This window comes from Collinsella sp. AM29-10AC (assembly GCF_003469085.1).
In the GTDB taxonomy this organism is placed as follows: domain Bacteria; phylum Actinomycetota; class Coriobacteriia; order Coriobacteriales; family Coriobacteriaceae; genus Collinsella.
This window is the reverse complement of record NZ_QSKB01000009.1, coordinates 1-57,538: the sequence shown is the minus strand read 5'-3', so window position 1 is coordinate 57,538 and position 57,538 is coordinate 1. Positions and strand designations below refer to the sequence as shown.

General features: G+C 58.6%; 54 protein-coding genes and 6 tRNA genes (1 of these 60 cut by a window edge). 13 read left to right on the top strand and 47 right to left on the bottom strand.

Annotation, left to right across the window (positions count from 1 at the left end; translation table 11 throughout):
* From frlD to DW754_RS04340, 11 genes are all read right to left on the bottom strand, one after another.
* A protein-coding gene (gene frlD / locus DW754_RS04390) for a fructoselysine 6-kinase (protein WP_117637477.1) crosses the window boundary here: on the bottom strand, positions 1-773 show its 5' portion. The gene continues 28 nt to the left of window position 1, outside the view; only the first 773 of its 801 coding nucleotides appear in the window; the start codon lies at positions 771-773; its stop codon lies off the left edge, out of view.
* A gap of 121 nt (positions 774-894) precedes the next feature.
* Positions 895-1,758 (bottom strand): PfkB family carbohydrate kinase, encoded by an 864-nt coding sequence (locus DW754_RS04385; RefSeq protein WP_117716562.1) that lies wholly within the window; start codon positions 1,756-1,758, stop codon positions 895-897.
* A gap of 14 nt (positions 1,759-1,772) precedes the next feature.
* Entirely contained in the window at positions 1,773-2,741 is a 969-nt protein-coding gene (locus tag DW754_RS04380) for an SIS domain-containing protein (RefSeq protein ID WP_022094440.1), read from the bottom strand.
* A 62-nt stretch (positions 2,742-2,803) separates the two neighbouring features.
* Entirely contained in the window at positions 2,804-3,655 is an 852-nt protein-coding gene (locus DW754_RS04375; protein ID WP_117629752.1) for a sugar phosphate isomerase/epimerase, read from the bottom strand.
* A 1-nt stretch (position 3,656) separates the two neighbouring features.
* Entirely contained in the window at positions 3,657-5,240 is a 1,584-nt protein-coding gene (locus DW754_RS04370) for an amidohydrolase (protein ID WP_117716560.1), read from the bottom strand.
* 9 nt (positions 5,241-5,249) lie between these two features.
* A complete protein-coding gene (locus DW754_RS04365; protein WP_117716559.1) occupies positions 5,250-6,713 on the bottom strand; it encodes a YfcC family protein in 1,464 nt (487 codons plus the stop codon).
* A 218-nt stretch (positions 6,714-6,931) separates the two neighbouring features.
* Complete coding sequence (locus DW754_RS04360; RefSeq protein ID WP_117716558.1) at positions 6,932-7,675, bottom strand: GntR family transcriptional regulator; 744 nt, start codon at positions 7,673-7,675, stop codon at positions 6,932-6,934.
* Positions 7,676-7,825: 150 nt separating this feature from the next.
* Complete coding sequence (locus DW754_RS04355; protein WP_316242585.1) at positions 7,826-8,485, bottom strand: HAD family phosphatase; 660 nt, start codon at positions 8,483-8,485, stop codon at positions 7,826-7,828.
* Between the two features lie 63 nt (positions 8,486-8,548).
* Complete coding sequence (locus tag DW754_RS04350) at positions 8,549-9,391, bottom strand: Cof-type HAD-IIB family hydrolase (protein WP_187361818.1); 843 nt, start codon at positions 9,389-9,391, stop codon at positions 8,549-8,551.
* Positions 9,392-9,628: 237 nt separating this feature from the next.
* A complete protein-coding gene (pgi, locus tag DW754_RS04345; protein ID WP_117637472.1) occupies positions 9,629-11,323 on the bottom strand; it encodes a glucose-6-phosphate isomerase in 1,695 nt (564 codons plus the stop codon).
* Positions 11,324-11,523: 200 nt separating this feature from the next.
* Positions 11,524-12,048 carry an iron-containing alcohol dehydrogenase gene (locus DW754_RS04340; protein WP_158561608.1) on the bottom strand — a complete coding sequence of 175 codons (525 nt, stop codon included), beginning with the start codon at positions 12,046-12,048 and terminating at the stop codon, positions 11,524-11,526.
* A gap of 157 nt (positions 12,049-12,205) precedes the next feature.
* Between DW754_RS04340 and DW754_RS04335 the strand changes: the two genes are divergently transcribed.
* Positions 12,206-13,777, top strand: coding sequence for a DNA repair protein (locus DW754_RS04335; protein WP_117758551.1), 1,572 nt, complete (start codon positions 12,206-12,208; stop codon positions 13,775-13,777).
* Positions 13,770-14,195: a hypothetical protein gene (locus tag DW754_RS04330; RefSeq protein ID WP_233508865.1), complete on the top strand. Its 426-nt coding sequence runs from the start codon at positions 13,770-13,772 to the stop codon at positions 14,193-14,195. The genes DW754_RS04335 and DW754_RS04330 overlap by 8 nt, the downstream gene beginning before the upstream one ends.
* A 26-nt stretch (positions 14,196-14,221) precedes the next feature.
* Here DW754_RS04330 and DW754_RS04325 read toward each other — a convergent pair whose 3' ends face one another.
* The gene (locus DW754_RS04325; RefSeq protein ID WP_117758553.1) at positions 14,222-14,605 is read right to left on the bottom strand and encodes a heavy-metal-associated domain-containing protein; all 384 of its coding nucleotides are present in this window, start codon (positions 14,603-14,605) and stop codon (positions 14,222-14,224) included.
* A gap of 174 nt (positions 14,606-14,779) precedes the next feature.
* Here DW754_RS04325 and DW754_RS04320 point away from each other — a divergent pair, with 174 nt between their 5' ends.
* Both DW754_RS04320 and DW754_RS04315 read left to right on the top strand, forming a co-directional pair.
* Positions 14,780-15,484, top strand: a complete 705-nt coding sequence (locus DW754_RS04320; RefSeq protein WP_117758554.1) for a DUF3793 family protein — start codon at positions 14,780-14,782, stop codon at positions 15,482-15,484.
* A 46-nt stretch (positions 15,485-15,530) separates the two neighbouring features.
* Entirely contained in the window at positions 15,531-15,950 is a 420-nt protein-coding gene (locus DW754_RS04315) for a flavodoxin (RefSeq protein WP_117758555.1), read from the top strand.
* A 132-nt stretch (positions 15,951-16,082) separates the two neighbouring features.
* Here the strand turns inward: DW754_RS04315 and DW754_RS04310 are convergent, their stop codons facing one another.
* The 5 genes from DW754_RS04310 to DW754_RS04290 all read right to left on the bottom strand — a co-directional run bounded on the left by DW754_RS04310 (position 16,083) and on the right by DW754_RS04290 (position 21,483).
* Positions 16,083-16,832, bottom strand: coding sequence for an amino acid ABC transporter ATP-binding protein (locus tag DW754_RS04310; protein WP_117758556.1), 750 nt, complete (start codon positions 16,830-16,832; stop codon positions 16,083-16,085).
* A gap of 12 nt (positions 16,833-16,844) precedes the next feature.
* Positions 16,845-18,206, bottom strand: a complete 1,362-nt coding sequence (locus tag DW754_RS04305) for an amino acid ABC transporter permease (RefSeq protein WP_233508863.1) — start codon at positions 18,204-18,206, stop codon at positions 16,845-16,847.
* Positions 18,207-18,322: 116 nt separating this feature from the next.
* On the bottom strand, positions 18,323-19,183 hold the full coding sequence (locus DW754_RS04300) for an ABC transporter substrate-binding protein (protein ID WP_117758557.1): 861 nt from the start codon (positions 19,181-19,183) through the stop codon (positions 18,323-18,325).
* A gap of 147 nt (positions 19,184-19,330) precedes the next feature.
* Positions 19,331-20,197 (bottom strand): deoxyribonuclease IV, encoded by an 867-nt coding sequence (locus DW754_RS04295; RefSeq protein ID WP_117758558.1) that lies wholly within the window; start codon positions 20,195-20,197, stop codon positions 19,331-19,333.
* Positions 20,198-20,292: 95 nt separating this feature from the next.
* Positions 20,293-21,483, bottom strand: coding sequence for an aldo/keto reductase (locus DW754_RS04290; RefSeq protein ID WP_117758559.1), 1,191 nt, complete (start codon positions 21,481-21,483; stop codon positions 20,293-20,295).
* Between the two features lie 163 nt (positions 21,484-21,646).
* Between DW754_RS04290 and DW754_RS04285 the strand changes: the two genes are divergently transcribed.
* Both DW754_RS04285 and DW754_RS04280 read left to right on the top strand, forming a co-directional pair.
* Positions 21,647-21,841 carry a hypothetical protein gene (locus DW754_RS04285; RefSeq protein ID WP_117735789.1) on the top strand — a complete coding sequence of 65 codons (195 nt, stop codon included), beginning with the start codon at positions 21,647-21,649 and terminating at the stop codon, positions 21,839-21,841.
* Between the two features lie 112 nt (positions 21,842-21,953).
* Complete coding sequence (locus DW754_RS04280) at positions 21,954-22,877, top strand: ketopantoate reductase family protein (RefSeq protein ID WP_117758560.1); 924 nt, start codon at positions 21,954-21,956, stop codon at positions 22,875-22,877.
* Positions 22,878-22,986: 109 nt separating this feature from the next.
* On the opposite strand, the gene DW754_RS10870 is transcribed toward DW754_RS04280, so the two are convergent.
* The 3 genes from DW754_RS10870 to DW754_RS04265 all read right to left on the bottom strand — a co-directional run bounded on the left by DW754_RS10870 (position 22,987) and on the right by DW754_RS04265 (position 25,785).
* Positions 22,987-23,193 carry a hypothetical protein gene (locus tag DW754_RS10870; protein WP_147336372.1) on the bottom strand — a complete coding sequence of 69 codons (207 nt, stop codon included), beginning with the start codon at positions 23,191-23,193 and terminating at the stop codon, positions 22,987-22,989.
* Positions 23,194-23,384: 191 nt separating this feature from the next.
* Positions 23,385-24,161 carry a hypothetical protein gene (locus DW754_RS04270; RefSeq protein WP_118071998.1) on the bottom strand — a complete coding sequence of 259 codons (777 nt, stop codon included), beginning with the start codon at positions 24,159-24,161 and terminating at the stop codon, positions 23,385-23,387.
* A gap of 313 nt (positions 24,162-24,474) precedes the next feature.
* Positions 24,475-25,785 carry an O-acetylhomoserine aminocarboxypropyltransferase/cysteine synthase family protein gene (locus DW754_RS04265; protein ID WP_117758563.1) on the bottom strand — a complete coding sequence of 437 codons (1,311 nt, stop codon included), beginning with the start codon at positions 25,783-25,785 and terminating at the stop codon, positions 24,475-24,477.
* 275 nt (positions 25,786-26,060) lie between these two features.
* On the opposite strand from DW754_RS04265, the gene DW754_RS04260 reads away from it, so the two are divergent.
* From DW754_RS04260 to DW754_RS04240, 5 genes are all read left to right on the top strand, one after another.
* A complete protein-coding gene (locus DW754_RS04260; RefSeq protein ID WP_055251412.1) occupies positions 26,061-26,963 on the top strand; it encodes a LysR family transcriptional regulator in 903 nt (300 codons plus the stop codon).
* A 48-nt stretch (positions 26,964-27,011) separates the two neighbouring features.
* Positions 27,012-27,548 carry a ribonuclease HI gene (gene rnhA / locus DW754_RS04255; RefSeq protein ID WP_117648313.1) on the top strand — a complete coding sequence of 179 codons (537 nt, stop codon included), beginning with the start codon at positions 27,012-27,014 and terminating at the stop codon, positions 27,546-27,548.
* 73 nt (positions 27,549-27,621) lie between these two features.
* Positions 27,622-28,728, top strand: coding sequence for a Gfo/Idh/MocA family protein (locus DW754_RS04250; protein ID WP_117758564.1), 1,107 nt, complete (start codon positions 27,622-27,624; stop codon positions 28,726-28,728).
* Between the two features lie 2 nt (positions 28,729-28,730).
* Entirely contained in the window at positions 28,731-29,141 is a 411-nt protein-coding gene (locus DW754_RS04245) for an acylphosphatase (protein ID WP_117758565.1), read from the top strand.
* A 61-nt stretch (positions 29,142-29,202) separates the two neighbouring features.
* Positions 29,203-29,583, top strand: a complete 381-nt coding sequence (locus DW754_RS04240) for a Fur family transcriptional regulator (protein WP_172677978.1) — start codon at positions 29,203-29,205, stop codon at positions 29,581-29,583.
* Positions 29,584-29,598: 15 nt separating this feature from the next.
* Here the strand turns inward: DW754_RS04240 and DW754_RS04235 are convergent, their stop codons facing one another.
* From DW754_RS04235 to DW754_RS04225, 3 genes are all read right to left on the bottom strand, one after another.
* Positions 29,599-30,396, bottom strand: a complete 798-nt coding sequence (locus DW754_RS04235) for an HAD-IIB family hydrolase (RefSeq protein WP_158567514.1) — start codon at positions 30,394-30,396, stop codon at positions 29,599-29,601.
* Positions 30,397-30,479: 83 nt separating this feature from the next.
* Complete coding sequence (locus DW754_RS04230) at positions 30,480-31,058, bottom strand: urease accessory protein UreE (protein ID WP_117758567.1); 579 nt, start codon at positions 31,056-31,058, stop codon at positions 30,480-30,482.
* A 3-nt stretch (positions 31,059-31,061) separates the two neighbouring features.
* Positions 31,062-31,490, bottom strand: coding sequence for a peptidylprolyl isomerase (locus DW754_RS04225; RefSeq protein WP_117758568.1), 429 nt, complete (start codon positions 31,488-31,490; stop codon positions 31,062-31,064).
* A gap of 120 nt (positions 31,491-31,610) precedes the next feature.
* Between DW754_RS04225 and DW754_RS04220 the strand changes: the two genes are divergently transcribed.
* Together DW754_RS04220 and DW754_RS04215 are read left to right on the top strand one after the other, a co-directional pair.
* Entirely contained in the window at positions 31,611-32,624 is a 1,014-nt protein-coding gene (locus DW754_RS04220; RefSeq protein WP_117758569.1) for a dipeptidase, read from the top strand.
* Between the two features lie 140 nt (positions 32,625-32,764).
* The gene (locus DW754_RS04215; RefSeq protein ID WP_158561610.1) at positions 32,765-33,493 is read left to right on the top strand and encodes a M48 family metallopeptidase; all 729 of its coding nucleotides are present in this window, start codon (positions 32,765-32,767) and stop codon (positions 33,491-33,493) included.
* A gap of 6 nt (positions 33,494-33,499) precedes the next feature.
* On the opposite strand, the gene folB is transcribed toward DW754_RS04215, so the two are convergent.
* The 24 genes from folB to gap all read right to left on the bottom strand — a co-directional run bounded on the left by folB (position 33,500) and on the right by gap (position 57,344).
* Positions 33,500-33,985, bottom strand: a complete 486-nt coding sequence (folB, locus tag DW754_RS04210) for a dihydroneopterin aldolase (RefSeq protein ID WP_117758571.1) — start codon at positions 33,983-33,985, stop codon at positions 33,500-33,502.
* Positions 33,986-34,028: 43 nt separating this feature from the next.
* Entirely contained in the window at positions 34,029-34,610 is a 582-nt protein-coding gene (locus DW754_RS04205; protein WP_199411440.1) for an HD domain-containing protein, read from the bottom strand.
* A gap of 2 nt (positions 34,611-34,612) precedes the next feature.
* Positions 34,613-35,170: a GTP cyclohydrolase I FolE gene (gene folE / locus DW754_RS04200; protein WP_117564447.1), complete on the bottom strand. Its 558-nt coding sequence runs from the start codon at positions 35,168-35,170 to the stop codon at positions 34,613-34,615.
* Between the two features lie 66 nt (positions 35,171-35,236).
* On the bottom strand, positions 35,237-35,818 hold the full coding sequence (gene nrdG, locus DW754_RS04195) for an anaerobic ribonucleoside-triphosphate reductase activating protein (RefSeq protein ID WP_117564448.1): 582 nt from the start codon (positions 35,816-35,818) through the stop codon (positions 35,237-35,239).
* Positions 35,819-36,244: 426 nt separating this feature from the next.
* On the bottom strand, positions 36,245-38,467 hold the full coding sequence (nrdD, locus tag DW754_RS04190) for an anaerobic ribonucleoside-triphosphate reductase (protein ID WP_117758572.1): 2,223 nt from the start codon (positions 38,465-38,467) through the stop codon (positions 36,245-36,247).
* A gap of 680 nt (positions 38,468-39,147) precedes the next feature.
* Positions 39,148-39,222 (bottom strand) — tRNA-Val (locus DW754_RS04185).
* Positions 39,223-39,225: 3 nt separating this feature from the next.
* A tRNA-Gly gene (locus tag DW754_RS04180) sits at positions 39,226-39,301 on the bottom strand.
* 141 nt (positions 39,302-39,442) lie between these two features.
* Positions 39,443-41,176 (bottom strand): glycoside hydrolase family 13 protein, encoded by a 1,734-nt coding sequence (locus DW754_RS04175; RefSeq protein WP_233508862.1) that lies wholly within the window; start codon positions 41,174-41,176, stop codon positions 39,443-39,445.
* 522 nt (positions 41,177-41,698) lie between these two features.
* A tRNA-Gly gene (locus DW754_RS04170) sits at positions 41,699-41,774 on the bottom strand.
* A gap of 42 nt (positions 41,775-41,816) precedes the next feature.
* Positions 41,817-41,890 (bottom strand) — tRNA-Cys (locus DW754_RS04165).
* A 34-nt stretch (positions 41,891-41,924) separates the two neighbouring features.
* Positions 41,925-42,000: transfer RNA gene (locus DW754_RS04160), tRNA-Gly, on the bottom strand.
* Between the two features lie 105 nt (positions 42,001-42,105).
* Positions 42,106-42,852 carry an anti-sigma factor antagonist gene (locus DW754_RS04155; RefSeq protein ID WP_117564450.1) on the bottom strand — a complete coding sequence of 249 codons (747 nt, stop codon included), beginning with the start codon at positions 42,850-42,852 and terminating at the stop codon, positions 42,106-42,108.
* A gap of 78 nt (positions 42,853-42,930) precedes the next feature.
* The gene (locus tag DW754_RS04150; protein WP_117758573.1) at positions 42,931-45,276 is read right to left on the bottom strand and encodes a GAF domain-containing SpoIIE family protein phosphatase; all 2,346 of its coding nucleotides are present in this window, start codon (positions 45,274-45,276) and stop codon (positions 42,931-42,933) included.
* 59 nt (positions 45,277-45,335) lie between these two features.
* Positions 45,336-45,425 (bottom strand) — tRNA-Leu (locus DW754_RS04145).
* A gap of 590 nt (positions 45,426-46,015) precedes the next feature.
* A complete protein-coding gene (locus tag DW754_RS04140) occupies positions 46,016-47,044 on the bottom strand; it encodes an ABC transporter ATP-binding protein (protein WP_022094888.1) in 1,029 nt (342 codons plus the stop codon).
* Complete coding sequence (locus DW754_RS04135) at positions 47,044-48,135, bottom strand: ABC transporter ATP-binding protein (RefSeq protein ID WP_022094887.1); 1,092 nt, start codon at positions 48,133-48,135, stop codon at positions 47,044-47,046. The genes DW754_RS04140 and DW754_RS04135 overlap by 1 nt, the downstream gene beginning before the upstream one ends.
* Positions 48,136-48,137: 2 nt before the next feature.
* Positions 48,138-49,073 carry an ABC transporter permease gene (locus tag DW754_RS04130; protein WP_117640785.1) on the bottom strand — a complete coding sequence of 312 codons (936 nt, stop codon included), beginning with the start codon at positions 49,071-49,073 and terminating at the stop codon, positions 48,138-48,140.
* Positions 49,074-49,087: 14 nt separating this feature from the next.
* Positions 49,088-50,125 carry an ABC transporter permease gene (locus tag DW754_RS04125; protein ID WP_117758574.1) on the bottom strand — a complete coding sequence of 346 codons (1,038 nt, stop codon included), beginning with the start codon at positions 50,123-50,125 and terminating at the stop codon, positions 49,088-49,090.
* A 157-nt stretch (positions 50,126-50,282) separates the two neighbouring features.
* A complete protein-coding gene (locus DW754_RS04120) occupies positions 50,283-51,959 on the bottom strand; it encodes an ABC transporter substrate-binding protein (RefSeq protein ID WP_117758575.1) in 1,677 nt (558 codons plus the stop codon).
* A gap of 290 nt (positions 51,960-52,249) precedes the next feature.
* A complete protein-coding gene (gene secG, locus DW754_RS04115) occupies positions 52,250-52,504 on the bottom strand; it encodes a preprotein translocase subunit SecG (RefSeq protein ID WP_117758576.1) in 255 nt (84 codons plus the stop codon).
* Between the two features lie 164 nt (positions 52,505-52,668).
* A complete protein-coding gene (gene gpmI, locus DW754_RS04110) occupies positions 52,669-54,222 on the bottom strand; it encodes a 2,3-bisphosphoglycerate-independent phosphoglycerate mutase (RefSeq protein ID WP_117758577.1) in 1,554 nt (517 codons plus the stop codon).
* Between the two features lie 5 nt (positions 54,223-54,227).
* Positions 54,228-54,995 carry a triose-phosphate isomerase gene (tpiA, locus tag DW754_RS04105; protein WP_022094882.1) on the bottom strand — a complete coding sequence of 256 codons (768 nt, stop codon included), beginning with the start codon at positions 54,993-54,995 and terminating at the stop codon, positions 54,228-54,230.
* Positions 54,988-56,178 carry a phosphoglycerate kinase gene (gene pgk, locus DW754_RS04100; protein ID WP_117758578.1) on the bottom strand — a complete coding sequence of 397 codons (1,191 nt, stop codon included), beginning with the start codon at positions 56,176-56,178 and terminating at the stop codon, positions 54,988-54,990. Before pgk ends, tpiA begins: the two co-directional genes overlap by 8 nt.
* Before the next feature lie 140 nt (positions 56,179-56,318).
* Positions 56,319-57,344: a type I glyceraldehyde-3-phosphate dehydrogenase gene (gene gap, locus DW754_RS04095; protein ID WP_099431436.1), complete on the bottom strand. Its 1,026-nt coding sequence runs from the start codon at positions 57,342-57,344 to the stop codon at positions 56,319-56,321.
* Positions 57,345-57,538 lie beyond the last annotated feature (194 nt).

Genomic DNA, 57,538 nt, shown 5'->3' with positions numbered 1-57,538 from the left:
CGGGACGACAGCTCAGCGCCCGCCTTCATACACGCCGGAATATCAAGGCCATCGATCACGCCCTTGGTAAACCCGGCGATATACGAGTCGCCGGCACCCACGGTATTAACGACCTTCTCCGCCGGCACGATCCCGCACTCATAGAAGCGCTCACCGTCATAGGCAATGCTTCCCTTCTCGCCAAGCGTGGCAACCGCAACGCGCGGCCCCAATTCCTGCGCGTGACGTACCCAGTCCCGCAGCTCCGGAGTGTCATCTTCAAACGACATAAATGCGTAGTCAACGTAGGGAAAATGATTCTCGCAGGCATATTCGGGATCCTGGCTGAACACCGAGAAGTCCATAACCACCGTCTTGCCCGCATCATGCCACTCGGGCAGGAGGTCCAAACAATTGCCAAACAGGTCGGTATGAATGATGTCATGCTCTAGGATAAACGCCCGGTCATCTTCATTCGGACGATATGTCTCCATTACGCCATCGATTGCCTCGAGATGCACGCGATCGACGCCGTCTTTCAATGCCATGAGCATCACCGAGGTGTCGCCATCCTCCACCCGCAGATGAGAGATATCAAACCCCTCGGCGGCCAGCGCCTCTCTCATCTTGTCTCCGTACTCGTCCTTGCCGACAACCGACACGGCGGATACCGAAACGCCCATTCGTGCAAGATGGATACCCCAGTCAATGCCATTACCAGTCGGATAGAACACGCCGATGTTTTGATAGACGTCCGCACAGCAAAAACCAGCCGCACACGCTTTAATACCCATGGTCTTCTCCAATGTTCAAAAGGGGACCCACCACATGGCGAGCCCCCTTTTCGCGTTTCGCTTATTGTTTTGCATCGGCTGTCCAAGGCCTCATAGCCAGACCGCCGTACGCTTTCTTAAGCTATTCGACGATTGGTGCTCCGTGGCCCCAAGAACCTTCCATGCCGCACACGGTCGAGGCAAACCCGGCAGCAAAGTCGAGCGCGCGCTCGATGGCCTCGGCGCCACCCTCACCACGCTTGGCGGAATCGAGATAGCACATCAAAAACGAGGTGAGGAACGAGTCGCCCGCCCCCATGGTGTCCTTCATGTCCGTTACCGGTTTAGCCAGCTGGCGGTAATAACGCTCGCCGTCGTAAGCGATGCAGCCCTCGGCGCCCGCCGTAGCCGACACAAAACGCGGACCCAGATCCTTCACCCATGCCAGACGCTCGCGAATCTCGTCCTCACTCGCGGCATCCGCCGCACTAAAGAAAGCAAAATCGACATAGGGCGCAATCTGCTCGTAGTACTCGTCGGTGGAGTCGTCCGAAAAGTCAAAAGAGACCGTGACGCCCGCAGCCTTCAACTTGGGCAGCTCGCGCTCGGTGAAGCAATAGTTGCCCGAATGAACCACATCGAACTGCTTCATGTACGAAAGGTCAAAGCGATCGAGAACATAGCGCGCATCGCCACGGATACCGCCCTCGTTGGAGCCGAGGAAGACACGGTCACCGTCAACGACGGTCACGCGAGCCGCTCCGTTCTCGCCAATCATCTGCTCGCACTTGTCAAGCTCGATACCCTCATCCTCGAGGCTTGTAATGACATGCTCGGCAGCGGCGTCATTGCCAAAAATGCCCATGTATGCAGAGCGTGCGGCACCGCATTTCTTGGCATAAACGGCGAAGTTCACCGCATTGCCGCCGGGATACATGGTGTGGATATGCTCGTAGCGATCGACGACGTTGTCGCCAAATCCGAGCGCGTTAACGTTAAATGCCATGGCCTTTGCCCCTTCTAGTACTCGACAACACCCATATAGCGACGGAAATCGGGATCGTGATCAAACACCTTGCCGCGTGCAGCACGCAGCTCGCAGTTCATGGCGTAGAACAGCACCGGGTCCAGATAGGCACGGACGCTCGCCGGCACGGCTTCCATACCGTACTCCTTGGCATCGAGCACCATCAGCGTATCGGTATGCGTCTTAAGGAACGCAAGGGCGCGCTCGTCCATGGCACGGCACTCGCTGGAGCCCATCTGCAGGAAGTAAAAAACGCCATCCTGAGTAGCCTCGAAGGGGCCGTGGAAGTACTCGGCAGAGTGGATGTAGCTGCAGTGCTGCCACTGCATCTCCATAAGAGAGCAGATAGCGAAACCGTAGGTCTGGCTAAAGTTGGGACCGCTGCCCAGAATGTAGAAGAACTCGTGCTCCTGGCAAAGCTTGGCAAAACGATCGCCTAGCTCGGCATTTACCTTCTCACGTGCCGGGGGAAGAATCTTATCCATCTCGGCGATACCGGCATACATATCGGCAAGATCGGCGTAGCCCTCCTGCTGATCGAGCAGCTCGGCCGCAAGCGACAGCGAAATGCCAGCGGGGACCTCGGCCTGCGGCACGCCCTCGCCCCACGGGTAGACCCACGTGGTCCACTTGCCGGAGTCAATCTTGGATCCAGCGTTGTCGGTCTGGGCGATCACCGTAGCGCCGGCAGCAAGGGCAATCTCACAGCCCTCGACGACCTCGGGGGTGTTGCCACTGTGGCTGCAAGCAATGACCAGGGATTTCTCACCCAAGCGGCGCGGGCGCATGATATCAAACTCGCGAGCCGTATAGATATACGAAGTGAAGGTGGTTGCCTCGCGCTGCAGAAGCTCATGAGCCGGGATCAAATCGATCATGGAGCCACCGCAAGCAATCCAGTAGACGCTGTCGAACTTGCCCTTCTCGGCAATTGCCTCTTTGATCAGATCGTGTGCGTTCATATCCAGTTCCTTTCTTGTTTGGTCCGCAATCAATGACGTTGGCTGCGTGGCCGATAGTTGGTTTAGTCAATCAGATATTTCTCGAATGCGGCCATGTTCTTGGCATCTGCCGCCGCCGGGTCATCGTAGTAACGCCCGTCCGTGATTTCCTGGCCCAGCATGCCATCGAAACCATGGGCATTAAGCGTAGCGACGAAGGCGTCCATATCGTGCTTGCCATCGCCCCACACCAGATGGCCATACGGGTCACCGTCGATAAAGTGCATCTCGTGAATTGCCCCATCACCAAAGGCGGCAAACCAGTCCTCGAGCGTCTCGCCCGCAACGCCCATCGCGGTTGTATCAACCATGGGCTGTAAGTACGGGCTCGCGACCTCGTCAATCATGCGCTTCGCATCGGAAACCGTCGTTACAAGGTTGCTCTCCTCGGGACGCAGGCTTTCCATCGTAAGCACCAGACCGTGCTCACCGGCATACTCCGCCAGAATGGACAAGTGCTCGCGGCTGCGCTTCCAGGCTTCCTCGCGGTCCTCGTCCCAGTCGCCCCAGCCCGAGTTGACGGACATACGGTCGCACCCAAGTACCTCGGCAAGCTCAATGCCGTGCTTAAAGTACGCCAGGCTGCGCTGTTCATGCAGCGGTTTGCGTGCGCAGTACTGCCAAGGATAGACAACATTCTCGGGGCACAGAGTACGATACCTAAGCCCACGGTCTGCAGCCTTTTTCGCCAGGACCTCAGCCTCAAAGTAGCCCGTGTGGTCGAGCGTCACATGCGGCTCCGCACACCACAGCTCAATGGACTCAAAGCCCAAACGCTGCTGCACATCAAGGAAGTAATCGAGCGACCACATGATGTAGTGGATATTCATGCCCGCAATCTGTTCGCGGCGCAGCGTCGGTTTGGATTCAGACATCTTATGCCTCCTTATTTCGATCGAACACGATTTGTCCGTCCGACATCGTCATATCAACCGAAAGATCGCGTGCGTCGCGATAATCGAGGTCGAACACATCCCGATCGAGCACGCAGATATCGGCAAGCTTGCCGACCTCAAGCGTACCCAGTTCGTCTTCGCGCATCAGATCGTACGCGCCCCCGGCAGTCCAAGCACGCAAGAGCTCGACAAGCGTCAGCGCGTTGGCCTCATTCACGGGCAGCCCATCGTCGAAGTATCCACCGCACGCGCTGTAGATTGACTCGCCCAGGCTCGGAATCAGCAGTGGCAAATCCGTACCACAGCACACCGTGCATCCGGAATCTTCCATGCCGCGGCGATTCCAGCTGTGCAAAAGTCGCGTCTCGCCAATTTGTCGACGCATCATCGACAGGCAATCCTCGCGCCGGTCCAGCGTCAAAATCTGCGGATAGACCTCGCAAATTCCACCTAACTTGCCAAACTCGACAAGATCGGTCGGATCAGAGTTCTCGAGATCGGTAATCGCATGGCGGCGAAGCAACCGTCCATGCTCGTCTCGAGGCAGCGAGGCATAGAGCGCCACGGTGCGACGAACGGCGCCATCGCCCTGGCAATGCAAGGAATATCGGAAGCCGTCAGCATCAATTGCGCGCAGCTCGTTCTCAATCAGATCCCACTCGGGCTCCTCGACAACCGTCTTGCCGGCAGCTCCCGCATCGGCCGTGTCCTCATAGGGGTCAATCATCTCGGCAAGCCCCGCCCATACGCCGCGATCGGTCATACGGTTGAAGCCAGAAAAACGAACGAACGGTCCCCGAAAGCGCTCTCGTGCCTCGCGAGCATACGACAGATTTGCACCGGCACCCACCGGCTGCGACATCATAGAGACGCGAACCGTCAGCTCACCAGATTCTTCACGGCGAGCCATTTCGTCGGCAAAACCGTAGTAGTCATCAAACGCCATCTCCTTGATGGCGGTAACGCCGCGCTCGTTAAGCATGCTCATGTAGTCCGAATACCCCGCACGTACCTCGGGCAGCGCGAGGAAATCGCTCATCATGCGCCAGATCTTCTCGGCATAGCACGCCTGGGGTGTGAAGCCGTATCGCGCACTGGCGGCAGCATTGAGAACGCAGGTCTCCGCACCCGGTGTAAAGCAGACGACAGGGATATCGCCAAAACAATCGTCAAACACAGCCGCCGTATTTGCGTTCTCGGCATCCGATGCCAACGTTTCGGGTAGGTTGTGGCCAAAAGCCGCCGCGCAATCCGGATGATCTTCTTTCCATGCACGCAAGAGCGACACGGCCTCTTTGGCATCAGCGATGCCGGACAGATCAGGCCCCAACGTCCGCAGCGCCCAGCCTGTATAGAAGGTATGCACATCGATCAGGCCAGGCATGACGGTGCGGTCGCCCAGGTCAACTACCTCGTCCGCCTGGGTCAAATACGAAGCTAGCTCACACTTGGTGCCAACAGCCTCAATTCGATTGCCACGGACCGCTACGAAACCTTCAAACGGCAGGTCCCCCGTACCGGTAAAGACGCTCTTAGACGTCAGGACCGTCAAACGATCAGACATCACAACCACCTACGCCGGAAGCATGCCAGAAATTGCCGTTACGATCAGGCCAAAGACGACCATGAAGATGAAGAACTTCCAAATGGTCTTCCACCATTGGCCAAACGAAATCTTAGCCACGCCAAGGCCGGCAACCGTCATGCCCGCCACGGGACTGATGGTGTTGATGGTCTGGTTGGCAAACTGGAGCGCGGTAACGGCCGCCTCGGGATTGAGGCCCATGAGCTCGGTCAGGGGGCCCATAACGGGCATGGTGAGTGCCGCCAGGCCAGAACTCGAGGGAACCAGCAAAGAGAGCAGGCCAAGGACGATATACATAAACGTGGTGTAGACGGCGGCGGGCGCACCGGCGAGCGCAGTAGCGAGCGCCTGGAGGATGGTGTCGATGATCATGCCGCCCTCGGCGATGACCAGAATACCGCGAGCGATACCGATAACGATGGCGGCGTACGCAAAGTCGGCGAGACCTTTAACGAACTCCTCAGCAATCGTCTGCTGGTCAAGACCGCCCAGGATACCGGCAAGCAAGCCCATGCCAAGGAACACGGCGGAAATCTCATTCATGTACCAACCCTGGGTAACAAGACCCCAGACGATAATGCCCATACCGCAAGCAAAATCGATAAGCACGAGCTTCTGACGGGTAGTGAACTCTTCCTCGATGGAGGCATCGGTCACGGAAAACTCGATACGCTTGAGCTTATCGTCCTCGTACGTAATGGACGACTCGGGGTTTTTCTTGACGCGCATGGCGTAGCGCATGGCCCATGCGATACCGACGGCAGTGAAGATGACCCAAGAAACGGCGCGCAGCCACAGTTGCGGATTGCCCTCGATGCCAATGATGCCCTGGGCGATCAAAACATTAAACGGATCGATGGTCGAAGCGCAATATCCCAGGTTAGGACCAAGGAAGCAGATGATGAATGCCGTCATCGAGTCATAACCGATACCCATCATGATGGGAATGAAGATGGCATAGAACGGCAGGGCTTCCTCAGACATACCAAACGTGGTGCCGCAAATGGACAGCAACGTCATCGTGATGGGAATGATGAGGATGTCCTTGTTCTTGAGCTTTTTAATCACGCGGCTCATGCCGGCATTCAAAGCGTTGGTCTTGGTGATGATTGCGAACGACCCGCCAATCAATAAGACGAACGCAACGACGTCGGCAGCCTCCTGGATGCCCTTAGTGGGCGCTTGCAGGACCGCGAAGATATCCTGCCCCAGATTGATGGTCTCGCCGGTCTCGGAATCGGTGTAGTTCTTATCGACCTGTTCATAGGTTCCAGCAACGGCGACTTCACGCTCGCCCGCCGCTGTCGAAATCGTCTTGCGCTGATACTGACCAGAGGGAACGATCCAAGTCAAGACCGCAAAGACAACGATCAGCAAGAACATGATCGTATAGACATGCGGTAATTTGAACTTAAAACGTCTGTTTGTCTTCTTCGCCTTCGTATCTGACATAGATACCTCCAAAGAACTCGAGACTGCATCGCATCTCGCTTCAACGTTTGCACAAGGCAAACGTTCTATGACGTTCTATAGGTTACCAGCAGCTTTTCTCGCCATCAAGATAATTTCAAACTGATTGCCGCAACGCGGTTGAACGGTTGCGTTTGCGCCGTGAACGGTATGGAAACGCCCGGTGAGATGATCCACCGGGCGCTTTCATACGCAATGTCCTAGATGTCAAAAACGTAGCGAGACCCAACGATCCGCTGACGACCGATGATAAACGGCCGCCGCTGCTCATCGAAAAAGAAGGCTTCCATATAAAACAAGGGTTCGCCAACGGGAACTGCCAACAACCGAGCGACCTCGGGCGACGCACACGCGATCTCAAGCGTGCATGGGTCGGTAAACGCGGGCGTGCGGCCCGTCAGGTTGCGCACGAACTCAAAAATGGATTGGTTAGATAGAGGTGCCGTTGATAGATAGGCGTTGTCCTCGTAAACATATATGTTGTTCTCGAGCATGACAGGGACGCCATCGGCAGTACGCACGCGCTCAACGCAGATCAAGTCAGTTCCAACGGGAACACCAAAGAACTGTGCTTCGGTGGAATCCGCCGGCAGCATCTTTCTCGAAATGACACGCGCCCCCGGTTCCATTCCGTTAACGCGGCATGCGTCCGAAAAACTCTGGACGTCATCCTTCTGGCGAATCTTGCGCTTGAGCTTGGGGGCATTGACAAACGTGCCTTTCCCCTGTCGCTTCGTTAGATAGCCCTGTTGGACGAGCTCCTCAATAGCGCGTCGCACGGTAACGCGGCCAACTTTATAGCTCTCAGCCAATTCGAATTCGTTGGGTATCCGCGCACCTGCCTTGTAGGCACCGGAGTTGATTTCGTTTTTGATGATATCGATAACCTGTTGGTACAGCGGTATCGCTGCTTTACCGTCAGTTAGCCCTTCAGTCGGTGGCATATACCCTCTCCAAGCACAATTAAGCCTAAAACGGACTTAGGGGCATTCAACAAGTCCTTAAGCCCGCATTAGCTTAAAGTATGCTAGGTGTCGCACCAAAATGTCGGCTATTTACTCATCAGACCCGAAAAACGCGCAACTACCGCGCTCCTAAGAAAGCTCAAGCAGTTCCGGCAGCTGGTCGATGATCTTGTCCGCAGCATCCTGGCTAAAGCCAAACCGCTCCTCGCGCTTGGCGATTACCGTCAGACCCGCTCGCTTGCCGGCAGTGATGCCAGGCACCGAATCCTCAACGCAGCAGCAACGGACCGCAGGCAGCCCCAACAGGTCCAGCGCATGCAGGTAGATGTCGGGCTCGGGCTTGCTCTCCTTAAACTGCTCGCCGCTCACCACGTACTCAAAGGCATCCGACAGACCACATGCATCGAGTACTTCCTCGATGCTGTCCATGGGAGACGAGCTCGCCAGCGCCACGCGAACGCCGCGGCGCGGCAACTCTCGAATCGTATCCACAGCGCCCGGGTTAATCAAAGCCTGGTAGTCACGCGGACGCTTATGCGCCCACTCGTCCCAACGGGCCAATGCCTCCTCGCCAGTGAAGTGCCCTTTACCGGCGCGCTCAAACCAATCGACTAGCATATGCAGGAAGAACTGATGTGAGGTACCAACCTGCCCGTTCAACTCCTCTTGGGTCAGATTCAACCCAAGCTCCTTGGCAAACGCGGCAGTCTCCCCCAGGTAGTAATACTCGGTATCGACAATGACGCCGTCCATGTCAAAGATAACGGCGTCGAACGGAAATGCGGACACGGCACCCTCCCTAACAAAAGGGCGCCCGCAAGCGGACGCCCGAACCATGCACTATCGGCGATTCTAACCCAGCAGCTGGTCAAGTGCTACCGCGATACCGTCTTCGTTGTTGTTGGCGGTCACCATCTGGGCCACGGCCTTGACTTCATCGACAGCGTTACCCATGGCGACGCCGGTACCAGCCCACTCGATCATAGACTTGTCGTTCTGGCCGTCGCCAAACGATACGACCTCGCTGGCATCGATGCCGAGCTTGGGCAGGGCACCCTCGAGCGCACGGGCCTTATCGATACCGGGCGCCGTGTACTCAAAGTACCAGTCGGCCGTAAACATGCCCGAAAGCGTCTGCTTAAAGGGCGCATACATCTCCTCGTAATGCGCCTGCAGGTAGGCCGGATCGCCCGCCGTCAGCAGCTTGTCCACGGGATAAGTGTCCACGACCTCATGCAGGCTCTCGACCTCGCGAATCTTAAGGTCGCACGCATCGCGCTCGTATTTGACGATGTTTTTCTGCGAGCCGTCAGGCAGCGTGATCATGCAATGGTACGAGTCCTCGACGTGCAAATCGCGACCGAGCGAGATGATGGGGATCACGTCAAAATTACGCAGGTGATCAATCAGGCGATGCAATTCGTCGGCAGGCATAGCCTGATCGAACAGCACCTCGTCGGTCTGAGCATCGACGACGTGCGCGCCATTAAAGGCAACTAGCAGACCATCATGGTTCTGAAGGTCGAGCTCCTGCGCCAAGGCATGCAGCCCCCATGCGGGACGACCCGAAGCCAAGATAAGCTTAATGCCCGACTCCTGCGCCGCGAGCAGTTTCTCGCGCGTACGCGGGCTGATGACCTTTTGGTCGTTGGTGAGCGTACCGTCGATATCCATTGCGATGGCTTTGATTGCCATATATGCCTCCCTGACATTGAACAACCTTGTCTGAGCCATCATACAGAACACCCACGGCGGCGTTGTTTGCAACGGGAAAAATGTCATATTGTCCCAAACATGAACGGCGCGCCTTCGACGATTGCGATGCCCGTCGAGGCGCCTCCCGATACATTCCATCCTATCCAAATAGCAAAGGGCCCGCATCCCAACGGATACGGGCCCTTGTCGGCTATGCGTTAGTTTTCGCAGCGAATCCTACTTGCGGTGAGCTCGGTAGAACTCGATGAGCGCCTGGGTCGAAGCGTCCTGTTCGGCCTTGGCGGCGTCGTCGTGGAAGGCCGGGGTGATCTGCTTGGCAAGCTGCTTGCCAAGCTCGACGCCCCACTGGTCGTAGGAGTCGATGCCCCAGACCGTGCCCTCGACAAACGTGATGTGCTCGTACAGGGCGATGAGCTCACCAAGCGCGAACGGGGTCAGCGTGTCGCCAAAAATCGAGGTCGTCGGACGGTTGCCCTCAAAGCAGCGGGCCGGGACGATCTGCTCGGGCGTGCCCTCGGCACGCACCTCATCGGCCGTCTTACCAAAGGCGAGCGCCTTGGTCTGGGCCAGGAAGTTGCCCAGGAACAGCTCGTGCACGTCCTGACCGCTGTCGGTCGCAGGGTTGGCGGTATTGGCAAAGGCGATGAAATCGGCCGGGACCACCACGGTGCCCTGGTGCAGCAGCTGGTAGAAGGCGTGCTGACCGTTGGTGCCGGGCTCGCCCCAGAAGATCTCGCCGGTATCGGAGGTCACAGCGCTGCCGTCCCAGCGGACATGCTTGCCGTTGGACTCCATGGTGAGCTGCTGCAGGTAGGCCGGGAAACGGTGCAGATACTGGCAGTACGGAAGCACGGCGTGGCTCTTGGAACCGAAGAAGTTGACGTACCAGACGTTGAACAAACCCATCAGCGCGACGGCATTGTTCTCGAGCGGCGTGTTGCAGAAGTACTCGTCGATGGCGTGGAAGCCCTCAAGGAACTGCTGGAAACGCTCGGGGCCGAGCACGACGATCAGCGACAGGCCCACGGCGGAGTCGACGGAGTAGCGGCCGCCGACCCAGTTCCAGAAACCAAAGGCGTTAGCCGGGTCGATACCGAAAGCCTCGACCTTCTCGAGTGCGGTGGAAACGGCGACGAAGTGCTTTGCCACAGCCTCGGCGTTCTGCTCATCGGAGCCATCGATGGCGCCCTGAGCCTTGAGCTGCTCGAGCATCCAGGTCTTGACCTCGCGGGCGTTGGTGAGGGTCTCGAGCGTGGTGAAGGTCTTAGAGACGATGATCACGAGCGTGGTCTCGGGATCCAAACCCTTGAGCTTCTCGGCCTGGTCGTTGGGGTCGATGTTGGAGATATAGCGGCAGTCGATACCGGCGTCGGCATAGGGACGCAGGGCCTCGTAAGCCATGACCGGGCCCAGATCGGAGCCGCCGATGCCGATGGACACCAGGTGCTCAATCTTCTTGCCGGTAACGCCCTTCCACTCACCGGAGCGCACGCGCTCGGCGAAGGCATACATGCGATCGAGGACCTCGTGCACGTCGGCGACGACATCCTGGCCGTCGACGATAAGCTGGCCTTTCTCGCTTGCCGGACGGCGCAGCGCGGTGTGCAGGACGGCGCGGTCCTCGGTGGTGTTGATGTGCTCGCCGGAGAACATGGCGTCGCGGCGCTCCTCGAGCTTCACCTCGCGGGCAAGATCGCACAGCAGCTTGACGGTCTCATCGGTCACCAGGTTCTTGGACAGATCGAAGTGAAGGTCGCCGGCGTCAAAGCTCAGCTTGTTCACGCGGTCGGCGTCAGCGGCGAACCAGGCCTTGAGGTCGATACCCTCGGCCTCGAGCTTCTCCTGATGAGCCTCGAGCGCCTTCCAAGCGGCGGTCGACGTAGCGTCGATAGGTGCGGCAACAGTTGCCATAAAGTCCTCCTCAGCATACGGGCGCAAGCCTCCATGCGCCCGGATAATCAGATAGTCCTATTCTAGCGCAGGTCAAGACTACAATCAGCGAGCGTTGCCAATCCGCCCCCCCAACGGCAACCGACCAAAAAGGGACAGGTTTATTTTGGCAGGTCAAACGCTTTACCAACCAAAAATAACCTATCCCTTTATGGTAAATATTAGGCCGCGGCGCACACACTGCCGAGCAGCTCGCGCAGAGGAGACCCGATGTCCTCCAGCAGTTCGGGCGCGATAATGGCAAAAACGGGGACCTCGCCGGTGCCCACGACAGCAGGCACCTTGCCCTCCGAGACAATGCATCCATAAGGCACAAAGCCGTCTTCGTCGGCATCGAGCGCCGCCATGCGACGCGCGAGCTCGCGCGCAAAGCCAGCAGTATCGGCATCGCCAATCGCCAGGACAAAGTTTACGCCTTCGTCGGTCGCCAGGGCCACGGCTTCGTCGATCAGCTCGTCTCCCCCGTCGCCCTCAAACGAGCCGCAGCGGAAAAGCACACGCTCGAGTAGGGCTCGATCAAGCGAGCCAAGTGCCGCCGAGACAAGCTCATCGCGCGTATGCTTGTCACCGCCCAGCACAACCAGCGCCTTGGTGCCACCGTAGTGAGCGACCAATCGTCCGCACCAGCGAGCCACATCCCCATCCGCAACCAAGCGCGTCGGCATACCAAACCCATAGTTGACCATTATCCCCACAACCCTTCCGTGCGTATAGGCGGTATCAATCGTTAGGCTCATGCTACGAAGCGAGGTTTTCCGAGCTGTTTCGCTCTCTTTAGAGCTGCGTTAAAAAACCCGATGCAACCGCACGACCATACCCGCCAAAGAGGGACAGGTTTTGACGATGTCCGCGCAAGCAGGTATTATCGAACATGTATTCGATAAGAACATGTGTTTGATGGGAGGACGCGTGGGACACGAGCGTCACACCTATATCTGCATCGACCTTAAGACGTTTTACGCCAGTGTCGAGTGCGTCGACCGCGGACTCGACCCACTCACTACGTGCCTGGTCGTTGCCGACGAATCGCGCGGGCGCACGACCATCTGCCTCGCCATCACACAGGCTATGAAGGACCTCGGGATACACAATCGCTGCCGTCTGTTCGAGATTCCCGACGGCATCGACTGCATCAAGGCCGTACCGCGCATGCAGCACTACATGGAGGTGTCGGCGAAAATCTACGGCATCTATCTGGAATACGTGAGTCCGCAAGACATTCACGTCTACTCCATCGACGAATGCTTTATCGACGTGACGCCCTATCTGGACCTCTATCACACCGATGCGGAAGGGTTCGCCTGCATGTTACGCGACGAAGTCCTCGCGCGCACGGGCATCACGGCAACGGTCGGGATCGGCCCCAACCTATTTCAGGCCAAGGTGGCGCTCGACATTACCGCCAAGCACGTACCCAGCCGCATCGGCATACTCGACGACGAGACCTTTCGCAAAGAGATCTGGCCTCATCGTCCCATTACCGATATCTGGGGCATCGGCCCCGGCGTGGCAGCCCGCCTCGAAAAGTACGGCGTCTACGATCTGATGGGCGTCGCCGCGCTCGACGAAAACCTGCTTTACGATGAGCTCGGCGTCAATGCCGAATATCTTATCGACCACGCCTTTGGGCGCGAGCCAACGACCATCGCCGATATCCAAGCCTATCGCCCGCAAGCGACCTCGACCACCACGGGGCAGGTGCTCTCGAAGGGCTATGCCTACGAGCAGGCCTACACCGTCTTGCGCGAAATGGTCGATGCCGCCGTGCTGGATTTGATCGACAAGCACGTGGTGTGCGACAGCATCTCGCTCTTTGTGGGCTATGCAAGCGAGCGCGCCGACATACGCCGGCTCAACGCCAGCGGCACGGCGCAGTATATAGACGGCTGCGGACACCTGCGCTCGAGTACCTCGGGCATCGAACCCGCAGCGACCGACGGCTCCGAGCTCGCGCCCCGTGCTCCCAAGCCCGTCCAGCGCGATGACGAAAGGCGTCGCCTGGTGCGCGAAGCGCAGGCAATCGATGGCATCTTTGTGGGAGAGCATGGCGGCAAACCGCGTGGTGGCTATGCCGCACTCTTTGCGCACTCCAACGCCTCGCGAAAGCTGCCCGAGCGCACTAATTCGTTTAAGAAAATCATGGGGTATTTCGATGACCTTTGGGCACAAACGGTCGATCCCAAACGACCGGTCAAGCGCATCAACCTGGGATTTGGCAACCTCATGCCCGAGGAATTTGCCACCATCGATCTGTTCAGCGATATCGAGGCCGATGAGCGCGAGCGCGATCTGGCGCGCGCCGTCCTGGCCGTGAAAGACAAGTACGGCAAGAACGCGCTCGTCAAGGGATTAAGCTTTACCGCCGGCGCCACCGCGCGCGAACGCAACGATCAGGTAGGAGGACATCGTGCCTAAGTCCCAACAACAGCCGATGCGGCCACCGACGCCTTTTGAACGTCTAGCGGACCCCGAGGGAAGACGTCGATCCGCCGACCCCAAGCTCACCGCCAACGGCGCCGTCCGTGCCGGCCGTGCCGCGCAGTTTATGCCCTTTGCCGCCCTCACGGGATACTACGAACTCGTGCGCAAGCAGGAAATCACCGTCGAGCCAAAACGTGAGCTCACGGAAGAAAAAGCCCTCGTGCTCTCTAAAAAACTCGAGGGTCTCAAACGTAGCGACTTGGTTCGTGTCACCTATTACGATACATACGGCTATCGCAGCCGCACCGGCATCCTCGACGAGGCGCTCCCCGCCTTCAAGCTCCTCAAGCTCCGAGACATCGCCATCGACTTCGACGACATCCAAGACATCGAGCTGCGCGGACGAGCCTAGCCAAGGAAGCGCACCCAGAGCGACGCTTACAGCGTCATGACGTAGTAACCCGCATCTCTCACGGCAGTCTCAAGGACACCGCGATTGATCGGCCGCTTGGAGCGCACACGCGCTGTGTGGTCCGCGTACGTTACCGTAGCCCACACACCATCCAGCGCATTGAGGGCATTGGCTACGTTCTGAGCGCAGCCGTCACAGCTCATGCCGCCGATGAGCAGCTCATCGCTATAGGGATAGTGTGACGCATCGGTATCCACCACAACAACCTTTTTGGCCTTCTTGCCGCTCGCACCATCGCTGCAACAACTCTTCCCGTGTGTCGAAGCGGCAATGCGACGCAGTCCAAAAAACATGCCGACGGCAATGACGGCCAGCACGATGAGATTCGCAGGGTTGAGCAAGTCACTCATGCGCCCCCCTTTCAAGTAGCACTATCTAGATACCCCCATGGGGTGTCCCCATCTTAACCCAAAATCATGTCTGTTCGGTCAATTAGTTTCCCTCTTCAAACTTTTTTGTTGACCATGGCTTACTTTCGTGTATAAGTTTTCCTAGGCTAACAGTTTAGATCCGTAAGGAGCGCCGTGACTCGAACCATAGACATCCCAACGTTTCAGGCAGCAATCGTGCGCAACTGCTCTCCCACGCTCGCGGGCATCAAGCCGGCATCGCTCTTTACCTATCCCGGCGTCTACGCAAGTCAAAACGGCAAGCCCGGCAACCCCCATATCGAAGTGCGTCGTACACATCTCCTTGCCGTCATAGCTCAATGCAACCGAGAACTCCAACCGTTCGGCATCCACACGAGCGTCTTGGTCTGGCGCCCCTGCGGAGCGCTCATCTATGTGTACCGCCCTGCGGACCTCATGCGATACCTCTCCGACCCCCGCGCCACGACGGCGCTTGCCGCCGAAGGTTACGATGTCCACAACCTGCCCGCATCCCTGGTGCATCTCGCCGCGCGCATCACGCTGGCAAGCAGCAATGCCACGGAAAGCGCCTGCGCCGACGGACCATGCGTTCTTGCGCAGAGCGAACCTTGCGGCGACGGCTGCACCTGCGAGTTTCCTCACGAAATTGGCTATTTTTTGGGATATCCCTACGAAGATGTGCGTCAATTTATCGTCCAGCATGGCGAGAACTACAAGGTCTTTGGACCTTGGAAGGTCTACACGAATGTCGGGCAAGCGCTTGCGACGTTCGAATCCTACCGCGCTTGCACGCAACACCTCACCCATGTCTATCAGCAGGGCCATAGCCTGGCAAAACTTGCCCAGGCAACCCGATAGAACATACAAACCGCGGCCGCACGCCGCACAACCGAAAGGACAACACATGAGCAAGATCGCGGTCGTCTACTGGAGCGGCACGGGCAACACCGAGGCCATGGCAAACCTCGTTGCCGAGGGCGCGACGTCAGTCGGCGCCGAGACAGATGTCATCTCCTGCGCCGACTTCTCCGCCGACAAGGCCACCGGCTATGACGCCTTCGCCTTCGGCTGCCCCGCCATGGGCTCCGAGGAGCTCGAGTACGATGAGTTCCAGCCGATGTGGGACGAAGTCAAGGAAACCCTCGGCGACAAGAAGGTCGTCCTCTTTGGCTCTTATTCGTGGGCCGAGGGCGAATGGATGGACAACTGGAAGGCGGATGCCGACGAGGCAGGTGTCAACGTCGTCGATTCCGTCATTTGCTACGACGCCCCCGACGATGAGGGCGAGGCGGCCTGCAAGGCTCTGGGAGCGGAGCTGGCCTAACGAAGCCGGCATAAAGTCTCAAAGCAGCTGACAGCCGAGCACCGCACAACAACAGTCGCTCATGCCCAAACAAAAACGGGGCCGGATACATATCCGGTCCCCGTTTGTTATATCGACAACCTCGAGGCGCCGCTACGAGATATTGCCCAAAAACGCCTTGGTGCGCTCGCTCTTGGGATGGTCAAAGACCTCGCTCGGCGTACCCTCTTCCACGATAACGCCGCCGTCCATAAAGACGACGCGATCGGCGACGTCACGGGCAAAGCCCATCTCGTGCGTCACGACGATCATGGTCATGCCGTCGCGGGCCAAGTCGCGCATAACGCCCAGCACGTCGCGGACGAGCTCTGGGTCGAGCGCGGACGTGGCCTCGTCAAAGAGCATCACGTGCGGGTTCATCGATAGGGCACGGGCGATGGCCACGCGCTGCTGCTGGCCGCCCGAAAGCTGACTCGGCATAAAGTCGATGCGCTCGGCAAGACCAACCTTGGTCAGTTCCTCGACGGCGATCTTCTCGGCCTCTTCCTTGCTGCGCCTGAGCACCTTTTGCTGCGCGAGCATGACGTTCTTTTTGACCGACAGGTGCGGGAACAAATTGAACTGCTGGAACACCATGCCCAAATGCGTACGCACCTTGTTAAGGTCGACGCCCTTGGCGCACATGTTCACGCCCTCAACGACGATCGAACCGCTCGTGGGGTCCTCCAGGCGGTTGATGCAGCGCAGCATCGTCGACTTGCCCGAGCCCGAAGGACCCAACACAACGACAACCTCGCCCTTATGCACGTCCAGATCGATATCGCGCAGAACTACGTTGTCGCCAAAGGCCTTCTGAAGGTTCTTGATGCTGACGACAACCTCGTTGGAATTCGTTTCACTCATGCCAGGACCTCCTTACAGACCGGCGATATGATCGGCGGGCGTGGCGACAACCTGCCCAGCGCTCTTGTTGGGACGCTTTTTCTTGGTCTCGGTCGTCCCCAAAAGCCTCGCCTCAAGACCGCTCACCAAGCGCGCAAGCGGCAGGGTAATAACCAGATAGAACAGGGCGGCAACCACATACGGCGTAATGGAGCCCGTCGTGGCCACGATGGTACGGGCGTTCATGACGATCTCGACCACGCCCACGGCGGCGAGCAGCGACGTATCCTTGTAGAGCAGGATAAACTCGCTGGTCAACGTAGGCAGAACATTGCGGAACGTCTGCGGAATCATAACGTAGAGTAGTGTCTGGAAGGCATTCATGCCCAGCGAGCGAGCAGCCTCGTTTTGACCCTTAGGAATCGACTGAATACCGGCACGGAAGATCTCGCACAGATACGCAGACGAGTTCATGGCCATGACGATGACGCCCAGGACATAATCATCCACCTTGACGCCGGCCAGTGGCAGGCCAAAGAACGCGATATAGATCTGCAGGAACGCCGGCGTGCCGCGGATGATATTCACGTAGATGCCGGCAAGGCAGCGCAGGATGCGCGACTTGGAGATGCGCATGAGCGACAACGCAAAACCGAAGGGAATTGCCAACGGGAACGCCACAAGCACGATCGAGAGCGACATGAGGAAGCCCTTGAAGACGATCGGCAGGCTCTGGACCAAAATAACCGGGTTCAGGAACAGGCGGAGGAACATATTTGAGTTCCACGCCTCGATCCACGGCTGCTCCTTAAGGTCGGCCAGGAAGTTATCGAATGCCGTCACGCCCTTGATCTCCACCGACGGAATCTTGGAGATCTTCTTGGTCGAGCCGTCAGCCAAGATGTAGGTTCCGCTAAAGGCCTCGTCGCCGCCCTCGACGGGGAACGTCACGCCGTAAACCTCGACACGGAAAAAGCCGCCGGCAGGCGCCGTCTCGCCAAAGTCGATCTTGAGCGTCTGGCCATCGGCCTTGCACGTGGGCTTCATGGGCGTACGGTCCATGAGGTCCTCGCCCGAGAGCATCGTCAATCGCGTGTCATCGGTACCAAACGTCGCGCCGTCGACAAACGTCAGCGAAAGACCGCTCAGCTCCTCGTCGGCATCGGCCTGAACTTCCCAGGTAATGCGCGTCTCGGTGCCGCCGACCACAGCGCTGCCCGAACCGGTGTTGGGTCGGGCGGTAATCTTTGCGGTCTCAAGCGCCTGGGCGGTCGTGGGCGCATATGCCCCCGCGCACACCAGCGCGAGCGCCACGGCCATGACGCAGGCTAGCTTTTGGAGCAAGGCGGACAGTGAAAAACGCTGCTCCGTGGCCCCTTTGTTCAATCGAGACAAGGTGGCTCCTATCGTAGAAGTTGCCGGCAAAACAAGACGGAAACGCGGTCCGTCGAGAGAAGCGCAAAGGCCCTCTCCGCAAAACGGAAAGGGCCCGCACGCAATCAAGCATTAATTTACTTGATGCTGTACTTAGCCATGAGGGCGTCAACGGTACCGTCGTCGGTCAGGTCCTTGATGGCCTGGTTGATGTCGTCCTTGAGCTTGGTGTTGCCCTGGTTGATGGCGATGGCGTACTCCTCGCCGGTGCTAATCTGCTTGATGGTCTGGCAGGTGTTGAACTGCTCGGCGGTCAGCTGGCTGGCAACGGAGCGGTTGGTGACTACGGCGTCGCCCTTATCGGACTGCAGGGCGCTGAAGCACTCGGTGGCGTCCTTGTAGGGAACAATCTTGGCCTTGGGGAAGTTCTCCTGGGCAAAGGCCTCGGCGGTCGAGCCAGACTGGACGATGATGGTAGCGTCGGCGTTGTTGAGCTTCTCGCTGAAGTTGTCGGCCGTGATGTCGGTGTTATCGACCTTGGTCACGATAGCCTGATCGTCCATGTAGTAAGAGTCGGAGAAAGTGACTTCCTTCTCACGCTCGGGCGTGTCAGTGATAGCCGCGATGGCGACGTCGTACTTGGCGCCCGAAGCGACGCCCGGAACCAGCGTGTCGAAGTCGTTGTTGACGTACTCGACATCCAGACCCAGCTTATCGCCGATAGCCTTAATGAGTTCAAGGTCAAAGCCCTGGTAGTCGCCGTTGTCATCCTTGTACTCAAACGGCGCGTACTCGGCAGAGGTGCCGACGGTGAGCGTACCGTCCTTGACGAGCGCGTACTCCTTGGAGCCGTCGACCTTCTCGACCTTAGCGTCGTCAGAGCTGCTGGAACTGGCATCAGAACCAGAGGTGGCGTTGGACGAGCCGCAGCCCGTCAGTGCAAGAGCGAGCGCCATGGCGCCCGTGGCGGCAAATGCACCAAGCTTCTTGAGCTTCATAATCAGTCTCCTTCCAGTGACCCCATTTGATTCAGAGGTCTGCAAAAACTGTTGGTTATTATGCACCTGTAAGTGCGAATCTGCAATTAGAAAACTGATTGAAACAATCACATAACGTGAATGGAACACTCCACTTTGTGACAGTCGTTACTGCTGTAACGACCTTAAAAGTTTGATTTCAGCTGCATAACCTGCAAGTTCGTTCGGCGTCTCCAAAATGAACGGCAATGCACGCAAACGGCTATTCGATACAATAATCTGCATAACCTGCATACCACCGCCAAACTCCTCGCTGCCAAGGTATCCCTTGCCGATGCACTCGTGACGATCTTTATGGGCACCACAGGGGTTCTTCGAATCGTTGATGTGTACGGCACGCAAGCGGTCGATACCCACCACGCGGTCGAACTCGTCGAGTACGCCGTCCAGATCATGGATGATGTCGTAGCCGGCATCGCTCACATGGCAGGTGTCCAGACACACGCCCAGCTTGTCCGATAGCTCTGGACGCCTGGCGGCAGCACCCTCGATAATGCGCGCCAGCTCTTCAAAGCTACGGCCCACCTCGGTACCCTTGCCCGCCATGGTCTCGAGCAGCACCGTCGTCTGCTGTCCCCCAAACATCACCTGACACAAGGTGTCGACGATCATCTGAATGCCGGCATCAGTCCCCTGCCCCACATGCGCGCCGGGGTGGAAGTTGTAGTAGTTGCCGGGCAGCGCTTCCAGACGCTGCAAGTCCTCGGCCATGGCCTCCAAGGCAAACTCGCGCGCCCGCTCTTTAGCCGAACAGGGGTTATAGGTATACGGGGCATGAGCCACAAGCGGGCCAAAATCGTTTTGCTCCATAAGCTCGCGCAGGGCCGCCACATCATCCATATCAAGGTCTTTCGCCTTGCCACCACGCGGGTTGCGCGTAAAGAACGCAAAGGTATTGGCGCCAATGGACAACGCCGTCTCCCCCATCGCCCGATAGCCCTTCGTCGTCGAAAGATGACACCCGATCGTCAGCATCTCCAACTCCCCCTCATCAGTTGCGGTGAAATACGGTCTATTGGTGCCTTATTTTGGCGCAAACAGACCGTATTCCACCGCAACTTATAAAAGGGTCATGAGGAGCGCGTTTTGTTGAAGGCCTTAAGCACCGCCGTCACGGGACCAGGCTGAAAACGGCGGCGTACGTCGTCCAAGCGCCCGGGGATATCGATGTGCTGCGGACAATGCCGCGCGCATTTGCCGCATTTGACGCAATTGCTCACCAACTTGGACTCGCTCGTGCGCACCGCACTCGCCGTAAAGTATTGTGACAGCCCCGTAAACCAGCTGTGCGCATAGCTCGCGTTGTAGGCGGCAAAGCAGCCGGGAATGTTGATACCCTTGGGACATGGCATGCAGTAGCCACATCCCGTGCAGGGCACACGGTTCGATTTCTCAAACTCCATCAACACGCGCGCAATCGTGTCGAGCTGGTTGGCAGTCATCGAATTCGGCAACGCGAGGTCTGCCAGTGACGAATTCTCGTCCACCTGCGCGGTATCGGTCATGCCCGAAAGCAGCATCGTCACCTGAGGATGGTTCCACACCCACGAAAGCCCCCAGGCGGCAGGAGTACGCAGGTGCGGGTCACGGGCGTCGTCGAGCACAGCGCGAGCCCGCGGCGGTAGCTTGCCCGCCAGACGCCCGCCCAGCAGCGGCTCCATCACAAACACCGCGAGCCCGCGCTCCGCGGCCGCCATGAGTCCTGCTGTTCCCGCCTGATATCGCTCTCCAGCGTAATTGTACTGGATCTGGCAAAAGTCCCACTCATATGCATCGAGCATCGTCATGAAATCCGCCGCGCTGCCGTGGTACGAAAAACCAATCTGGCGAATGCGCCCCGCCGCCTTTTGACGCGCAATCCAGTCCTCGATGCCCAACGCCACCACACGTTCCCACTGGGCGGGCGAGGTAATGTTGTGCATGAGGCAATAGTCGATACGGTCGGTCCGCAGGCGACGCAGCTGCTCGTCGAAGAACCGATCGAAATCCTCCGCGCATTTGCACGAAGCATGCGGCAGCTTGGTTGCGAGCAAAACCTGGTCGCGCAAGCCCAGGCGCTCAAGCGACGCCCCCACGCACGCCTCGTTGCCGGGATAGAGATAGGCCGTGTCCAGGTAGTTAATCCCCTGCTCCACCGCACGGGAGATGATGGCGTCGGCAGTCTTCGCATCCGGGCGTCCCGGCGCACCGGGAAACCTCATGCAGCCCAGCCCCAACGCCGAGATACGGTTGCCGCTTTTGGGGTCAACGCGGTATTGCACGGCCCCTCCCTTCGCCATCAGCGCCCCGGCAAGGCGAAACACAATGGTCACGCAGCCGAAACATCGTGGAATCGCAATCGAGAACGTATCGTAACGCAGCAGAAATCGAGCTGTCACGGCACCGCATTAACATCAGCAAAAAGCCCGATGAAAGGAGCCAAGCGTGACCACACGCGAGGACGTCTACCTCTACCCCGGCGAGCAGTACATCCTCTCGGTCGACCGCTATCAGATCGAAGTCATGGACCATCTGGACGAGCTTCCTGCCACAAGCGCCGTCATCTTCTGCACCTTCCCCAAGGTGCGCGATGGCGTCGGATTCCTCGCGCGCGTTTTTGCGGTCTGCCCTGCAGCGTAGCGTCCAGGCAAACGTTTCTTTTTTATAACAGCCGCTCCGCGCACCCACCAATCACCCTGGCAGCATACTATCCATCAGGCGCCCCTTACGCGGGCGCCTTTTATATGGGGAGATGATTCGCATACAGATCAACAAGGTCGCCTTTATCGGCAAGGGCGGCGTGGGCCTGCTCTACGGCAGCATGATTGCCAAGGCCCTCGGCAATGACGCCGTCGAATACGTTATGGATGACGCCCGTTTTGAGCGTCACGCAAACGATGCGCTCACCGTCAACGGCAAGCCCTGCGCGCTCAAGTCCGTCCGCGCCAGCAAGGCAACGCCCGCCGATCTGGTCATCCTGACGGTCAAGACGACTGGACTCGATGCGGCGCTCAAGACTATGGAACGCATCGTAGGGCCCGACACGCTCATCGCATCCCTTTGCAACGGCATCACGAGCGAGCAAAAGATCGCCGAGCGCTTTGGCTGGGAGCACACCGTCCTCGGAATCTGCCAAGGCATGGACGCTGTGTTTCTCAACGGCGCGCTCACCTTTACCAATGCGGGCGAGATCCGCTTTGGTGCGGCCGCCGGCACCGACCCCGCGACCGTCGCCGCCATCGACGAGCTCTACACGCGCTGCGGCATCGCGCACACCGTCGAGGCAGACATCGCGTACCGCATGTGGGCCAAGCTTATGCTCAACGACGGCATCAACCAGACCTGCATGGCCTACGGCGGTACGTACGGAAGCGCCACGGAACAGGGCTCCGAGCAGCGTCGTTGCTTTGTCTCCGCCATGCGCGAGACGCTTGCAGTCGCCAACGCCGAGGGTATCAAGCTCACCGAGGCAGACCTAACGCAGATGGTGCATCTCATCGAAGGGCTCGACCCCGCCGGCATGCCCTCGATGGCGCAGGACCGCGTCGCTCAACGCAGAACCGAGGTCGAGGAGTTCGCGGGCGCCGTCCGCCGCCTCGCGGCCAAGCACGATATCCAGGCGCCGCAGAACGAATGGCTCTATCAGCGCATCCGTGATATCGAGGCAAGCTGGTAACGCCGCCGCACCGCATCCAACAGTCTCAATAGCAAAAACCGCCGCAAAGGGCACTCCCCTTGTGGCGGTTTTCATGTTCAGCCATGGCCAACAGTCATTTTCGCAACAGTTAGAGATGCGACTCCGGAACCTCATCCTCATCATCGCGACAAAGGACAACACCGGCGCTTCCCAGCAGTGTGGCCGCGATCAACGCGCCGACCACGATAGAGGCAGCCCCACAAGACCCCTGCATGCCCGCGACGAGCGCGGCCGTAGGACCAAGGCAACCAAGCGTCAATGCAACGGCGGCAACGGCGATATCTCGAGCATTCACAAGACCACTTCCTCCACGAGAAAGACCTTATTTCTCATGAACCAGTGTGCCCCGCATGCATACGCCCAGCGTACCGCCACGGTAAGGGCTCTGTTAACTCAAACGCACATAAAGAAAGGGCGGCTTTACGTTGCCTAAAAGCTCAGCAAAGACGCCCGCCCATCATGTGCCTATTTTGCTCTGATGGCAGATTACCAACCGGTATAGTAGTCGGTGGTTCCGGCAGCACAGCCGGAGTCATAGACCTTGCACTCGCCCTTGGAACCGGTAAACGTGGAGCCTTGGGCCTTATCGCCCGCGGCAACGACGTAGTAGCCATCGGGATCGCGCCAAAAGCCCTCGGAATCCTGCGTCCATTCGCCCGTGCGGTGGTGATACAACACGTTGCTGCTGTAATAAGTCTCGCGGCGGCCGTTATAGTTATTGACGCCGCTCGAGCGCGTCAGACCCGAGCCGTTCGCGTAATACGCAGCAGACGTGTAAGACAAGCCGGAGCCGGCGTTGTAATACGAAGCCTGAGCGGCCTCGGCGGCCTCGGCCTCGGCTGCGGCGGCCTCGAGCGCTTCGCGCTTGGCATTCTCAAGCGCAGTGCGCAGCTCATCGAGCTCGGTCGACTTCGTGTCGACCTCCCCCATCGTCAACAGACTACCCGCACCGTCGATACAACCCTGCAGCACAGCGCGCTCGTCATCGGTAGCATAGTCGCCATACATATTCATAATGATCTGAGCGCGCATCTCAAGGGAATCGCGCTTGGCCTCCATCGAGGCGTTCCACTCCTGCATGGAACCATAACCATCGCCGCGGTAGTCGACGGGCTGCACCAGCGTCGCCTCGGACGGCGTAGATCCAACCGTATCGGACAGTGTTGCCGCGTGGGCATCAGTTGCGCCGGCGCCCGCCAAAAGTGCCACGGTCAGAGCGGCGGAAAGGGCAGCGGCTCTCGGTTTTCGTGAATCGATCCTCATGTAGCTGGAAACCTCCGTAGTGCGTTTTTGCTGCGTTTGAGCTGTGTGTGTGATTCGATCGCGCTGCATAGTACCTCGAGCAAATCGCGACCTGCGGTTTTACTCAAAAGGCGCACGTCAATTGCGTAAAACTCACATCCTCTCAACAGGAGTTTTCCACAACTCGAATGCATAAAGCATGCCAAAAACCCTGTAATAGCGCCCTTCCTATGCAGAAAAGATGCCTGCGCAACCATTGCTTGCGCAGGCGCCTTGAGCAGGCATTTATGCAGTTATACCTATCGAGTCGCAAGGGGTCCTTGCACAAGTCGCCTTACTCGTCCAGCGCGGCGAAGGCCTGCTTCAGATCCCAAATGATGTCCTCGGCGTTCTCGGTACCGATGGAAAGACGGATCGTGGAGGGCGTGATGTTCTGCTCGGCGAGCTCCTCGGCAGAGAGCTGGGAGTGCGTGGTGGTAGCCGGGTGCACGACGAGCGACTTGACGTCGGCCACGTTGGCGAGCAGCGAGAACACCTGCAGATGATCGATGAACTTCCAAGCTGCCTCCTGGCCACCCTTAATCTCAAAGGTGAAGATCGAAGCGCCGCCGTTGGGGAAGTACTTCTGATAGAGCTCGTGATCGGGGTGCTCAGGCAGGCTCGGGTGGTTCACCTTGGCGACATGGCTGTCACCAGCCAGGAACTCAACGACCTTCTTGGTGTTCTCGACATGGCGGTCGACGCGCAGCGACAGGGTCTCGGTGCCCTGGAGCAGGACCCAGGCGTTGAACGGGCTGATGCAGGCACCCTCGTCACGCAGCAGGATGGCGCGGACATAGGTTGCGAAGGCGGCGGGACCGGCAGCCTCGGCAAACGAAACACCATGGTAGGAGGGGTTGGGCTCAGCGATCTGGGCGTACTTTCCGCTCGCCTTCCAATCGAAGTTACCGCCGTCGACGATCACACCGCCCAGCGAGGTGCCGTGGCCGCCGATGAACTTGGTTGCGGAGTGGACAACGATGTTGGCGCCATGCTCCAGCGGACGGAACAGATACGGGGTGCCGAAAGTGTTGTCGACGACAACCGGCAGACCGTGCTTCTTGGCGATCTCGGAGATGGCGTCGATGTTGGGGATGTCAGAGTTGGGGTTGCCGAGCGTCTCGAGATAGATGACCGTGGTGTTGTCCTTGATGGCACCCTCAACCTCTTCCAGGTTATGAGCATCGACAAACGTGGTCCCGACGCCAAACTGGGAGAGCGTATGCTCGAGCAGGTTGTAGGAACCGCCGTAGATGGTCTTCTGAGCCACCACGTGGTCACCGGCCTGGGCAAGAGCCTGCAGGGTATAGGTGATGGCAGCGGCACCGGAGGCGACGGCAAGACCGGCCACGCCACCCTCGAGCGCGGCGATACGGTCCTCAAAGACGCCCTGGGTGGAGTTGGTCAGACGGCCGTAGATGTTACCGGCGTCGGCAAGACCAAAGCGATCGGCGGCGTGCTGGGAGTTGCGGAACACATAGCTCGTGGTCTGGTAGATAGGCACGGCGCGGGAGTCGGATGCGGGGTCGGCGCTCTCCTGGCCAACATGAAGCTGCAGGGTATCGAAACCAAAGGTGTGCTCGGGGTTGTTGATGAACTGGCTCATGATGATCTCCTTGATCGAACGAAAGTAAATAAATAAGAGAGAAGTAAGTCGCTGTCTCCTGATCACGCCGACGGGCGCAAACAGGAGCCCGGCATTCGTCTTGGTAAGCAGTTCATATGCGGTCCTCCTTTTGACATCCCGGTTCCGTGGTCGGCTTAATTACCTACCGCCTTTGTGTGTTTTGAATAGTACGAGCATTGTTTCGCTCAGTCAATCACTTAAAAGCGCTAACCTGTTATCGGTTTTTTAGATAGCTATCGAAAGGACGGGCACCGATGACCCTCCAGCAGCTTCGTTTTCTTATCGCCGTGGCAGAGTCCGGCTCAATCAACGCCGCAGCTCAGCGCCTCTATACCGCTCAGTCCAACATCTCAAACGCCGTCAAAAGCCTAGAACAAGAGCTCCATCTGGAGATCTTTACGCGCTCCAGCCGCGGCGTCACGCTCACCAACGACGGCACCGAGCTTTTGGGCTATGCGCGCCAGGTCGTAGAGCAGGCCGACATGCTCGAGGCACGCTACGAGGACGGTGGCACCCCGCAAGCCCGCCTCGCCATTTCCGCCCAGCACTACGCCTTTTCGGTCGAGGCCTTTGTCAATGTAGTCGAGCGCTGCCGCGACAGCAAGTTCGAGTTCATCATGCGCGAGACCACCACATCGCAGATCATCGATGACGTCCGTGCGTTTCGCAGCGATATCGGCATTCTGTATCTGGATGACTTTAACGCCCGCGTTCTGCAGAAGGCCTTCGCCGATGCCCGCGCAAGCTTCCATCCCCTATTCGACGCGACGGTCCACGTCTTCGTTAGCGAGCGCCACCCGCTCGCACGCCGCCCGCAGCTGTCCCTTGCCGACCTCACGCCCTATACGCGCTACAGCTTTGAGCAGGGAACCTCAAACTCCTTCTATTACGCCGAGGAACCTTTTAGCTATATCCCTTGCGACCGCAACATACGAATCTCGGACCGCGGAACACTTACTAACTTACTTATCACGTCGAACGGTTACACCCTGTCGACCGGTGTCCTCTCCAATGAAATGCAATGGGGCATGGCATCGATCCCGCTAGCAGACGCCCCAACGATGCACGTTGGCTACATCATGCACGACGAGCGCAAGCCCTCTCTCCTCTTGCAGCAATACCTCGACGAGCTCAACCGCATCATCCATGCCAACTAACAGTCGGAAGACGGGGTAGAAATCGTAGATTGCTGGCCCCCGGCGGGCATGGCGCTACAATGGTCACTCACACGAAACGTACCCAACGAAAGGAAGCCCGTGAAGGTCATCATCTATACCGACGGCTCGGCCCGATCAAATCCGGGACGCGGCGGCTACGGCGCCGTGCTCAAATACACCAACCCCGCCGGCAAGACCTTCACCTCCGAGCTTTCGCGCGGCTACGCCAAGACCACCAACAACCGCATGGAACTCATGGCGGTCATCGTGGCGCTCGAGGCGCTCAACCGCCCTTGCGAGGTCGAAGTCCATTCCGATTCGCAGTATGTCGTCAACGCCTTTAACAAGCACTGGATCGACGGCTGGAAAAAGCGCGGATGGAAAACCGCCAACAAGCAACCCGTCAAGAACCGCGACCTGTGGGAGCGCCTACTCACCGCCAAAAGCAAGCACAAGGTTGATTTCATCTGGGTTAAGGGTCACGCCGGTCACGAGCTCAACGAGCGCTGCGATGAGCTCGCCACCACGGCGGCCGACGGCAGCAACCTCGATATCGACGCCGGCTTTAACGAGAGCGACCTGTAATAGCGTTTTCGCGCAGCTTTATATCCCCACGCGCTACACTCATCCTGTAGACCAAACAACGCAAGGGGGACGTATGCTGCGCATCGCGACCATCGGCACATCCATGATCACCGACGACTTTATCCAAGTCGTCAACGCCAACGACCAAGCCGCGTTTGTGGGCACGCTTTCACGCGATGCCAATCGCGGTGCCGCCTTTACCGCCGAGCGCGGTGGCGAGCGAAACTTTACTTCACTCGATGAGCTCGCGGCAGCTGCCGACGTCGACGCCGTCTATATCGGCAGCCCTAACGCACTTCACTACGAGCAGGCCCTTGTCTGCATCGCCGGTGGCAAGCACGTCATCGTCGAGAAGCCCTTCTGCGCCACCGAAGCGCAGGCGCTGGAAGTCTTCCGCGCTGCCGAGGCAGCAGGTGTCGTGGCCCTCGAGGCCATGCGTCCCCTCCACGACCCCGCCTTCCACGCCATCGAGGACGCCCTGGGCGAGATCGCCCCCATCCGCCGCGCCTCATTGCGCTTTGGCAAATATTCCTCGCGCTACAACGAGATTCTCGCGGGACGCGCCACCAATATCTTCGACTGCAATATGGCATCGGGTTCCCTCATGGACATTGGCGTCTACACCGTCGAGCCCATGGTCGAGATTTTCGGCATGCCCTCCGGCCTTACGAGCATGGCTACTCTGCTCGACCCCGCCACGCGACAGCTCACGCACGGCCCCATCGACGGCTGCGGTTCCATCCTCGCCAGCTACGGCGGTGGCCGTATCTCCGTCGAGCTCGCGCACTCCAAAATAACGAATGACCTGCTACCCTCGCAGATCGAAGGCGAGCGTGGCACTATCCAGATCGACCATCTGTCCACGCCCCGCAATGTCCGCATCGACTATCGCGGCGATGTCGTACGCGGCTCGGCGACCGAGGCACCGCGCGAACAGGGCGACAACGGCCGCGTGCTCGACCTGCCCAAATCGAGCAACACTATGGAATACGAACTCACAGACTTTATCACCGCCATCGGCGGCATCGATAACGTTAAGGAAGAGATTTGGGAGACCCCGGCGGGACGCCACGAGCTTGGCCACTACCGCGATGTTACGCTTGTCTCACTGCGCATCATGGATGCCGTGCGCCAGCAGGCCGGCATTACCTTCCCGGCCGACGCAGGCAAGCAGGCATAGCGATGGGCTTCTTCGATACGTTCTTCTCCAGCGTCACCGGCGGCAGTCGAGAGCCTCAAAAACCATCAAACGTCGAGCTCGAACTGCGCCGCAGGCTTACTGTGCTCGCAAGCGACGAGGCCACTCAAGACACTCCCCTGCGCTTTTTCCTGCGCTGGGCGGGGCAAGTCCAGGGCGTCGGTTTTCGCTTTACCAACACCAACCTCGCGCAGGCACGCGTACTCACCGGCTGGGTGCGTAACATGGAAGACGGTTCAGTCGAGATGGAGATACAGGGAGCTCCGGCAAACATCCTATCTCATCTCGAGGCGCTTCACGCCTCCTACGAGCGCATGGGAACGCGTTTTCGCCTCGTAGACGCCCAGGCCCGAGCCCCACTTGCCAATGAAGACGGTTTCATTCCTCGTTATTAGTATTGTGTGCTAAATACGGTATCATTTACCTACGACCGTTGATAGAAAAGAGGCGAGGCGCATGGCGGTGCAAAGAAGGAATACCAGGCAGCGAAAGCTGGTTCTTGACGCCGTGCGCCAAAGTTATAACCATCCCACCGCCGACGAAATCTACAACGTCGTGCGCGCGCAGGATGACAAAATCAGCCGCGGTACGGTCTACCGCAATCTCAATCTCTTGGCCGACGCCGGCGAGATCCTCTCCATCAAGACGCCGGGCGGCAGCCGCTTCGATCGCACGATCGAGCCGCATGCGCATATCATCTGCACCTCATGCAGCCGCGTCATCGACGTACCGCTCCCCTTCGATGCCCAGCTCGACGCCAAGGCGTCCGAGCAAATCGGCTGGCACGTCACGTCGCACTACACCATCTTCGAGGGTCTCTGCCCCGACTGCCGGTAGATGTTTGGGACATGCCTACTCAGCAAGTAGACGACGCAGCTCCTCTTCGACCGTATGCGCGTAGCGGACACGGTCGTTGATGCCGCGCATGGTGGGGTTGCAGCTCTCCATCAGATAGGGATGGCCCACGACGTTGAGCATGTCGCGATCGTTCTCATTGTCGCCAAACGCCATCATCGCATCGGGCGAGATCCCCAGGGCACGACCGTAATCGGCAAGCGCGGACCCCTTGCCCGAATCAAAGCCGATAAAGTCGGTCCATTCGGTTCCCGACGTCATCACGTCAACACGGTCGCTAAAGAGGCACTCAAAATACTCCAGCGCCGCCGGCTGCTCCGCCTCGGGCGTCTGGAAGGCAATCTTAATGACATCCTCGTCAATGTCTTCGGGACGGTCGACTACCGCCACATCACAATGGACCTCATAACGCAGGTGGTCAACAAACGCATCGTTGCTGCCCATGGTGTAGAGGCGCCCCTCACACGAAAGGGTCACGTCGGCATGGGGGTACGCAACCACGGCATTCGCGATATCCATGGCCAGGCCACGCTCCATAGAACGCTTGACCACGGCACGCCCCTCGCTCATGACCAGGGCTCCGTTTTCGCATACATAGGAGAGTTCATCGGCCACCGGGGCAAACAGGTAGCGCAGGCTCGTATATTGACGGCCACTCGCCGGCATAAACACGATACCGCGACGATGCAGCTCATCGATGAGCTCAAAGGCCTCGGAACGCGGCTCGCGCTCCCCCGGATGCAGCAACGTGCCGTCCAAATCGCATGCAATCAGCTTAATTCCCTCAAGGCCCATATACTTTCCCCCAAAGCACCCCATCAACAGCAAGACGGGCTTTGAATAGTTGCCTCTCAAAGTCCGTCTTACTCATACGCACGTTAACCGCGCGCCTTCTTTACGATCGTAAAGTCTGGAGCCATACTCACAACGGCATCCGCCGCACTCGACGCAAAGCGCCGGTCCGCATCGAGTTCACGGGTAACCACCGAGAGCCGAACGCCCTCGACGCCCCGGAGCATGCGGCCCAAAACAGGCTGCACCGGCGTATACATGCGCACGGTATGCTCGTCCGAATCGCCTCGGAAAAGCGGCGTGTGCATATTGCCGATCTCCCAGCACGCATGCGCGAGCGCAATCGGGTCCATGCGATCGACTTCGACCAAATAGACCTCGGCGCTGCGCAGGCGCACGACAACCACCACGGGCACCATGCCCGAACGGTCAATGGCGAGCACATCGCCATCGGCAAGACGGCCGCCGTCGGCAGTATCCAACCGAACATCGATCGTGCGCCCCAGCTCCGTCACGCCCATAAACGCGCATGCATCAGCCTGGTCCCAATCGAGCAGTAGCTCGTCAACTTCAAAGACACCGCCCAGCTCCCGGCGAAGCAGGAGTTCATAGGACGGATCGTTGAGATTTCCCAAGCATGTCGTCGAAACCAAGCGTTCAGGCATACTCTAGCCCTCGACCTCGACGAGCTCGATATCAAAGTTGAGATCCTTGCCGGCGAGCTCGTGGTTGGCGTCGAGCGTCACGGCCTCGGGCGTCACGTCGATGACCACGGCGGGGACGGGCATGCCGCTCGGCGTGGACAGGAAGAGCTTCATGCCCTTCTCGATCTGCTCGATGTTGGGAACCTGTTCGGCCGGGAAGGTAATAACCATCTCGGGGTTGTGCTCGCCGTAGGCATCGGCAGCGGGAATGTGCACGGTCTTCTTCTCGCCCACCTGCATGTCGACAACAGCGGCGTCGAAGCCCTTAATCATCTGACCGGCGCCGCAGATGAACTCCAGCGGCTCGCCGCGATCGTAAGAGCTATCGAACTGCGTGCCGTCGTCGAGCGTGCCACGATAATGGGTCTTGACCTTCTTGCCCTTGTTGGACATGGTAACCTCCGTGATAAGGGCGGCGCACAACGCGGGCCGCCGTGAACATATGGCGCTAACTATACCCTAGTCATACAATTCAAAGACAGTTTGCAAAGAAACGCTGCAACCGGAGGAACCATGGCATATCCCGTATTTGACCTACACTGCGACACCGCCGACCGCATCGGCTGGGCCACGCTCGATCTCGACCTGCGCTTTACCGCCGGCACCGACGGTTATTTCCCCGGCGACGAAACGCATCCGCAAGATTTCGACCTCATCGAGGGCAACGCCTGCGCCATCTCGCTCGCAAAGATCGGCAACACGCCGTGGGCACAGTGCTTCGCCACGTTTGTCCCCGACGAGATTCCCACCGCCCACGCCGCGCGCTTCCAGGCGCAGATCATGGCACACATGAGCGGCCAAGCAATGCTCAACCACGACCGCATGGTCAACGTACGCAACGCCGCAGACATTCGCCCCGCGCTCAAAGACGGCAAGGTCGCCTGCATCCACACCATCGAAAACGCCACGTTCTTTGCCGAGGACCCCGCGCTGATCGAGGTGCTCAAGAGCCTGGGCGTACTCATGTCGTCACTCAGCTGGAATGCGCAGGGACCGCTCGCGAGCGGCCACGACACCCACGCCGGTCTCACCGCCGCCGGTATCGAGGCGCTTACGCAGATGGAGCACGCCGGCATGGTGCTCGACGTCTCCCACCTCAACGATGAGTGCTTTGACGAGGTTGTCGCCCATGCCACGCGCCCCTTCGTCGCCAGCCACTCCAACTCCCGCACCGTCTGCGGCGTCAAGCGCAACCTCACCGACGACCAGTTCCGCACCATTCGCGACATGGGTGGCATCGTCGGCCTCAACTACTGCAGCGAGTTCCTTTCCAACGACGCAACCGACAAAACCGCCGCAGACGTCACCTTCGACCAGCTGGCGGCACATATCGAGCACTGGCTCGACCTGGGCGGCGAGGACGTCATCGCGCTCGGCGGCGACTGGGACGGCGCCACGGTGCCCGCTTTCCTCTCCGATGCCAGCAAGATGCCCGAATTCCAGAACATGCTTTCCAAGCATTTTGGCAAGACCGTGATGCAGAAGCTCTGCAGCGACAACGCGCTTGCTTTCTTTGAGCGTTATTAAGAGCGCAATTATTTTCGCATCCCTTGAGCGGGCCGGCATGCCGAGCGGTCGACATGCCGACCCGCCCCCCCCCCCAATCTGAAGGATCACATTTGACGCAGCAATTTACGATTTCCGTATCCCGACCGGATGGGACGGCCTTGCCCGTCATCGTTACCAAAAAACGCGTCAAGAACTTCAACCTACGCGTCACATCGAGCGGCGAGGTCCACGCCAGCGCACCGCTCGGCGCCAGTCGCGAGCGCATCGAAGCGTTTGTGAAGCGCAACAGCGCCTGGATTATCAGCCGACTTGCCCAGCGCGAGCAACGTCAGGCGACAGCGCGAGAGCCGCTTAGCCCATCGACCATCATTGCACTTTGGGGCAAGCCCATCACGGTACAGGACGCACTCGATCACAACTTTGCATCGCCCGCACCGCGACCCAAGCAGGCCACCTTCGCAAGTTTTATGGGTACCGACGAATCGGACGAAAGCCCACAGGCTAAGCAGCGCGCAATCCTCGACGGCCTAACGTCCGACGAGCTCCAAGCCCACATCGACCAGCTCTATGCGTCCGAGGTCGCATCGGCGCTGCGCGATATGGTGCACGCATACGAAATCGCAATGGGTGTCGCCGTTTCCCGCATTTCCGTACGCAGCATGAAAACGCGTTGGGGCTCATGCACGCCCAAATCCGGCGCCATTCGCATCGCGCGCGAGCTCGCCGCCTACCCCGTCGAATGCCTCGACATGGTTGTCGCCCATGAGCTCGTCCACTTGCTCGAGCCAAGCCACAACCAGCGGTTTCACGCCCTGCTCGACACGTACTGCCCTAACAATAGAGCTCTGTCGCAGCGGCTCAAGCAGCCACCCCTCAACAAGCTCTAGCGTCGACTAGCGCACGCGCTCGATCTCGACGCCGCAGCTTGCCAGCGGCAAGCCGACAGGCGCCCACGGTTTATCGAGCTTTATGCGCACACCAAGCAGCGAGGGATAACGGCGCAGCAGCATCTGGGCCGTCCCCTCGGCTGCCGCCTCGATGAGTTTAAACGTATGCTCGCGCAGATAGCCATCAACATCGTGGCACACCGAGCCGTAGTCAATCGAGGCATCCAGGTTATCGTGCTCCCCCGCCGCGCGCAGGTCGGCATAGAGCACCAGAGAAACGATGAACTTCTGACCCAGCGCGTTCTCCTCGGGATACACGCCATGGTTGGCAAAAACCTCAAGGCCGTCAATGGCAATACGATCGGCATGGCGCAGATCGTCATAGCTCACGTGAGGCACCGCCGTTGCGGTGGATATTTCGCCCCTTCCACGGCGAGCGAGCTCGGCGCCTTCAGTCTTGGTGGCATTCTCGGGCAGTTTCTTGTTACTCATCGCGATCGTCTCCTTCGTTTAGAACCCCGACCGCGCAAATCAACTACACGCGAATCGACAGGTTCTTTTTATCATCGCTCCAGTTGCAAGCATTGCGCGCGGGGCATGCAAAGCAGGCGCGCGACGCTTTGTCGGCTGCATAGAGCAGACGCTCAAGCGGTTGGCTGTTCACGCGCAGCTTTCGATGGCCCAGAATGGCCGTCTTAATGGCTGCGGCATCGGCCGGCTCAAACGCCATGTCATCGGGCATGCCACCGAGGATCGCATCAGCGACGCGTTCGCTTGCAACATCATGGGATATACCCGATTCATACTGTTCATCTTTGCCGATATCGTGAAGAAGTGCCGTGGCGTAGATGACCTCGCGGTCAAATTCGAGCTGCTCCTCGAGATTCTTGATCCACATAATGCGAGCGACATCGAGCAGATGGTCAATACCGTGGCGGCAGAAGATGCGCCCCGATTCCAACTGTGCAATGTTGCCCAGGTGCCGCCGGAACAGCCCGTTGGTACAAATGTAATCAATGCGAGGCATGGCGCCAAAGGGGGCCAGGCCCGAAGCCATAAAGCCGCGACGCGACGTCCCCTCATCGGTCTTCGATGTAAAGTCGTTGACGACTCTCATGGTTAGCGGTCCAGCATCCTAAAGAAACGCTCCTCGAGCGCGGGATCGGTCTCAAAGACGCCGCGGCGAGCGAGCGTCACGGTCTTGGTGCCGGGCTTTTGCACGCCACGCATCGTCATGCACATATGCTCGGCCTCCATCAACACAATCGCTCCCTGGGGAGCGAGATACTCCATGAGGGCATCGGCAACCTGCGCACACAGCTGCTCCTGCAGCTGCAGACGGCGGGCATAAACCTCAACCGTGCGAGCAAGCTTGGAAAGCCCGGCCACCCGACCGTTAGGGATATAACCAATGGCGGCCTTGCCATAAAACGGCAGCAGATGATGTTCGCACAGCGAGTAGAACGTGATGTCGCGCTCGATAACCAAATCGTTCGAAGCGACGGCAAAGGTTTTGGACAGGTGCTCCTCGGCACTCTGGTCCACACCGCCGGCGATCTCGCCATACATACGGGCAACGCGCGCCGGGGTCTCCAGCAGGCCCTCACGAGTTGGATCCTCGCCTATGCCCTCAAGCAACAGCTTAATGGCGGCCTCGACTTTTTCCTGATCGACCATCTGGGCCTCACTTTTCCGATTTCACGTTCGCGCTATGGTACCACGCCCTCCGGCATCGACCACAAGCTACATAGTATGGGTCGAATAGACCGGATCATCGCGCCAAAGTTCAACCGCATCACAAAGCGCAACGCCCTCGCGCTCAGCACGGGCGCGCGTAGCGTTCATATCGATCACGCGCTGGTTGCTCGAGCCCCTAAAGCGCAGCGTGATATCGTACAGGTCCTGAACAAACGGGCCGTCCACCAACATGTCGAGGCAGGCAAGGATGCGGTCCGTCACCTCGGTATGATGACGACCACCCGGCATAAGCTCCTCGAGCACGTCACCGGTAAAGCACCAAATGGTCTTCCCCGACCCCACTGGATAGGCCGCGCGAACACGCTCGACAAACTCAACGAGCCCCGCCTGATTCTCGGGCTCCATGGGCTCGCCGCCCAGAATCGTCAGACCATCGATAAAGGGATGATCGAGACTCTTGATAATCTTGTCCTCGACGGCACGATCGAACGGCTCACCCGCAGCAAAGTCCCACGCAACAGAGTTAAAGCAATTCTTGCACCCACGACGGCACCCGCTTACAAACAGAGAAGTACGAACGCCTTCTCCATCAGCAATGTCGAAATACTTAATGTTCGCGTAGTTCATAGGTAACTCTCCCGGGAGGCCGGGACATATCATCCCGTCCTCAAACATTCTCGGCCTGCGGCCTGCGAAACTGCGGGCGGGACGATATGTCCCGGCCTCATGCAAAGGGTAACTCAATGAACGAAGCGAACATCGAGCATAGGGTTCGAGGTCTAATAAAAACTTTGTTGCAGCTCAACCGCCATCGCAAGTAAATCGAAGCTGCAGCTCGAATTATTTCCGCTAAGAACTTCGAAGAGTGAGCAGACCGCATGCTGCATCTCAGCTACATCAACTTGGCTGCCCCGTAGCGAGGCCCCGGACCTTTGCTCGATATGAGTTCCGCACGAACAGGAGGCGCCAGTGGCGCCTCCGTCGTGAGCCAGGACTGTCCGAAATAGCGAGTAAAGGTCCGGGGCCTCGCTACGGGGCAGCCTGGGATGGTTATTAGAGATGCAGCACGCGGTCGCGGATCTCCTCGGTTCGACCCTGGTTCCAGAACTGGGTACCGATGTAGCCGCACGTACGACGAGCGACGTTCATCTTCTCCTGGTCTCGGTTGCCGCAGTTGGGGCACTCCCACACCAGCTTGCCATCGTCCTCAACAATCTTGATCTCGCCATCGTAGCCGCACACCTGGCAGTAGTCGCTCTTGGTGTTGAGCTCGGCGTACATGATGTTGTCGTAGATGTACTGCATCACGCGAATGACAGCCTTGAGGTTGTCCTGCATGTTGGGAACCTCAACGTAGGAGATAGCACCGCCCGGCGAAAGCTGCTGGAACATGCCCTCGAACTTGAGCTTGTCGAATGCGTCGATCTCCTCGGACACGTGGACGTGGTAGCTGTTGGTGATGTAGCCCTTGTCCGTCACGCCCGGGATGATGCCAAAACGACGCTGTAGGCACTTGGCGAACTTGTAGGTCGTCGACTCAAGCGGGGTCCCGTACAGCGAGAAGTCAATATCGCTTTCTGCCTTCCACTCGGCGCACTTGTCGTTCATGCGCTGCATAACCGCCATGGCAAAGGGCGTGCCCTCCTTCTCGGTGTGGCTGTGACCCGTCATGTACTTGACGCACTCATACAGACCGGCATACCCCAGGCTGATGGTGGAATAGCCGCCCACGAGCAGCTTATCGATCGTCTCGCCCTTCTTCAGACGCGCCAGGGCGCCGTACTGCCAAAGAATCGGTGCGGCATCCGAAAGCGTACCCATCAGACGCTCATGACGGCACAGCAGGGCGCGGTGGCACAGCTCAAGGCGCTCGTCGAAGATCTTCCAGAACTTGTCCATGTCCTGATGCGAGCTCAGCGCGACATCGGGCAGGTTAATGGTCACAACACCCTGGTTAAAGCGACCATAGTACTTGGGCTTGGTCGGGTCATAGTTCAGCGCGTTGGCAACATTGTTAAAGCCGTTACCGGAGCGGTCGGGCGTCAGGAAGCTACGGCAGCCCATGCAGGTATAGCAGTCGCCGTTGCCCGCGGTCTCGCCCTTCGACAGTTTGAGCTCGCGCATCTTCTTCTCGGAGATGTAGTCGGGCACCATGCGCTTGGCAGTGCACTTCGCAGCCAGCTGAGTCAGGTAGAAGTACGGGGAATCCTCGTAAACGTTATCGTCCTCGAGCACGTAGATAAGCTTGGGGAACGCCGGAGTGATCCACACGCCGGCCTCGTTCTTAACGCCCTCATAGCGCTGACGGAGCGTCTCCTCCACGATCATGGCAAGGTCGTGCTTCTCCTGCGCCGAGCGAGCCTCGTTGAGATACATGAAGACCGTCACGAACGGCGCCTGGCCATTCGTGGTCATTAGGGTCACGACCTGATACTGAATCGTCTGAACGCCGCGACGGATCTCGTCACGCAGACGGTCCTCAACGACCTCGCGGACCTTCTCGGCAGATGCCGAAACGCCGAGCTCCTCGAGCTCGCGGGCGACCTCGCCGCGAATCTTTTGACGGCTCACCTCAACAAAGGGGGCGAGATGGGTCAGCGAGATAGACTGGCCGCCGTACTGGGAGGATGCAACCTGGGCGATGATCTGTGTCGCGATGTTGCAGGCCGTCGAGAAGCTGTGCGGCTTCTCAATCAGCGTACCCGAGATAACAGTACCGTTCTGGAGCATATCCTCCAGGTTCACCAGATCGCAGTTATGCATGTGCTGGGCAAAGTAGTCGGAATCGTGGAAGTGGATCAGGCCCTCATTATGAGCATCCACAATCTCCTGGGGCAGCAGCACACGCTGAGTCAGGTCCTTGGAGATCTCGCCGGCCATGTAGTCACGCTGAACGGAATTAACGGTCGGGTTCTTGTTGGAGTTCTCCTGCTTGACCTCTTCGTTGTTGCACTCGATGAGCGACAGAATCTTGTCATCGGTCGTGTTCTTCTGGCGCTTCAGGCTCTGAACATAGCGATAGATGATGTAGTGGCGGGCAACCTCGTAGCAGTCGAGGCGCATAATCTCGTCCTCGACCAGATCCTGGATCTCCTCGACCGATACGGTGTGGCCGGCCTTCTCACATGCCTCGGCGACGTTTTGCGCCGCGTAGATCACCTGGCGGTCGGTAAGACGAGAGCCCTCCACGACCTCCAAGTTTGCGGCGCGGATCGCATTGACGATCTTTTCGATGTCAAAGACAACCTCGGTGCCGCTGCGCTTGATGATCTTCATCCTCTTGCCTCTTTCGCGTCGTAGTCTCATTGCGCTTCAGAGCCAAACGATACCCGGCAGGGCGTGCCCCTGTCTTGCGGCGCCGTCGCGCAATCTGTGTTCTCGATAAACCATAAGTCTCCATGCGGACATGCCCAGGAGCCGATCAAGCGGCTCAGGGACACGTTCAAAAGAGGCAGTTAAGGTCTTCGTTCTTTGTCCGCCATCTATCATACGACAAAGACGCATCTATATCCTGTATTCTTTTTTTAAGTCAAACACAACATATAGTGTTTCAGCAGGTCAAAGCAATTGGTCATTTTGCAGACGCATTAATTATGAGGGGCTCTTGGCAAGTCGGTAAAACGTTACCAACACGGCTACCTGCATGGCAGTTATAAAACCCCCTTAGTCAAGCCGCTGACAAATCCTACCAAAACCAAGCCGCTCACGCCAAAAGAATCCAAAAGATAATGCTTGACCAACATGTTGCGGTCGTGCCTTGCCGAGCCTCATGCAACCGCGGCACGAGTCCTTGAAAGATATGTGTATGCAAACGGAGAAGATGAGAGTTTCCCCGGATGACTACTGAGAAGCATCCCGGAAGATCAAAAACTCGAAATTTGGTGACGTATTTGGCGACACATTTGGCAACCAAAACAAAACAGCCCAGAGGACATAGCCTCTGGGCTGCGAACATTTGGTGGGCGTTAGAAGATTTGAACTTCTGACCTCTTCCGTGTCAGGGAAGCGCTCTCCCCCTGAGCTAAACGCCCAAATGGAGCGGACACCGGGGCTCGAACCCGCGACCCCAACCTTGGCAAGGTTGTGCTCTACCAACTGAGCCATGTCCGCTTACGAGGATTAATCTTACGTGATGCCCGCATCCTATGCAAGAACTTTTTTTGAAAAGTTTTGCGACGCCCTCGCGAACCTCGCGAAGACATCAGCCGCCGCGGAAGGCGCAGGCAAACGCAAGCTCGCCGCAAGAGACTCCTATATCTCACCGAGCATGATCCAGGCAGAGCTGTCCTGCGCGAGCCTGCCGTCTGCAAGCGGTGATGAGGTGAGCAGGACTCTGCCCGCCGGCAGCTCCACGGGTACTGCGCCGAAGTTCGTCACACACGCCCAGCCGTTGTCGCGGCGATAGGCGATGACGCCACCCTCAGCGCCCTCGGCACCATCCGCAAGGCCGGTGCGCCCGTCGAGATTGAGCCACGCAAGATCGTTGGCGCACCCGCGCAGCTTGCGCCGCAGCCAGAGGGCGTCGCGATAGAGCGCAAGCATCGATGTCGGGTCCGCTTCTTCCCTATCGGCAGCGTAATCGGAAAACCATGCAGGCTGTGGCAGATGGGGCGCCGCATCGGCGTCCGCCGGTGAAAACCCAAACGATCCGCCCTGCGCGGGATCGTCCGCCGCCACCCACGGCAGGGGCACACGACAGCCGTCGCGCCCCTTCTCGCGCTTCGGTCCGTGCGTATTGGTCGCAGTGGGATCTTCGAGTGCAGCCCACGGAATGTCAGCCACCTCAAAAAGGCCGAGCTCCTCACCCTGATACACGTATGCCGAGCCCGGAAGCGCCAGCTCAAGCAAAAGGGCCGCCCGCGCGCGGCGCTCACCGAGTTCGCGGTCCTCGTCATAAGACGACCCGTCGCGTAAGAGCCAGTCGAGCGCAATCTGGTGGTAGCGCGTCGCCTTGATTTGCGGCAGGGCATAGCGCGTCGCCACGCGCGGCACGTCGTGGTTGGAGAGTACCCAGGTCGAGGCAGAATTGGATTCGATAGCCGCCTTCAAGCCCTCCTCGATTGCAGCGTGCATGTCATCATAGGTCCAAGTGGCCTTGGCAAACTCAAAGTTGAATGTCTGGCCAAGCTCGCTGGGACGCGCGTAGAGATACTGGCGCTCGGGCAGCACCCATGCCTCGGCAACGGCGCTGCGCGGCGGATTATAGCGGTCGAACACGCGGCGCCACTCGCGATAGATCTCATGGACCTCGTTGCGGTCCCACAGCGGATGGGTGCCGTCGCCAACCATGTCATCGCCCTCGGCGAGATGCCACCGGTCGAGGTCATCGCGGTCGAGATCCTTGGCGAGACCGTGCGCCACATCAATGCGAAAGCCATCGACGCCTCGATCGCTCCAAAACGCCAGGACGTCGCAAAAGAACGCGTGAACCTCGGGGCATGACCAGTCAAAGTCCGGTTGCTCGGGCGTAAACATGTGCAGATACCACTGACCGTCCGCAACACGCGTCCAGGCGGGGCCGCCAAAGTTGGCATTCCAATTGGTGGGAGGCAGCTCGCCGTGCTCGCCGCGACCATCGCGGAAGATATAACGGGCGCGCTCGGGTGATCCGGGGCCGGCGGCAAGAGCGGCTTTGAACCAGGGGTGCTGGTTGGACGAATGGTTGGGCACGATGTCGACGATGACCTTGATGCCGTGCGCGTGAGCCGCAGTGATCATGTCATCGAAGTCGTCAAGCGACCCGAGACGTGGGTCGACATCGCAGTAGTCCGCCACATCATAGCCGCCATCAACAAGAGGCGATGGGTAAAACGGGCTCAGCCAGATGGCCTCGATACCCAGCCGCTCAAGATAGTCCATCTGCTGGGTAATGCCCGCGATATCGCCCAGACCCGAACCAGTCGAATCCTTAAACGAGCGCGGGTAGATCTGATAGATCGCGGCGTCGGACATCCATGAGCGCGAAGAAGACTTTTCTGTAGCCATGGGGCGTATCTCCCTTGCAACGAGGTTATGCGAGATGCCCACGATGATACGCCCAAAGCGGACATTCGCGGCAAACAACGCCACAGCCACGCCCCAAACGCTCGCTCCCTCTCGGGTTCGAGTCTCCTGGGACGAATCGATCGATCAGTGAAAAGAACGGAAGGCCCACTCCTCCGGCCACGACAGCGAGCGGGCTCCGGGTGCCCCAAGTTGCCGCGAAAGAGGAGGGAAGCGTACTTTATGTACGCGACCGACGATTGAGGGGCAAGATGGGGTGCCCGGGGCTCGCGCAGCGTCAACAAAAAACGCGGTTCGTTAGAACCGCGTAAGATAGTTGGAGCGGACAACGGGGCGTCCGCGTATCCGCTTCGCGGATCCGCACCGGCTTCGGCCGCCTGCCGGCGACCTCGCCAGCTCGCTACAAACGCTCCGCGTTTGCTTAACGCTCGCTCCCTCTCGGGTTCGAGCCCAAGCGATGGGTACGAAAAAGCCCGGCTACCGTAGTAGTCGGGCTGCTGCGTTTGGAGCGGACAACGGGGCTCGAACCCGCGACCCCAACCTTGGCAAGGTTGTGCTCTACCAACTGAGCCATGTCCGCATATGTAAAACAAAACGGGCGCCGGAGCGCCCGGATGTTGCCTGGAGGCGAAGCCCGGATTCGAACCGGGGGTAAAGGCTTTGCAGGCCTCTGCCTTACCACTTGGCCACTTCGCCGAAAAAGGACCGCCTAAACGGTCCGAAAATGCAATGGAGCGGACAACGGGGCTCGAACCCGCGACCCCAACCTTGGCAAGGTTGTGCTCTACCAACTGAGCCATGTCCGCTTGCGGGTTATTAATTTACGCGAGTTGTCCAAAAGACGCAAGTACTTTTTTCAAAAAACTTGTCTGCCGCATGTTCTTAGTAGCTAAACGCGCTAAAGCGATTGGCTAGGCACACGATTCCAGCGCTCCGCTAAACAGCTTCACCATCTGCACGCGCGTGCCGGCGCCGTCCGTACGACGAGCAACCTCCACGTTATCGACGAGCATACGCATAAGCTTGATACCACGGCCGCGCTCCTCTGATGCGACCGGTTCGCTCGTTTCATCGATAGAATAGCCGGCACCTCGATCAAGCACCTCAACCACAACGCGATCGCTATAGGCCTGAACCGTCAGGACGCACCCGATACCGCCCGCATGGTCATAGGCATTACCCAGCGCCTCCCCCGACGCCAATGCGACATCGTAGCGCTCGTCACGGCGCAACGGAAGCGATTCAAGGAGTTCGGCGATACGATGTCGGTAGTATGGAAGATTCTCGATACCCTGACGGACCTCGACGCTCTTACTCCAGCGAGGCAGCTCCCCCACCGGAATGGCGGGAATAGACTCCCGTGCCGGCCCCGCGACATGAAGGATATCGACAAGACGAGCAATCTCCAAAAAGCGAACAACTTCACCTGATGCATTGACGAGCGAAAGCAGGCCTTCTCGCCTCATGAGCTCACGAGCGCGCGTAAGCAGGAATGCCAGGCCCGTCGAATCGATAAAGCTAACAGCCTGACAGTTGATGACGACACGACGCACGCCGCGGCCAATCAAAGCATCCAACCGCCGACGCAGCGCAGGCACCGTGGCGATGTCGATATCGCCTGGTGGCGTCAAAACCGCTATGTCATTCCACTCATTCATACGACCATGGTTCCCCAAAAAAGCCCACTCGATGCATTCGTTTCCCCAACCGTACGGATTCAGCCCGCCCAGCGTCGTCTATGAACGACCCCGTAAAAACTCAAGGGACACCAATGCAATGTCATCGTCCAGCGCCGATTCGGTAAATCGGTCAAGCTCGCCCAAGACCTTGCCGCAAATGCCCGACACGCCCTCACCCGAGACAGAGAGCAGAAGGTCGCGAAGGCGCTGCTCGCCAAAGAAAGCACCCGAGCGGTCACGCGCTTCGATTGTTCCGTCGGTGTACATAAATAGCATGTCACCAGGAGCGAACGTAAACACGCCTGTCTCGTATACCATGCTCTCAAAGGCACCGATTACCCCCGATTGGCATCCAAGCAGCTCGACCTCCCCCCCACGGGCCTCGCCGCCACCCAGCGGCATCGACTCTGGCCTGATGACCATGGTCGGAGGATGGCCCGCCGAACAATACGTTGCGCGTCCGGCTTTAAGGTCAATCTTGGCGATAAAGGCCGTCACGAACGTCTCGACCCTCGAAAAGCCCATGAGCATGCTGTTAAGGGAGCGTGCCATGCGGGCCGGTCCAGCGCCCTCCCAGGCATATGCCGTCAGGGCCGTCTTGACGAGCGCGGACATCGATGCAGCCTCAATGCCTTTGCCAGACACATCGCCCAGAATCATGACGGCGCAATCGTCGGGAAGACGGATGAGCGCATAGAAATCGCCGCCGACCAACGCCGAGTTCGTGGCCGACAGGTACACCGAATCGGCGGCGATTCCCGGAACATCCCCCAGTGAATTTCTCATGCCAATCTGGAGGGTCTGAGCGATATGGCGCTCCTCACGCTTTTGAGATTCGCCTTCATAGATCAGTTCAAAGTCATGAGCCAAGTGCACCAAGTAATCATATTCAAGGTCATCAATCGGCTCTTGGCTACCATCACGAAGCAGCAGCGCGCGCGTCGTCGGGCCCTTCGCAACAGAAGCAGGAACGATCGCGTCGTTACTGTGCTTGCCATCGCCCTCAGAGCGCGGGCGCCCCGCCTCGATGCCGGCGTCGACGTAGAGACCCTGGCAAGGCAGGCCATGCGCTCTAAGCCAGCCTCCCATAGGCATCGATTCGTCAACGCGAGTTATACGGACGTGTTTAAGGTCCTCGGCACTCGTGCCGCCCAAAACAGATGCCTCAAAGCCATCAGGGGCAGCCCCCAAACGTGCCGCTGGCGCCGTCGTGGAAAAGAAAAGCTTCTCGGGATCGTCCGGCAAAGCAACGCGACTGCCGCCTTCAAAATCTATGACGTAGGAATCCAGACTGGCGTCATACTCAATAGGGCAAAAATGGCAGTTGAGCATATTGCAGATCTCGGACGATACCGCCTGGGTAGCCGCGGCGGAATCGTCTAGAAAGGTAAACAACTCATCCCGCAAGACATTGAGCGAGCGGCCAAGCTCGGCCGTGCGACGGGAGCGAAGGCTCGATGCCATGCCGACCAGCTGGATAGACAGGTAATCGCAAATGACCTCGAGCACATTAACGTCATAGGCGAGCGGTGCCTGGGGGCGTTTCCAACCAACTTCCAGCACGCCAAGGATCTGCGTACCGTAAAAAACGGGAAGACAGATTTCACTGCGGTACGGAGGCATATCCTGCATGCGCAACAGGTGCTTAGAACGATTATCCAGGTCCATGAACATACCGGAGGCGGCCTTATCGCCCTCAAGGTCCTGTTGAATCGACAAGCGACAAGCACGCGACTCGCGAAGAACATACGTCGGAATGCCAGCGCCATACGGCAAAAACTCGGGCAGGTAGCTGTCGAGCAGCTCCTTGGAAACACCGCGAAGCTTAAAGCCGCCGCTCTCAGAAAAATAGATAGCGGCACCCGAAGCATCGAGCGTTCCTACAAGCTGGTTCAAAACGGTATCAAGCAGGCTGGGTAACTCATCGGAGCCCACAGTGCTCATAATGACCGAGAGCGTGCCAGAGAGACGCTTGTTCGCCACTCTAAGCTCCGATAACGCACGCTTGAGTTGCCGGTCGTGAGAATACTGTTCCTCGATACTGTGAAGCGCCACCAGGACACGTGGTGCGCGGCGCCCAAAGATGCGTGGAGGCGTTACGGAGCCCGCACGAACCAAGACGGGAATAAAAGAGCCGTCACTCAGTTTGAGCATCAGTTCGTTCTCGGAGCCATCAGTTTCAAATGGCAGACGATGTTCCGTCGCACGTTCAAAAGAGGACGAGTACAGGACGTCTTTAACATCTCCACCGATGACGTCGGCGCGTTCCTCGCACATCAAACCAAGTAAGCGATTATTCACATGCAGAATGGTTCCGTCGAGCTCGCAGATGATGACAGCATCGCTCGTGATCTCGACTAGTTGGGCAACGTCTGCCCACTCGTTGCGTTCAAGCGTTTCCATCGTGGACCCCACCGTCTATCGGTAACAAAAAAGCCTCCGAAGAGGCTTCTCAAATGCGATGGTGTCGGAGGCGGGACTTGAACCCGCATGACCAAAAAGCGGTCACTAGCACCTCAAGCTAGCGCGTCTGCCAATTCCGCCACTCCGACATGCTATGTTGTTGATTCGCGCTTCGTTTTGTTGGACCCGCGCGTTCAACGAGGAAGATAATAACCTATGATTCGAGAACTGTGCAAGCACTTTTTTCAAAAAAGTTTACGAATTTGTAAATGCGCAGGTAGATCCGTATGCCCGGCCCCGAATCGGTGTTGCCTCCCGGCGCGTCCTCGGGCATGGGCGATATTTTGCTACGCACTTCGTGCTGCAAAATATCGCTCCCCCTGCGGAATGCGCCGGGAGGCAACACCGATTCGGGGCCTACCAACACATACTCCAGGCACAGTTCTCAAACATGTTCTGGGGCTGATGCAAATTTGGTGGCTCGGCAAAGCCGAGCCCTTATATGGGGAGGCCGGAGCCAAAGCTCCGGCCTCACTAACTTTCCTATTAGATTAAGTGAGCGATCAAGGAATCTCACTCCCCTCTGCCGCGTTAACGCAGGGCCCGCCCTGGTGTTGCTTTTCAGAACATTCCGCAGGACGGAGGAAGCCCCGCAGCGCGTAGCGCGCAGCGGGGCTTCCGACATGTCCGAGGACGTTCTGAAAAGTAACACCAGGCGGGCCCGGACGAGAACAACCGACTACAGGTCGATGTGCGATTCCTTGATCGGGAACGGCTCCGCGAAGTGACAGGCGCAGCAGTGACCCGGTGCGACTTCCTTAAACTCGGGAAGCTTCTCGGAGCAGATGCCCTGCGCGATCGGGCAGCGCGTGTGGAAACGGCAACCGGTCGGCGGATCCAGCGGCGACGGCGGATCGCCAGCGAGAATGATGCGCTTGCGGGTCTTCTGGATATCCGGATCGGGCACCGGCACGGCAGACAGCAGCGACTGCGTGTACGGGTGGTGCGGCTCACTGTAGAGCGTCTTCCAGTCCGAAACCTCGACCATCTTGCCCAGATACATAACGGCAACGCGATCAGAAATGTGCTGCACGACAGAGAGGTCGTGAGCAATGAAGAGATAAGCCGTACCGAACTTGTCCTGGAGCTCCTTAAGAAGGTTCAGAACCTGGGCCTGAATGGATACGTCAAGCGCAGAGACGGGCTCATCGCAGATAATCAGCTTGGGCTTGAGCGCAAAGGCGCGGGCAATGCCGACACGCTGGCGCTGGCCGCCCGAGAACTCGTGCGGATAGCGGTTGATGTGCTCGGGATTCAGACCGACGACGTCCAGCAGCTCGCGGACGCGCTCGATACGCTCTTCCTTTGTACCCACGCCGTGAATGGTCATGGGCTCAGAGACAATCTCACCGATGGTCATACGAGGATTGAGCGAAGCATAAGGATCCTGGAAGATAAACTGCATCTCGCGACGCATGTCCTTGATCTCATGCTTGCTCATCTCGGCAACATCTTTGCCCTGGAAGAACACCTTACCGGCCGTCGGCTTGGTGAGGCGCATGATGGTACGGCCCGTGGTGGACTTACCGCAACCAGACTCGCCGACCAGACCAAAGGTCTCGCCAGGATAGATTTCGAACGAAATGTCGTTCACAGCAGAGACGACACGCTTGGAGAAGCGCTTGGCGAACATGCCGGACTCAGCGGGAAACTCCTTAGAGAGGTGCTCGACCTTCAGCAGCGGAGTACGCTCGTTGGTATCTGCCATTACGCCTCGCCTCCCTTCTTGGAATCCTTGCGCGTACGGGACGTCTCAGGAGCGTTCTTGAGGAACTCGGGGTCACCGGAGTAGTGGCACGCAGAGTAATGACCAGACTCGGTGACAACGCGCTCGGGGCGCTGCTTGCGGCACTTGTCCGTCGCATAGGGGCAACGAGGAGAGAAGACGCAGCCCTCAGGCAAGTTCATGAGCGAAGGCGGGTTGCCGTGAATCGGCGTCAGCGGCTTCTTCTCTTCGATGGCCTGCTCCGGGATGGAGCGGATAAGGCCCCAGGTGTAGGGGTGGCGGCTCTCGTAGAAGATTTCCTCAGCAGTACCGAACTCGACAGGACGGCCGGCATACATAACCATGATTTTGTCGGCCATATCGGCGACAACGCCCAGGTCATGGGTAATCATGATGATGGCGTTGCCGTTCTTCTCCTGCATTTCCTGCATAAGCTCAATAATCTGAGCCTGAATGGTAACGTCCAGGGCGGTCGTGGGCTCGTCGGCAATCAGAATATCGGGATCGCAGGCAAGGGCCATAGCAATCATGACGCGCTGACGCATGCCACCAGAGAACTGGTGCGGATACTCATTGACGCGCTTCTCGGGCTCGGGAATGCCAACGAGGTCCAAAAGCTCGGTGGCGCGCTTGAGCGCCTCCTGCTTGGAGTAGCCACGATGCAGACGAAGGCCCTCGCCCACCTGCTTGCCGATCTTATAGACCGGGTTCAAGGAGGTCATAGGATCCTGGAAGATCATCGCGATATCGTTACCGCGAATGTGCTGCATCTCTTCCTCGGTCATCTCGAGGATAGAACGACCGCGATAGCGAACGTCGCCGCCCTCAATCTTTCCCGGAGGCATCGAGATAAGACCCATGATGGTCATGGCGGTCACGGACTTACCGGAGCCGGACTCACCGACGACACCCAGGGTCTCGCCGCGATCGAGTGTGTAGGACACACCGTCGACAGCGCGAACGACACCATCTTCGGTATGGAAATACATCTTAAGGTCATCGACCTCGAGCAGATGCTGGCCCTCGGGAACCGGCTGGTCCTTCAGGTCCACATAGTTCTTGTTCTTCTTCATCCTTATGCGTCCTTCATCTTGACGTCGAGGGCGTCGCGCAGACCGTCACCCAGCAGGGTGAAGGCGAGCACCGTCGAGAGAATTGCCAGACCGGGCATGATCATCATCCAGGGAGCAGTCAGAAGATACTGCTGACCGTCCTGAATCATGGAGCCCCACGAAGGCGTAGGCGGGATAACGCCCATGCCGAGGAAGGACAGGGCAGACTCGGTCAGAATAGCGCCACCAATGTTCATGGTCGCATAGACCACGATAGAAGCAACGGAGTTCGGGAAGATATGGCGCATAACGATACGCGCATCGGATGCACCCATAGCGCGAGCGGCGTCAACATAGTCGTTCTCTTTGACCGTCAGGATCGCGGATCGGAAGACGCGCGCAATCGAAGGCCAGCCGAGAATGCCGATGGCGATAAAGACATTCTGAAGACCACGACCGATAACGGCAATCATGGCAACAACGAACAGCACGTACGGGAACGCCAGGAAGATGTCCGCACAGCGCATGATGATCGTATCCCAGATGCCGCCATAGAAACCGGCCAGGGCGCCCATGACCAGACCGATCACCGTGGAGATGGCGGTGGCCATAATACCGACGGAAAGCGAAACGCGTGCACCGTAGATAACACGGACGAGAATGTCACGACCAAGAGAGTCGGTGCCAAACGGGTGCTCGGCACACGGAGCCAGCAGCGACGTCTCGGCCATGGTGGTCGAGTCAGAAGCCGTAGGAGAGCCGAGCCAGGGCTTAGCCCACAGATCGGCGGTCAGGGCGACCACAACAACGATGATGATCCAGCAGACACCGATAACGGCGAGCTTGTTCTTACGAAGACGCTTAAAAGCGTCGCCCCACAGCGTGCGGGACTTGGCGGGAGCAGATGCGGCCTTGGTGGCGGTAGCCTGCTCCTGAGACTGAGAATCAGTTTCCTGCATGAGACGTACCTCCCTTAGGCCTTATCCGACGGACCGCCAAGGCGGATGCGCGGGTCGAGGAATGCATAGCTAATGTCGACGAGCAGGTTGATCACCATAACGACGACAACAATGAGCGTAACGCCGCCCATAACGATGGGCCAGTCGCGCATGCTAATGGCGCGGTAGACCTCGAAGCCGATGCCGGGCCAGTTAAAGACCGTCTCGGTCAGGATGGCGCCCGAAAGCATGCCGCCGAAGTCGACACCAATATAGGTAACGACGGGGATGAGTGCATTCTTAAGCGCATGCTTGATAATGATCGCGCGATTGGAGAGACCCTTGGCCTTTGCCGTACGGATGTAATCCTGGTTCATGACGTCAAGCAGCTGCGAGCGCATAATGCGGGCGGCATAAGCGGTCGAAACCGAAGCCAGCGTAATGGTCGGAAGCACATAGTGCATCCAATCCTGATACTGAGAGCTGGAACCGCCGGCACCCGAGATCGGCATGGAGAATGCACCGCCCGTGGCGTCCTTGAGAATGACGCCAAAGAACAGCTGCAGCAACATACCGAGCCAGAAGGCCGGGACGGCAACGAGAATCGACGTGGTGAGCGTTACCAAAATATCCCAGAAGGAATAACGCTTAACCGCCGAAATGATACCCGCACCGATACCCATGATTGCCTCGAGCACGATGGCGCACGCGGCAAGTTTGACCGTATACGGATACTTCTGGGCAAAGATTTCCGTAACCGGCAGCTTGCGCTGGTACGAATTGCCCAGATCGCCATGAAGCAGGCCGTTCATGTAATACAAGTAACGGTCCACGAGCGACGTTTGAACGGGGTCGCCGTTCTCGTCAAGGATCGCGTTGCCGTCCTCGTCCGTCTGGACCAGGTGATAGCGAACGCGAAGCTGAAGCTCCACCTCGGGGGACAGAGCCTTGTCTCCACCGATCAGCTTGATCGGATCTCCCGGCACGATATTCTGGAGGGCGAACAGAATCAGCGTAACGCCCAAAAACACCGGGATGAACTGAAGCACACGTTTAACGATGTACTTACCCATACCACTCCCCTATCTAGGGATTAACCTAAATGGGATGCCGATCGCCAGACCGGCATCCCAAAATTACCATCAGCCAGTTTACCCCAGGTTAGGGAGAACTGTATGTTTCCCATGAGGTCTACGTAAATACTTGACCCTCACGGAAGCTGCAAAACCCTTAGGCGAGCTCGGCGGTACCCAGATCGGCGTGCTTCTGCGGATCAACATAGAGATGCTTGACGCGGTCAGAGCCAGCGATGGTGTGCGTGTAGAACATCACCGGGATAACCGGGCAGTCAGCAGCGACCATGGCGTCGGCCTCCCGCATCTTGGCGATGCGCTCCTCGTCATCAACCGTGGTGCGGGCCTCGTCGACCTTGGCATCGAACTCGGGGTTGCTGTAACCGGAGCGGTTGTCGCCACCGAGGGAGTCGGAGTGGAACAGCGGGTACAGGAAGTTGTCCATGATCGGGTAATCGGCGATCCAGCCCAGACGGCCGAACTGATAGTTGAAGTTCTGATACTGCTCGAGCAGGGCAGACCACTCAGGGGTATCGGAGACAGCGGTAACGCCAACCTTGGCGAGGTCGCCGATGATGGACTCCATGATCTCCTTGTGACCACCGTCCTGGTTGTAGGAAAGGGTCACGCTAATGCCACGATCGCCGTTAGCGCCAGCGGGAGCGACCTTGTCGAGGTACTCGTTAGCCTTGTCGACGTCATAGGCGCAGAACTCCCATGCGCCCTCCTTGTAGCCGGCGATTCCCGGAGGAACAATACCGTCGGCGGGGGTACGGGTACCCTTGAAGATGGTCTTGCAGATGGCCTCACGGTTGATGGCCAGGGAGATGCCCTTGCGCAGGTCGGCGTTATTGAACGGCTCGGCCGTGGTGTTGCAGGTCAGATAGTACGTGGAAGGCTCGGCACCGAGCAGCATATGCTCGCCGTCACCCATGGTGTAACCGTCCTTGGACTCGCCACGGTCCTTCTTGGCGGCATCGATCTGAGCAACGGGAACGTCGCAGACATCGAGGTTACCGGCCTGGAACTCCTTGTAAGCGGTCTCCATGTCCTTGATGACCTGGAAGTGGATGCCATCGATCTTGGCCTTGTCGCCATAGTAATCGTCAAACTTCTTGAGGTTGATCTCCTGGCCATCCTCCCACTTACCGTCCATCATGAACGGGCCGTTACCGACCGGGGCAAGGTAGAAGCTCTTGACATCGGACTCGGCGCACTCGGGAACCGGGGACAGAGCCGGGTGAGAGGCGACGAAGGGGAAGTCGGCGTAAGCGGAAGACAGCTTGACGACGAGGGTCTCATCGTCGGGGCAAGTAACACCGCTGAGCTCGGTAGCGTTGCCGGCAAGCAGATCGTCATAGCCCTCAACCATGGAAAGGTGATAGGAGACCTCGGAAGGACCATACTCGGTGGCGATGGCCGACTTGGTGTTGACTAGACGCTCCCAACCGAGCTTGAAGGACTTGGAGGTAACGTCGTCACCGTTGTGGAACTTAGCCTTCTTGATCTTGAAGGTGAACTCGGTGGCGTCGTCGTTAGCCTCAAAGGACTCGCAAGCCAGCGGAACGATCTCGCCCTTCTCGGGGTCGTACTCCGTCAGAGCGTCGAAGAGCTGGTACTCGACCTGAGTGCCCTGATCCTCCTGGACGTTGTAGGGGTCGATGCAGACCGGGTTGTTGATGTAGAAGTTCAGCGTCGAACCGGAGTCAGATCCGGAAGCGTCGCCGCCCTTCTTGCCGCATGCGGCAAGAAAAGCCATGGAGCTCGCAGCGAGGGTGCCGCCAACAAAGGCGCGACGACCCATAACGGGCTGGTGGAACATAGAATCAGCCATGCCATCCTCCTTATGAGATAGGACAAAGTGAATTCGGCCGGGCAACGTCGAGACAGCCCAATCGAACCATTCAAACGCGGTCCGCCGTTATGGCTGGTTATGCAGTGCGGACCAACGTTTCGCAATACAGTAGCGCATTTTATGCACAATATGGCGCTAATTCCGGTTAACGGTCGAGAATTTCTTTAGTTAGGCGAAGTATGTGGGGATATTTTGACTCTGTTACAAGTCTGTAAACAAAAAGGGCCCCACACATGCGGGACCCTTTGCAAACGTATATACGCCGATGCTTAGTAGCCGACGATGCCCTGCGGGAAGAAGAACATGCACAGCACAACGCACACGGAAAACACGACAGCCATGATAACGGTCAGGCGGTCAAGGTTCTGCTCCATGACGCCCGTGGCAGAGCTGGAGTTATACAGCGAGCTAGCGATCATATCCGAAACGCCGGTGCCCTTACCGGAATGCATCAGAACGAGAATCGTCAGCGCCACGGCAGAAACAGCCCAAACGACAAACAGAAGAATCTGAAACGGACCCATAGATAAGCTCCTTAATAGAACAATTCAAACTCCAGTACTGTACCACAACCTCCAACACTCCCCCACCTGCCATTTAGGGACGGGGTAGAAATGGCAGAAATACCAAAAAGGGGGTCGTCCGGTTGTGGACAACCCCCTTACTAGAAAACGGTATTTGTTTTCTATTAGGCCTCGGTGGCGAGCACGCGACCCGTCATCTCGGCGGAAGGCTCAATACCAGCCATGGTGAGCATGGTCGGAGCGATATCGGAAAGACGGCCGTCCTCGATACCGGTGAGCTTGGCCTTATCATCAACGATGATAAACGGCACGCGGTTGGTGGTGTGAGCCGTAAACGGATGCTTGGAACCGTCGGAAGCAACGTCAAACATGTGGTCGGCGTTACCGTGGTCGGCGGTGATCAGCGCAAAGCCGCCCTTGGCGAGAATCGCCGGGACAACCTTGGACAGGGCATCGTCAACAGCCTCGACGGCCTTAACGGCGGCGTCGAAGACACCGGTGTGACCAACCATGTCGCAGTTCGCGAAGTTCACGATGTAGAAATCAGCGCGATCCTCGTTGATGGCGGCGACGAGCTTCTCGGTAACCTCGGGAGCGCTCATCTCGGGCTGCAGATCGTAGGTAGCAACCTTGGGGGAAGCGACGAGCACGCGCTCCTCGCCCTCCTTGGGCTCCTCGATGCCGCCGTTGAGGAAGAACGTCACGTGGGCGTACTTCTCGGTCTCGGCGGTGTGCAGCTGCTTCAGGCCATTGGCGGCGATAACGTCGGCCAAGACGTTCTCGGGGAACGTCTTGGGGAAGGCGACCTCGACGTCAAACGTCGGATCGTACTCGGTCATCGTCACAAAGTGCGAAAGCTTAATCTGCTCGCGCTCAAAGCCGTCGAACTCCTTGTCCGTGAACACGCGAGTCATCTGACGAGCGCGGTCGGGACGGAAGTTGAAGAAGATGGCCGCGTCGCCCTCGTGAATGCCCTCGTTGTGGGCAGCGAAGGGCTCGACGAACTCGTCGCCGCGCGGATCCTTCTCGTAGTAGGCCTTGATACCGGCAACGGGGTCGGTATCGGCATCGGACGCGTTGACCATGACGTCGTAGGCACGCTGGATGCGCTCCCAGCGGTTGTCGCGGTCCATGGCCCAATAGCGGCCCGAAACGGTGGCAACGCGAGCGTCGCAACCGGTCTCCTCGGAGATCTTAGCCAGGAAAGCGCAGAACTCGCTCATGTAGCCGGCACCGGACTGCGGGTCGACGTCGCGGCCATCCATGAAGGCGTGGACGCGAACGGTCTTGACGCCATGCTGGGCAGCCATCTTGACCAGAGCCTCGACGTGGTTCATGTGAGAATGAACACCGCCAGGGCTCATAAGGCCCATGAGGTGCAGGGTCTTGCCTTCGGCCTTGACGTCGTCCATAGCCTTGACGAAGACCTCGTTCTTGGCGATGGAGCCGTCCTTGATGGCGTTGTTGATGCGCGAAAGCTCCTGGAACACGATGCGGCCGGCACCGATGTTGAGGTGACCCACCTCGGAGTTGCCCATCTGGCCGTCGGGAAGGCCCACGTCCTCGCCCGAAGCACCGAGCGTGGTGTGGGGATACTGAGCGTACAGGCTATCAAGGAAGGGCGTCTTGGCAGCGGCGACGGCGTTCTCGCCATCGGCCGGAGCCAGGCCACAACCGTCCATGATGATCAGAAGTGCAGGAAGATGACGCTGTGCCATATGTCCTACTCGCCTGCCTTAACGACCATAGAGGCGAAATCGGCAGCCTTGAGCGAAGCGCCGCCCACGAGGGCGCCGTCAACGTCGGGCTTGGCGACGAGCTCGGCGATGTTGCCGGGCTTAGCGGAACCGCCGTAGAGAACGCGGATGCCGTTGGCGAGCTCCTCGCCGAACATCTCCTTGAGGGTCTCACGGATAGCGCCGCAGACCTCCTGAGCGTCCTCGGCGGTAGCGGTCTTGCCGGTGCCGATAGCCCAGATGGGCTCGTAGGCGACGACGACCTGCTTGGGGCAGGTGATCTCAAGACCAGCAAGGCCAGCCTTGACCTGGTTCACGACGTGCTCGACATAGGTGCCAGCCTCGCGGACCTCGAGGGACTCGCCGCAGCAGAAGACGGGAACAAGACCGGCGGCAACGAGGGCCTTGGCCTTCTTGTTCTGATCCTCGTCGGTCTCGTGGAAGTAATCGCGACGCTCGGAGTGACCGATGATGCAGTAGGTGCAGCCAGCGGACTTGAGCATGTCGCAAGAGGACTCACCGGTGAAGGCACCCTTGGCCTCCCAGTACACGTTCTGAGCACCGAGGGCGATGGGGGCAGCCTGAATACGGTCATGAACCGTGGTGATGTCAATGGTCGGAGGGCAGACGAGCACCTCGACGCCAGCCGGAACCTCGGGCAGAGCCTGAGCCAGCTCGTCGGCGAGCTTGGCGGCCTCGGCGACGTCGTTGTTCATCTTCCAGTTACCAGCGATAAGAAGGGTGCGATTAGGCATCGAGAAGCGCCTCCACTCCGGGCAGGGCCTTACCCTCGACGAGCTCCATGGAAGCGCCACCACCGGTGGAGATCCAGCTCATCTTGTCGGCCAGGTTGAACTTGTTGACAGCTGCGACAGAGTCGCCACCGCCGATGATCGAGGTGCAGTCGGCCTCGGCAACAGCCTCGGCAATAGCCTGGGTGCCGTGAGCGAAGTTATCGAACTCGAAGACGCCCATGGGGCCGTTCCAGAACACGGTCTTGGCGCCCTTGACAGCCTCGGCGTAGAGCTCCTCGGTCTTGGGGCCGATGTCCATGCCCTCACGATCGTCGGGGATAGCGTCGGAAGCGACAACCTCGGGGACAGCGTCCTCGCCAAAGTGATCGGCAACGCGGTTGTCGATGGGGAGCAGGATCTTGACGCCCTTCTCCTCGGCCTTCTTGAGCATCTCGCCAGCGCGCTCGACCCAGTCCTCTTCCTTGAGGGACTGACCGACGGTCAAGCCCTGAGCCAGGAAGAAGGTGTAGGCCATGCCGCCACCGATGATCAGGGTGTCAGCAGAGTCGATGAGGTGATCGAGAACGCCGATCTTGGAGGAAACCTTGGAACCGCCGACGATGGCGACGAAGGGGCGCTCGGGCTCGGCGAAGATGCCGGTCAGCGTGTCGACCTCCTTCTCGAGCAGGAAGCCAGCGACGGCAGGCAGGTAAGCGGCGGGGCCCACGACGGAACCCTGGGCGCGGTGAGCGGTGCCGAAGGCATCGAGAACGAAGACGTCACCATAGGAAGCAAGCTTCTTGGCGATCTCGGGATCGTTCTTCTTCTCACGCTTGTCGAAACGGACGTTCTCGAGAACGAGGACCTTGCCCGGCTCGACGGCGGCGACAGCCTCGGAAGCCTTCTCGCCGTAGGTGTCGGCGACAAAGGCAACGTCGAGACCAGAGAGCTCGGCCAGCTTCTTGGCGACAGGCTCAAGGGAGAGCTCGGGCTGGAAGCCGGTGCCATCGGGACGGCCGAGGTGGCTCATGAGGATGACGCGAGCGTTGTGCTCAACGAGGTAGTTGATGGTGGGCAGGGCAGCCTTGATGCGGGTGGTGTCGCCAACGACGCCATCCTTGATAGGCACGTTGAAGTCAACGCGGACGAGAACGCGCTTGCCGTCGACATCGATGTCGCGGACGGTCTTCTTGGTAAAGGCCATGTTTGCTTCTACCTTTCGTACGTGTCTGCCTCCCATTACGGCAGACGATTTCCTATAAAAAGGGCGCGACCCTAGGGTGTAAGCCCTATGAGGCCGCGCCCTTCTTTAGACGCTCAACGAGCTATTCGCTAAAAGCTAAATTAAGCAACGAACTTCTCGAAGTACTTGATGGTGCGGACCATCTGAGAGGTGTAGGAGTTCTCGTTGTCGTACCAAGAGGTGACCTGAACGAGGGTCTGGCCGTTGCCGAGGTCAGAGCACATGGTCTGAGTGGCGTCGAAGATGGAGCCGTGGGTCTCGCCGATGATGTCGGTGGAGACGATGTCGTCCTCGTTGTAACCGAAGGTCTCGGAGATGGTGGAAGCGTAGGCCTTCATAGCGGCGTTGACCTCGTCGACGGTGACCTTCTTGTCAACGACAGCGTAGAGGTTGGTGATGGAGCCGGTCGGCGTCGGGACGCGCTGGGCGGCACCGATGAGCTTACCGTTGAGCTCGGGGAGAACCAGGCCGATAGCCTTGGCAGCACCGGTGGTGTTGGGGACGATGTTGACGGCGCAGGCGCGGCTACGACGCTTGTTGCCCTTGCGCTGCGGGCCGTCGAGCGGCATCTGGTCGCCGGTCCAGGCGTGAATGGTGGTCATGATGCCGGACACGATGGGAGCGAAGTCGTTCAGACCCTTGGCCATCGGGGCGAGGCAGTTGGTGGTGCAGGAAGCAGCGGAGATGATGTTGTCCTCAGCGGTCAGCGTCTCGTGGTTGACGTTGTACACGATGGTGGGCAGATCGCTGCCGGCCGGAGCGGAGATGACGACCTTCTTGGCGCCAGCGTTGATGTGGGCCTGAGCCTTAGCCTTGCTGGTGTAGAAGCCGGTGCACTCGAGAACGACGTCGACGTCGAGGTCGCCCCAAGGCAGGTTGTTGGCGTCGGCCTCCTTGTAGATCTTGATCTCCTTGCCGTCAACGGTGATGGAATCCTCGCCAGCAACGACCTCGTGATCGCGAGCGTAGTTGCCCTGCGTGGAGTCGTACTTCAGCAGGTAAGCGAGCATATCGGGAGAGGTGAGGTCGTTGATAGCGACGATCTCGGAGCCCTCATGACCGAACATCTGACGGAAAGCCAGACGACCGATGCGACCGAAGCCGTTAATAGCAACCTTTACTGCCATTGTGTCTCCTTTCGTAAGGCCCCCGCAAGCTACAGCGCCCGCCGTTGAGGCCCACAAACTAACCACTCGCCTAATATACCTTTTTTTGACTTGAATTTCACGAGAATGCTCGAAATTGAAAATCAAATTTACGTTAAAACGTTTTCCTTGATTGTCATTTTCATTGCAACAGCCTCAGGACTCAGCGCAACGCG

What these genes read in the sequence shown, in the direction of transcription:
- DW754_RS04385 (WP_117716562.1), bottom strand. Translation starts at nt 1,758, where the DNA reads ATGGCATTTAACGTTAACGCGCTCGGATTTGGCGACAACGTCGTCGAT.
- DW754_RS04380 (WP_022094440.1), bottom strand. Translation starts at nt 2,741, where the DNA reads ATGAACGCACACGATCTGATCAAAGAGGCAATTGCCGAGAAGGGCAAG.
- DW754_RS04375 (WP_117629752.1), bottom strand. Translation starts at nt 3,655, where the DNA reads ATGTCTGAATCCAAACCGACGCTGCGCCGCGAACAGATTGCGGGCATG.
- DW754_RS04370 (WP_117716560.1), bottom strand. Translation starts at nt 5,240, where the DNA reads ATGTCTGATCGTTTGACGGTCCTGACGTCTAAGAGCGTCTTTACCGGT.
- DW754_RS04365 (WP_117716559.1), bottom strand. Translation starts at nt 6,713, where the DNA reads ATGTCAGATACGAAGGCGAAGAAGACAAACAGACGTTTTAAGTTCAAA.
- DW754_RS04360 (WP_117716558.1), bottom strand. Translation starts at nt 7,675, where the DNA reads ATGCCACCGACTGAAGGGCTAACTGACGGTAAAGCAGCGATACCGCTG.
- DW754_RS04350 (WP_187361818.1), bottom strand. Translation starts at nt 9,391, where the DNA reads ATGGCAATCAAAGCCATCGCAATGGATATCGACGGTACGCTCACCAAC.
- pgi (WP_117637472.1), bottom strand. Translation starts at nt 11,323, where the DNA reads ATGGCAACTGTTGCCGCACCTATCGACGCTACGTCGACCGCCGCTTGG.
- DW754_RS04340 (WP_158561608.1), bottom strand. Translation starts at nt 12,048, where the DNA reads ATGGTCAACTATGGGTTTGGTATGCCGACGCGCTTGGTTGCGGATGGG.
- DW754_RS04335 (WP_117758551.1), top strand. Translation starts at nt 12,206, where the DNA reads ATGTCCGCGCAAGCAGGTATTATCGAACATGTATTCGATAAGAACATG.
- DW754_RS04325 (WP_117758553.1), bottom strand. Translation starts at nt 14,605, where the DNA reads ATGAGTGACTTGCTCAACCCTGCGAATCTCATCGTGCTGGCCGTCATT.
- DW754_RS04315 (WP_117758555.1), top strand. Translation starts at nt 15,531, where the DNA reads ATGAGCAAGATCGCGGTCGTCTACTGGAGCGGCACGGGCAACACCGAG.
- DW754_RS04310 (WP_117758556.1), bottom strand. Translation starts at nt 16,832, where the DNA reads ATGAGTGAAACGAATTCCAACGAGGTTGTCGTCAGCATCAAGAACCTT.
- DW754_RS04300 (WP_117758557.1), bottom strand. Translation starts at nt 19,183, where the DNA reads ATGAAGCTCAAGAAGCTTGGTGCATTTGCCGCCACGGGCGCCATGGCG.
- DW754_RS04295 (WP_117758558.1), bottom strand. Translation starts at nt 20,197, where the DNA reads ATGCTGACGATCGGGTGTCATCTTTCGACGACGAAGGGCTATCGGGCG.
- DW754_RS04280 (WP_117758560.1), top strand. Translation starts at nt 21,954, where the DNA reads ATGATTCGCATACAGATCAACAAGGTCGCCTTTATCGGCAAGGGCGGC.
- DW754_RS04270 (WP_118071998.1), bottom strand. Translation starts at nt 24,161, where the DNA reads ATGAGGATCGATTCACGAAAACCGAGAGCCGCTGCCCTTTCCGCCGCT.
- DW754_RS04265 (WP_117758563.1), bottom strand. Translation starts at nt 25,785, where the DNA reads ATGAGCCAGTTCATCAACAACCCCGAGCACACCTTTGGTTTCGATACC.
- DW754_RS04260 (WP_055251412.1), top strand. Translation starts at nt 26,061, where the DNA reads ATGACCCTCCAGCAGCTTCGTTTTCTTATCGCCGTGGCAGAGTCCGGC.
- rnhA (WP_117648313.1), top strand. Translation starts at nt 27,012, where the DNA reads ATGGCGCTACAATGGTCACTCACACGAAACGTACCCAACGAAAGGAAG.
- DW754_RS04250 (WP_117758564.1), top strand. Translation starts at nt 27,622, where the DNA reads ATGCTGCGCATCGCGACCATCGGCACATCCATGATCACCGACGACTTT.
- DW754_RS04245 (WP_117758565.1), top strand. Translation starts at nt 28,731, where the DNA reads ATGGGCTTCTTCGATACGTTCTTCTCCAGCGTCACCGGCGGCAGTCGA.
- DW754_RS04240 (WP_172677978.1), top strand. Translation starts at nt 29,203, where the DNA reads ATGGCGGTGCAAAGAAGGAATACCAGGCAGCGAAAGCTGGTTCTTGAC.
- DW754_RS04235 (WP_158567514.1), bottom strand. Translation starts at nt 30,396, where the DNA reads ATGGGCCTTGAGGGAATTAAGCTGATTGCATGCGATTTGGACGGCACG.
- DW754_RS04230 (WP_117758567.1), bottom strand. Translation starts at nt 31,058, where the DNA reads ATGCCTGAACGCTTGGTTTCGACGACATGCTTGGGAAATCTCAACGAT.
- DW754_RS04225 (WP_117758568.1), bottom strand. Translation starts at nt 31,490, where the DNA reads ATGTCCAACAAGGGCAAGAAGGTCAAGACCCATTATCGTGGCACGCTC.
- DW754_RS04220 (WP_117758569.1), top strand. Translation starts at nt 31,611, where the DNA reads ATGGCATATCCCGTATTTGACCTACACTGCGACACCGCCGACCGCATC.
- folB (WP_117758571.1), bottom strand. Translation starts at nt 33,985, where the DNA reads ATGAGTAACAAGAAACTGCCCGAGAATGCCACCAAGACTGAAGGCGCC.
- DW754_RS04205 (WP_199411440.1), bottom strand. Translation starts at nt 34,610, where the DNA reads ATGAGAGTCGTCAACGACTTTACATCGAAGACCGATGAGGGGACGTCG.
- folE (WP_117564447.1), bottom strand. Translation starts at nt 35,170, where the DNA reads ATGGTCGATCAGGAAAAAGTCGAGGCCGCCATTAAGCTGTTGCTTGAG.
- nrdG (WP_117564448.1), bottom strand. Translation starts at nt 35,818, where the DNA reads ATGAACTACGCGAACATTAAGTATTTCGACATTGCTGATGGAGAAGGC.
- nrdD (WP_117758572.1), bottom strand. Translation starts at nt 38,467, where the DNA reads ATGAAGATCATCAAGCGCAGCGGCACCGAGGTTGTCTTTGACATCGAA.
- DW754_RS04175 (WP_233508862.1), bottom strand. Translation starts at nt 41,176, where the DNA reads ATGGCTACAGAAAAGTCTTCTTCGCGCTCATGGATGTCCGACGCCGCG.
- DW754_RS04155 (WP_117564450.1), bottom strand. Translation starts at nt 42,852, where the DNA reads ATGAATGAGTGGAATGACATAGCGGTTTTGACGCCACCAGGCGATATC.
- DW754_RS04150 (WP_117758573.1), bottom strand. Translation starts at nt 45,276, where the DNA reads ATGGAAACGCTTGAACGCAACGAGTGGGCAGACGTTGCCCAACTAGTC.
- DW754_RS04140 (WP_022094888.1), bottom strand. Translation starts at nt 47,044, where the DNA reads ATGGCAGATACCAACGAGCGTACTCCGCTGCTGAAGGTCGAGCACCTC.
- DW754_RS04135 (WP_022094887.1), bottom strand. Translation starts at nt 48,135, where the DNA reads ATGAAGAAGAACAAGAACTATGTGGACCTGAAGGACCAGCCGGTTCCC.
- DW754_RS04130 (WP_117640785.1), bottom strand. Translation starts at nt 49,073, where the DNA reads ATGCAGGAAACTGATTCTCAGTCTCAGGAGCAGGCTACCGCCACCAAG.
- DW754_RS04125 (WP_117758574.1), bottom strand. Translation starts at nt 50,125, where the DNA reads ATGGGTAAGTACATCGTTAAACGTGTGCTTCAGTTCATCCCGGTGTTT.
- DW754_RS04120 (WP_117758575.1), bottom strand. Translation starts at nt 51,959, where the DNA reads ATGGCTGATTCTATGTTCCACCAGCCCGTTATGGGTCGTCGCGCCTTT.
- secG (WP_117758576.1), bottom strand. Translation starts at nt 52,504, where the DNA reads ATGGGTCCGTTTCAGATTCTTCTGTTTGTCGTTTGGGCTGTTTCTGCC.
- gpmI (WP_117758577.1), bottom strand. Translation starts at nt 54,222, where the DNA reads ATGGCACAGCGTCATCTTCCTGCACTTCTGATCATCATGGACGGTTGT.
- tpiA (WP_022094882.1), bottom strand. Translation starts at nt 54,995, where the DNA reads ATGCCTAATCGCACCCTTCTTATCGCTGGTAACTGGAAGATGAACAAC.
- pgk (WP_117758578.1), bottom strand. Translation starts at nt 56,178, where the DNA reads ATGGCCTTTACCAAGAAGACCGTCCGCGACATCGATGTCGACGGCAAG.
- gap (WP_099431436.1), bottom strand. Translation starts at nt 57,344, where the DNA reads ATGGCAGTAAAGGTTGCTATTAACGGCTTCGGTCGCATCGGTCGTCTG.